Origin of the sequence: Shewanella carassii (assembly GCF_002777975.1) — a bacterium.
Classification (GTDB): Bacteria; Pseudomonadota; Gammaproteobacteria; order Enterobacterales; family Shewanellaceae; genus Shewanella; species Shewanella carassii.
Genome location: NZ_NGVS01000004.1, coordinates 230,687 through 288,357 on the forward strand (window position 1 = coordinate 230,687; position 57,671 = coordinate 288,357).

Here is a 57,671-nt window from a genome sequence, read left to right on the forward strand (position 1 = left end):
AAACACCGCAAAGGCGCGGCGCAGATCATCGGCAGGGATCAATTCGGCGATAAACCCCGAACATAAAGCTCCCAATGCCAGACCGGGTAACATGGATTTAAACAGCGGCCAAGGAATATTACCGCGGCTATGGTGGGCGCGGGCCGATGAAAAAGAGGTCAAAATGATGGCCGCCAGTGAAGTGGCAATAGCAACATGGGGTAACTGCGCCGCGGGAACCCCCACCTTGGGTAAAATATACAACAGCGCCGGCACCACAATAAGACCACCGCCTATCCCCAACAAGCCAGCCATAAAGCCGACAAAGGCTCCCAAGGCCAAACAAATACCGAATACCCAGAGAAATGTGTCCACAGAGGTTCCTTAATTCTTGTTGTTATTCCATACACCCGCCACATCAGACTCAATTGAGAATGGCAGCCAGCTCTCTTTGTCCCAAATAATCACGCACCAGTTGCCGCACTTCGTTGCCGCTTCTGAGTGTCAGTGCCTCAGCTAATAACTGTTCCAACTCATCACTGCGGACCCGCCGCAGCAGATAATTGATCCGGGCCAAGCTGCCCTGATTCATACTCAGGCGGTTATACCCCATGGCGACCAGCAACAAAGCGCCGCCGGGCTCCCCGGCCAACTCACCACAGACGCTGGCATCGAGGCCATATTGACGGCATGTCTCCCGCGCCTGTTTCAGTGAACGCAATATCCCCGGGTGATAACTGTCAAACAGGGCACTGACTCTGGGATTGTTGCGATCCACCGCCAACAGATACTGGGTCAGGTCGTTACTGCCGACCGATACAAAATCGACCCGTTTGGCCACTTCATCGAGCTGATACAACAATGCAGGAACTTCCAGCATAATGCCGACCTTGGGCCATTTCAGTTCGGGGTTCACATCCGACTTAAGCTCGGAATAAGCCTGTTCGATATATTCCAGTGCTTGTTCTATCTCATCGAGATAACTGACCATGGGCAGCAAAATATGCAACTGCTCGCCGCTGCCGCTAGCCTGGAGCATGGCGCGGATTTGTACCAGAAACAGCTCGGGATGGTCCAGCGACAAGCGAATGCCACGCCAACCCAAAAATGGGTTTTCTTCCTTGATGGGGAAATAAGACAGAGGCTTGTCTCCGCCCACATCCAGAGTGCGCATCACCACGGGGCGCCCCGATGCCGCCTCCAACACCTGACGATATACCTTGACCTGCTCTGACTCGCTGGGAAAACGCTGCTGTAACATGAAGGGAATTTCGGTGCGATACAACCCAATACCATCGGCACCTTCGGCAATTTCCGAGGCCAAACCACTGAGCAATCCCGCGTTCATGTATAGATGAATACGTTTGCCATCGACCGTCTCAGCTGGCAAGTTCAGCTCCCTGGCGTATTGCCGCTGCAACGCTCTCTCGGCAGACAATAAACTGCGGTACTCACCGACCACGGCCGGAGACGGCGACACCATCAGCTGACCGCGGGTGGCATTGAGCACCAAAAGCTTCTTGTCGATGTCGGCAGCCAAGACCTGGTCGACCCCTGTGATGGCTGGCACGCCCAAGGCCCGGGCCAGAATGGCAGCATGGGAGTTGACCCCGCCAAGCTCTGTCACTATCCCGGCCAACTTTTGCCGCGGAAATTCGGCCAACAAGGTGGTGTCCGCTTCACGGGTCACCAGAATAACCGGCTTATCGGCATTGAGCTCCAACCGTTCCGGCTCAATCAATTGGCGCAGCACCTTCTGCCCCAAGTCACGGATATCGCTGGCCCGCTCCTTGAGATAGGGGTCTTCCATCGCCATAAACTGGGTGATGTAACGCAAAGATACGCGACTGACCGCCGACTCGGCGCACCAACCCGCGAGCACCTCATCGCGATATTCGCCCCCAAGGCTGGCCTCTTCCAGCAAGAGTTGTAGCGCCGAGAAGATAGACACCACCTCTTCATCCTGCTCACGGTCAAAACGCTGTGCCAGGGTACTCAGGGTGTTACGGCAACGCTCGATTGCTGTCCTGAGGCGCTCAAGCTCATTGGGGATATCTGTTGCGGTTTGATCCGGCTGCTCCAGGGATATCTGCCCGCCCAGCACCAAAGCATGGGCAATGGCGATACCATTGGAGGCCGGCGTGCCCTGAAACAGGATTTGTAGCTGATCTTCCTTGACGCTGGCCTTTTGCTTGAGGCCACGAATGGCCATGGCCAACTGCGCCGCCAGCGTCATTAGAAAGGCTTCTTCCCCTTCGCTGAACTGACGGGCACTGGGCTGCTGCACCACTATGACGCCAAGCAGCTGTTTCTGATAAATAATGGGCGCGGCGAGAAAGGCGCGATATTCCTCTTCGGCCACTTCGGGAAAGAGTTTGAATCTGGGATGGGCTCTGGCATCGGCTAGATTGATGGCTTCTTCACGCTCAGCAACCAAGCCCACCAGACCTTCGGTCAACGGCATACGAACTCGGCCAACGGCACTGGGTTCCAAGCCATCTGTGGCCGAGAGGACCAACTCATTTTTATCCAGAATATAGATAGAACAACACTGAGTGCTCATGGCGGCCTTTATCTGGCCGACCAATAGCTCAAGGGCAGCCTCGAGATCCCTTGCGGCCGCAACTGCCTGAGTAATATCCCTGAGCGTGTTTAACACCTATTCCCCCTTTCGATATCAAACCTCAGCCTGCAGCTCTTTGTCGTCCCCGTCGGCGTGAAGGTTCCCGGGTTTGTAATGCCAGAGCCGTTGCAGCGAACTCTTTCATGACTTTACGGTAAACATCACGTTTAAAAGATACCACCTGACGCACAGGGTACCAATAACTGACCCAGCGCCAATCATCGAACTCAGGATGGCCGGACGAGTTCAAGTTGACGGCACTGTCCTGGCTCTTGAGCTGAAGCAAAAACCATTTCTGTTTCTGGCCGATACAAACAGGCTTGCTGTCTTGGCGCACCAAACGCTTTGGCAACTTGTATCGCAGCCAGGAGCGGGTAGAAGTCAGGATCTGTACATGCTCAGGCCTGAGCCCAACTTCTTCATACAGCTCGCGATACATGGCATCTTCGGCTGATTCACCATCATCCAATCCCCCTTGGGGAAATTGCCAGGAATGTTGGCCAAATCGCCTGGCCCACATCACCTGGCCAAATCTGTTGCAGATAATGATGCCCACATTTGCGCGAAAACCGTCGCTGTCAATCACATGGACTCCGAAAAAGCGATAAATTTCAATGATTCGATTGTTTCACAATCCCACGTCGGCAGCAATTCTCTATTTGCGGCTTTTTACCGGGATAAATAGTAACGAATTTGTACTTTATCAACAGTGGCAAGTCCAACCTTAGCCGGATATCCACAAAAACTGTGGATATCTCTGTTTGAAACTCGGCTGAACTTCTGGAAACGCTGTTTTTTGTATCATTTAACGCTTTTCCCTCAATGAAGGAAAATAGATAAAATACGATTAATCACAATGACTTAAAAAACAAAAAAATATTCTTAAAAACAGAAAAGTCATTGATAGCGCACTTTTTGATCACCCCATATTGGAAAACAACTTGCGGTTAGTATCACAAAAATTTATTCACACCCTATGGACAAAAACTCGGCCTAAAAGCCAGAAACAGCACATAATTGGGTTGACACTGGTAGCAACTTACTTTATTGACAGTAAAAAATATTCAGTTATCCCAAAATGCTGTGGATAAGTTTGTTGGCAACACAGGGGAAATCGGCGAGTAACTCAGAAAAACCATCAACCCCAGATTAAAACCAAGCACTTTATTCAATAAAAACAAAATGATAGAAAAGCACACATAGAATATACCTTCCCCCCTTATGTGGAAGAGCGTTTTTTGTACAGCCTTGTTATCCAAGATGGCTTAGGTAAAATCAGCGCCATGAAAACCAATATCTTGCCGCCAAGTTCTTTGGCACAACTACTGCAGCGCGCCGATGACATCGCCGGGCTGACTCTGGGACAACTCGCCGAATCCTTAGGGGTAGCCGTGCCCAGAGACTTTCGCCGCGACAAAGGTTGGACCGGACAGTTACTGGAACTGGCGTTGGGGGCGACCGCGGGCTCCAAACCCGAACAGGACTTTCTGCACCTTGGGGTAGAGCTGAAGAGCATTCCTATAGATGAACGTGGCATACCGCTGGAAACCACCTATGTTTGTGTCGCGCCGCTGACTAATATCTCAGGCCTGCGTTGGGAACAGAGTCTGGTGTATCACAAGCTGCAACGGGTGTTGTGGATCCCGGTTCAGGGAGACAGAGCGCTATCTCCAGGAGTCAGACGTATCGGCTCACCGCTGTTGTGGCAACCCAGTGCCGAAGAAAACAGACTATTGCGTCAGGATTGGGAAGAGATCATGGAACTTATCAGTATGGGTAAAGTCAGTAAGATCACCGCCAGGCACGGTGAGGTGCTGCAGCTCAGGCCCAAGGCGGCCAATAGTAAGGTGCTAACCGAGAGTATTGCCGAAGATGGCAGCATCCAGATGACAAATCCAAGGGGCTTTTATCTCAAGACTCAGTTCACCAAAGGGCTACTGGAACGCTTTTTTGGCTGATATCGCCTCTAATCCGCACTTGCCTTGATTAAGATCACAATTACCACTGGAAATCAGAGGGGTATATTCTATAAACTAGCGCATCCTTAGCAGGCACCTTTAATTTAGGATAGATTTCACCCCGTGAGAGCGCGTCGCCAAGCCCAAAAGCTTCTGTTTGCCATATTGGCATGGACAGTGGCTATGGCTGCTTTTGTATTTTTTCGCTATGCCCAAACCACTGAGCTGCCTCAGTGGGCTGTCGGCTCGGCGGATCTCGCGACCCTGGCGACATATATGGGAGTGATTTTCGGCAGTCTGCACTGGATGTCAAATCTGATAGCCGATTTCAGCGCCATTAACCGTTTGCCTTATCTCTTCTCGGTCATATTTAAAGGCTTGTTCCTATTACTGGGGGCAACAACCCTGGCATATATGACCCAATACCTCAATATGTGGGCCATAGAGAACCATATGGCAACCTTGAGGCAGATGCTGACGGTGCATATCCTCTATAGCCCCTCATTCCAAGCGCTAATCATCTATCTGGTGGTCGTACGAGTCGGACTGGCCTTTATCGAACAGATGGCCCTGCTGGTGGGACCCAGGATCCTGCTGAATATAGGTCTGGGTAAGTATCATAAGCCCAGATACGAGCAGCGACTGTTCCTCTATCTCGATATGGTGGCCTCCACCACTCATGCCGAATCTCTGGGGGATTACCGCTTCAGTCGACTGATCCAGGACAGCTTCAGCTTGCTTTCCGACACGGTCACCAACAATGATGCCGAGATCTATCGTTATATGGGCGATGCCGTGCTCATCCACTGGCCCTTGGAAGACGGCATCATCAATGACAGATGTATGAACATCTACTTTGAATTCAGCCAACAGCTGAATTGGCAGCGACGCTATTTTGAAGAACATTACGGCTTTGTCCCCAAATTCAAGGCGGCGGCTCATTGCGGCCAAGTGGTTGCAGCCGTGGTTGGTGTACAAAAGCAAGAGATCAGTTTCTTCAGCGACGTGCTCAATACCCTGGCGAGACTGCAGGATCAGTGTAATCCCTTAGGACAAAGGATGCTGCTCTCCGGCGCACTGGTAGCAAGGCTGGAAAATGATGACAGCGAGTACCAGCTCACCAATTTGGGGCCGGTAAAACTCAAGGGGAAACAACACTCTATTGAAGTTTTTGGGGTTAAACCCAAACAAGGTCATCATTCATAAAAAAACGGCTCTTAAAGAGCCGTTTTTTATTATGGATTTAATTCAAGCCTAGGCCTGTTGCAGCAATTGCTGGATCTCAAGCCCCAAAGTTCTGAAGGTCAGGATCCGACTGGTCGTCTGCCGCCACACCAGACCAATATCTCGAAATGGCGCCTCCCCAGGAGGACTCATCACCGTCAGATCTGTATCTTTCAATATCCCGGCATCTATCGCCATCTGCGGCAGAAAAGTCGTACCCAGTTTACTATTCACCATCTGTACCAAGGTATGCAGACTGGTAGCGGCGAAAGGATTAACCTTAGCGCTGTCACTCAACTGGCAAGCACTGATGGCATGACCGGTAATACAATGTTCACTCTGCAACAGAAAAATACTCTCATCCGGCAGCGCCTGATAATCCACCGGCTCATGAATGTCGGCAGATAAATCCTTGTGGACCACCATCTTGAAAGGATCTATCCCCACCTTCATGCTGTGATAGCCGGAAGTATCCGCTGGCAGAGCCAACAGCAGCAAATCCAGCTCTCCCTTCCCCAAGGCCGTCAACAAACGCTCTGTGGTGTCCTCTTTCAGCAACAGACTCAGATCCGGATAAGACTTCTGGCACTGTTTAACCACCCGGCTCAACAAAAACGGCGCTATGGTAGGGATACAACCGAGCCGAATCTCTCCAGTCATGGGGGCTCCTTGGTTTTTCACCAACTCCACCAAGTCATCAACATCGGTCAGTATTTTCAGCGAACGCTGCACCACTTCTTCACCGATGGCGGTAAACATAAAGGACTTGTGATCCCGCTCGATCAGCTGATAGCCCAACTGCTCTTCCAGGTTCTGGATCCCACTGGATAAAGTCGATTGGCTCACATGGCACACCTTGGCCGCCCGATTGAAATTCTGCTCCTGATGCAGATTCACCAGATAATAGAGGTTTTTCAAACTGGGTAAGTGTTTCATTTTATCGATTACCAATTGAGTAATGCATTAGAAAGTTCTATCTAATCTAACACAAAAACACCGCTTGGCAGCAGTATCAACTCAGGAGTGTGACCGAGGCGATAAATCATCCTGGTAAGAGATACTTAATAGGGGGCAAACAACATAAGGGATGAAACGGTTTCGATATACAGGCAGAGAAGGGATTGCGAGGATTTTGTCATGGGTACCAAAGCTTTCCTTCGGCACCCAAGGCAGGAGTTTATGCTTTGGCTTCGAGGAAAGACTTAAGCTGCTGCAGATCATCCCCGGCATGCTTAACAATAGCGGCCAACCACTCTTTATGTCCGGCTTCCCAGGCTGCCTCTTCACCATGTTGCAGTTGTTGTGCAACCTGCTGGATCCGCTTTAACCCCACAGAGCCGGCAGCCCCTTTGAACTTGTGAGCCTCGGCACACAGAATATCTTTATCGCCCGCCGCCTCAGCCTTCTGCAGATTAGCGACATACTCGGGCAGCAACTGTTCAAATAATATGACACTCTTGAGTAAAGTGCCTGCACCTATGGCGCTACAATACTGCTCCAGGGTGTTGAGATCTAAGATGGTATCCAGTTCAGTTGTGGCCATGAAGGCATTCCTCAAATGTATCAGATTTACCACATCATACCCGCTAAAATGGCAGGCGCAACTTATAGACAGCAAACTAATCCAAAACTTTCCGCATTTAACATTAGCGACACAAAAACCAAGTAAACCTAATACAACTATAGATAGGCTATTGATTTAAATTGGTTAACCCAGAACCCTGTCCACCTTTGGCCGCCAGCTCATCCACCAGGGCGACCAAACCTATCCAGCGCTGAGCGCACCAATCCGGCGCCAGCAACACTGGACGGCTGGCATAGGCGGTCACCCGATGAAACACTATCTCTTTCGGCGTATGACGGATCAACTGCGCCGCGCTGGTAACATACTCCTCCAGTGTCGGCGGTTGCAACCTACCCGCTTCCCAGGCCTTGGCCATGGTACTGCCCGCCACTATATGCAGAGGGTGCAGTTTAAGACCATCCACCCCAGAGTCCAAAACCGCGTCCAGGGTTTGTTGATGCTCAACTAACCCTTCTCCGGGAAGTCCAAGGATCAGATGAGTACACACCTTGAGTCCGCGACTGCGGGCGCGGAAGACAGCATCCTGATAGACGGCAAAGTCATGACCACGGTTAATCCGCTTGAGCGTGGCATCGTGAGCACTCTGTAACCCCAACTCCAGCCAAACTTCACTGCCGCTTTGTTGATATTGCGCCAGCAGATCAAGCACCCTGTCCGGTACGCAATCCGGGCGGGTACCGACACACAAGCCCACCACCTGCTCGCTCTGCAGCGCCTCATCGTATTTACGCTTCAGTTCGGCATACTCTTCATAGGTACTGGTATAAGCTTGAAAGTACGCCAAAAACCGCGAAGCCTTGGCCCGCATCTTCTGTTTGCCGGCCTCGAGCTGAGCCGCAATCGACAAGTCGGTTCCATGTTCATGACTGAAAGAGGCGACATTACAGAAAGTGCAACCACCGCGCCCCAGAGTTCCATCGCGATTGGGACAGGTAAAACGGGCATCTAGGGTCAGCTTTTGTAACCGTTGACCAAAGTGTTGGCGGCAGTATTGACCAAAGGTAGTGACAAAGTCGTCCAGTCCCATTTGCTTCTCTCAAAAAAGTCGCCAGTCTAACGACTCCCATTCAGGGCCGCTCTGCTCCAGGTCAATTTATGCCATGAATAGTGCTCGCCTTTTACGGTGCTCTGCGACCAAATTTGTAAAACACAAACGGATCTAGCTCACACTTTTATGAATATTTAGTCACTCCAAACAAATTTTTAACGACCACGGCTATCTGACAAAAAATCAGTTTTTCTATTCCGAGGATAATTGGAAGTCAATTGTTAAAGTAAAGTGACAAAACAACGACCGCAAAATGGACTTTCTTTTTATTCATAGTGTTATAGAGTCAATCTCCCAGTTTACGTTAACGTAATGCAATTAGAGATTCTGTATAAAACACCCCAAATATCATCAAAAATATGCAATATTTAGGTTTGACCTTTAGCAAGTCTCAGGATAATTTGGATGGTTCGGGTGCATATCTATAGAGTTTGGTATTCTCTCCCGAGTAGTAATGTTGATGTTAAGGGAGGTTTTGTATGAGCTTGTATCATCCCAGTTTCGAGCGGGATAACTGTGGTTTTGGATTAATAGCCCAGATGGATGGCGAAGCCAGCCATCGTATTGTTCGCACGGCAATCCATGGCCTAGACCGCATGAAACATCGTGGTGGTATTGCAGCTGACGGACGCACTGGCGACGGTTGCGGTTTGCTGATGCAAATGCCCACAGGATTTTTTGAAGCCATTGCGGCAGAACAGGGCTGGCATCTCAGCCGTAAGTTCGCCGTTGGCATGCTGTTTTTAAACCAGGATGACACTCTGGCAGCCGAAGCCAGAATACTGCTCGAACGGGAGCTGGAAAAAGAAACCCTAAGTATCGCCGGCTGGCGCCCGGTTCCAGTCAATCCGGAAGTGCTCGGTGAAATAGGCAAATCCAGCTTGCCGCAAATTTGGCAAGTGCTTATTAATGCTCCCATAGGCTGGCGTGAAAAAGATCTGGAGCGGCGCCTCTATATGGCTCGCCGCCGCCTCGAGCAGCAATTGACCCAGGATAAAGACTTCTATGTCGCCAGCCTTTCCGGCCAGGTCATTGTCTACAAAGGCTTGATGATGCCCGCCGATCTGCCGGCATTCTATCCGGATCTGGCCGATATCAGGCTGCAAAGCGCCATCTGCCTGTTCCACCAGCGCTTCTCGACCAACACCTCCCCCAAGTGGCCACTGGCACAGCCGTTCCGCTTTCTGGCTCACAATGGCGAGATCAATACCATCACGGGTAACCGCCAATGGGCGCGGGCGCGGGCCTACAAGTTCAACTCACCGCTGCTGCCAGACTTGCAGCAGGCCGCCCCTTTTGTCAATGAAACCGGCTCAGATTCGTCGTCACTGGACAATATGTTGGAGATGCTGCTGGCCGGCGGCATGGATCTTTACCGAGCCATGCGTTTGCTGATCCCGCCTGCATGGCAAAGTAATCCCGAGATGGATGAGGAACTCAAGGCCTTCTATGACTTTAACTCCATGCATATGGAGCCTTGGGATGGCCCGGCCGGGATAGTCATGACCAATGGTCGCCACGCCGCCTGCGCGGTTGATCGCAACGGGCTGCGGCCATCACGCTATGTGATCACCAAAGACAGAATTCTCACTCTGGCCTCGGAAGTGGGTATCTGGGACTATGGCCCGGATGAAGTGATTGAAAAAGGCCGGGTCGGCCCGGGTGAACTTCTGGTGCTCGACACCCTCAGCGGTCGTCTTTATCAGTCATTCGAAATCGATAACGATCTTAAACGTCGTCACCCCTATAAGGAGTGGATGGCGAAAAACAGCCAGACTCTAGTGCCGGCTGAGAAGTTATCGCCGCAGGATCAGGGCGTCAGTGAATTCAACCAGGGCACTTTGCTACAGTACCAGAAGCTGTTCGGCTACAGCCGTGAAGAGCTGGAGCAAGTGATCTGGGTACTGGCCAGCAAAGGCGAAGAAGCCACCGGCTCCATGGGCGATGACACTCCGATGGCAGTGCTGTCGAAGAAACAGCGCTCGCTGTATGACTATTTCCGGCAAAAGTTTGCCCAGGTCACCAACCCGCCAATCGATCCGCTGCGGGAGAAACATGTGATGTCGCTGGCCACCTGTATCGGCCGCGAGCAGAACCTGTTTAACGAAACCACGGGACACGCCTATCGGGTGATGTTCAATTCGCCTATCTTGTTGTTCAGTGACTTCAACCAGTTGCTGAGTCTGGACAGCACCTATTACCGTGCCAACAAGGTTGACCTTAACTATCCGGCCTCCGAAGGCCTGAGTCAGGCAATCAAACGGATCACAGATGAGGCCGAGCGCCTGGCACGCACCGGCACCACCCTGATAGTGCTCTCGGATCGCGCCGTCAGCAAAGACACCCTGGTCATTCCGGCCGCCATGGCGGTAGGTTCAGTGCAGCAGATGCTGGTGAACAAGAGCCTGCGCTGTGACACCAACATCATAGTGGAAACAGCCTCGGCCCGGGATCCGCACCATTTCGCGGTACTGCTGGGCTTTGGCGCTACGGCCATTTACCCCTATCTGGTGTACGAGTCCATTGCCGAACTCGCCAAGCGCCATCAGGCCGAGGATATCGTCAATCTGATGCTCAACTTCCGCTACGGCATTGAGAAGGGGCTGCGCAAGATCATGTCCAAGATGGGGATCAGCACAGTCGCCTCCTATCGCTGCAGCCAGCAATTTGAGGCCATAGGCCTGGCCGACGAGGTGATTAAACAATGCTTCAACGGCGTGGTCAGCCGTATTCAGGGTGTGGGTTTCGATGGCATAGAAGCCGATCAGCAACTGCTGAGTCAGGCCGCCTTCCGCCCCCATGTGCCGCTGCCGCAGGGTGGTTTGCTCAAGTACGTTGAGGGCGGCGAATACCACTGCTTCAACCCGGATGTGGTCAACACCCTGCAACGGGCTCTCAAAGAGGTGGATTACCCGCTCTACAAACGGTTTGCCGAGCTGGTAGATCAAAGGCCGGTCGCCACCTTGAGGGATCTGCTGAGCATCAAACAGCAGCGCGAGAGCATAGCGCTTAAGGATGTGGAAGGGGCCAAGGCACTCTTCCCCAGATTCGACAGCGCCGCCATGAGTATCGGCGCCCTGAGCCCGGAAGCCCACGAAGCACTGGCCATCGCCATGAATCGTCTCGGTGGCCGCTCCAACTCGGGCGAAGGCGGCGAAGATGCCAGCCGATTCAACAGCGAGCGCAATTCGGCCATCAAGCAGATAGCCTCTGGCCGCTTTGGGGTAACCGCCCATTATCTGATTAACGCCGAAGTATTGCAGATAAAGGTTGCCCAGGGCGCCAAGCCCGGTGAAGGCGGTCAGCTGCCCGGTCATAAGGTCAGTGTTGAAATCGCCGGCCTCAGGCATGCTCGCCCAGGCGTGACGCTAATTTCACCGCCGCCGCACCACGATATCTACTCCATCGAGGATTTGGCGCAGCTGATCTTCGATCTCAAGCAGATAAACCCCAAGGCGCTTATCTCGGTCAAGCTGGTCTCTGAGCCGGGCGTTGGCACCATAGCCACCGGGGTTGCCAAGGCCTATGCCGATATGATTACTGTTTCCGGCTACGATGGCGGCACAGGCGCCAGCCCGCTGACCTCGGTCAAGTATGCCGGTAGTCCTTGGGAGCTGGGGCTTGCCGAAGTTCACCAGTCTCTGGTGGCCAATGGTCTGCGACACAAAATACGCCTGCAGGTGGATGGTGGTCTCAAGACTGGCACAGATGTTATCAAGGCGGCCTTACTGGGTGCCGAGAGCTTCGGCTTTGGCACTGTGCCCATGATAGCGCTCGGCTGCAAATACCTGCGTATCTGCCACCTCAACAACTGTGCCACCGGGGTCGCCACTCAAGACAAGACCTTGAGAGACAAGCACTATCATGGCTTGCCCGAGCGAGTGATGACTTACTTTGAGTTTGTCGCCGAAGAGGTGCGCGAGTGGATGGCCAAGCTGGGGGTCAGCGAGTTTGAACAATTGGTTGGGCGCAGCGATTGGCTGCAGGCCATCGAAGGCCAGACCACCAAACAGCAAGGACTGGATCTAACCCCTATCCTGTTTAAGCCAACGGCCTTACCCAATACTGGCCTAACCTGGAAAGAAACCAATCCGCCGGCGGATCCTGGCCGTCTCAATCAGGAACTGCTGGACAAGTGCGCAGAGCCTGCTACCCGTGGTGAAAGTTTTGATGCTTGTTTCCCTATCAATAATACCGACCGCTCGGTAGGCGCTGCACTCTCCGGCCATATCGCGGCCACTTGGGGTGTCAAAGGTTGTCCAGAGCCAATAAGACTCAGCTTCAACGGTAGCGCCGGTCAGAGTTTCGGGGTCTGGAACAGTCCTGGACTCGAGCTGTCACTGTGCGGCGACGCCAACGACTACGTCGGTAAAGGTATGTCCGGCGGCAAAATAGCCATCTATCCACCGCTCGGCAGCGCCTTCCAATCCGAGCGCAGCGCCATTGTCGGTAATACCTGCCTCTATGGTGCCACCGGCGGCAAACTCTTTGCGGCTGGACGGGCCGGTGAACGCTTCGCGGTCAGGAACTCAGGGGCATTGGCGGTAGTTGAAGGGGTCGGTGACAACGGCTGTGAATATATGACAGGCGGCATAGTAGTGGTGCTTGGGACCACTGGCGTCAACTTCGGCGCTGGTATGACCGGCGGTTTCGCCTATGTGTTTGACCAATTCGGCCGCTTTAGCCGTAGGGTCAATACCGAACTGGTCGATACCCTCAAGCTGGAGTCGCCGATTCATCAACAGCACCTCAAAGGGCTGATAGAGCAACATGTGGCCGAGACCGGCAGTGAACACGCCAGCGCCATTCTCAGTGAGTTTGACAACTGGCTCGACTGTTTTGTCCTGGTCAAGCCCAAGAATATTCAGGTTTCGGATCTGCTCAAACTGGAACAACCGAGCCCGGAACTGGCCGTAAAAGCGGGGTAAGCGAGCATGAGTAACGATTTTCAGTTTATCGAAGTGGGTCGTATCGACCCGAGCAAGCAGGCTATCGCACGCCGCAAGACAGAGTTTATTGAGATTTACCAACCCTTTGTCCAGGAACAGGTCGACCAACAGGCCGACCGCTGCCTAGACTGTGGTAACCCATACTGCGAGTGGAAGTGCCCGCTGCACAACTATATCCCTAACTGGCTCAAGCTGGCCAAACAGGGACGTATCCTGGAAGCGGCAGATCTGGTGCATGAAACCAACACTCTGCCGGAGGTCTGCGGCCGAGTCTGCCCGCAGGACAGGCTCTGTGAAGGCGCCTGTACCCTAAATGAGGACTTTGGCGCCGTCACCATAGGCAATGTGGAAAAATACATCACAGATACCGCCATCGCCCAAGGCTGGCGCCCGGACATGAGCCAAGTAACGCCCAGGAGCGAGCGGGTCGCTATCATAGGCGCAGGGCCAGCCGGTCTTGGCTGCGCCGATATCCTGGCCCGTAACGGGATCAAGGCTGTAGTCTTTGACAAATATCCTCAGATAGGCGGCCTGCTGACCTATGGCATCCCCGCCTTTAAGCTCGACAAGTCAGTAATGGCTACCCGCCGCAGCGTGATGGAAGGCATGGGGATAGAGTTCCGCCTCGGCGTCACCGTTGGTCAGGATATTCCCTTTGCCGAGTTGCTGGCGAACTTCGATGCCGTGTTCCTCGGCATGGGTACCTATAACGCCATGCAGGCGGGCCTGCCCGGAGAAGAGGCCGAAGGGGTTATTCAGGCCCTGCCCTACCTCATTGCCAACACCCGTGAATTGATGGGGCAAGCCGATCCGGCGCAGCCGTATATCGACCTCAAGGGCAAGAAGGTAGTAGTACTCGGCGGCGGTGATACCGCCATGGACTGTGTGCGCACGGCGGTGCGCCAAGGCGCCGAGTCGGTTATCTGTGCCTATCGCCGCGACGAAGAGAATATGCCGGGTTCGCGCCGTGAGGTGCAAAATGCCCGCGAAGAAGGGGTCGAGTTTCTGTTCAACCGCCAGCCGGTGGCGATTGCCACAGACGATGGCAAGGTCAAAGGCGTCGAATTTGTCGAAACCGCGCTCGGCAACGCCGATGCCAGCGGTCGCCGGCGTCCTGAGCCCATCCCGGGCAGCGATCAGTTATTGGAGGCCGACGCCGTGATTGTCGCCTTCGGTTTCCAACCCAGCCCGGCGCCCTGGTTTGCCGAGTTTGATATCGCCCTGGATCAATGGGGCCGGGTAAAAGCCGAGAAAGAAGCGGCCAATCCGTTTCAGACCAGCAACCCCAAAGTGTTTGCCGGTGGTGATATGGTCAGGGGTTCAGATCTGGTGGTCACCGCCATCGCCGAAGGGCGCGATGCGGCGCTTGGGATCCTCAACTTCCTCAGCTGACAACTCAACACTTTGAGCGTATCCGGGAACCCACCTCCCGGGTGCGCTTTTTTTCACCTGTTCTACACTCTGGGAATCGCGCAGCCAAAGCCGTTTATTGCACGCAACCTGACTTCAGCGACCAGGCTGTCACCGGCAGACTTGTTCGCACCATCCTAGGCTTATGCTATATTAAGCCGCCCTCAGGCTCACTCAAGACATTTAAAGAAGGTTAAGCCATGAAAATCGGTATTATCGGCGCCATGGAGCCGGAAGTTGCTCACCTGATTGCCTCTTTGGAAAATCCGCAGCACAGCAAGGTTGCCGGCATAGAATTTGTCAGCGGCACTTTGGTTGGCAAAGAAGTCATAGTTACCCGCTCCGGCATAGGCAAGGTTGCCGCCAGCATTGCGACCAGTCTGTTGATTGAAAAGTTCGCTCCGGATGCGGTTATCAATACCGGCTCGGCCGGTGGTTTTGTCGATGCACTGCAGATAGGCGATATCGTCATTTCCAATGAGGTCCGTTACCACGATGTCGATGTGACCGCCTTTGGCTACGAGATGGGTCAGATGGCACAGCAGCCGGCGGCCTTTATCCCGGATCCCAAGTTGATGCTGGCGGCCCAACAGGCCATCGCAGGTTTGGGAGAGGTCAAAGCCATTGAAGGCCTTATCTGCACAGGTGACAGCTTTATTTGCGATCCTGAGCGTACCGCCGTCATGTTAAAACATTTCCCCACCATGGCCGCCTGCGAAATGGAAGGCGCCGCCATTGCTCAGGTGTGTCATCAGTTCGGCGTACCCTTTGTGGTGATCCGCTCTCTGTCCGATAATGCCAACAACGACTCTCCGGTCGACTTTGACGCTTATCTGGTCAAGGCGGGGCACCACTCGGCCCTGATGGTCATAGGCATGCTGCATCACCTTTAATTAAGGAGCACCAGAGCCCATGAGCCTGCCCTTCTACGAGCAGATACTGGCCTTAGACGGGCCCCTCATTCAGGGGTTTCTGGTGCTATTTTTTGCCTTGTTACTGGCGCGCTTGGCACCGCTGCCTCAAGTCCTTCAGCCCCTTGCCTGGCTGAGCCATCTCGCCAAATCACTGGCCGCCAAGGTCAAACGAAATGACAGAGGTGCTAAGCAACAGCTGATTGCCGGCTCGCTGGCCATTCTGCTGTTGGTGTTGCCATTTTGGATAATCATCACCTTTCTACTGGAACTGGCGGCATTCCCCTGGTTCTTTGAGTTTTTGATCCTCTATCTGTGTCTCAACGACGCCTGTTTCATTCAAGAAGCCGAAGAGATATACCAAGCCCTGAGGCGGGGAGACAAAGCGGCCGCCAGAGAGTTGCTCGCCCCCTGGGTTGCCCGTGATACGGCCGAACTATCCGAGACCGGCATAGCCAAGGCCACCATAGAAAAGCTGGTGACAGCTCCGGTTCACGGTACCGCCACTGTGGTGTTTTTCTTCTGCCTTGCCGGTGCACCCATGGTGCTGTTGGTAAGAATGCTCAAACAGCTGGAGCAGAGCTGGTGGTGTCTGGATCCTCAGTACCGCTTCTTCGGTCGGCCCGTGTTTCTGGTCAATCAAGTGCTACTGTATATTCCGGCGCAGCTGTGGCGCTTTACCCTGGCGATTCAAGGCGGTCCCCAGACACTGAAACTGCTTTGGCAAACACCCCACAGCCGCTTTCCCATCGGCTTTAACTTTCAAGTATTGGCAACCGCAGCCTCGGTACTGGTGACAGAGCTGGGGGGGCCACAAAAATACTCCGGCATCAAAATACCCGTTGAAAAAGTCGGCACGGGTCCAAGACCCGATCACCAAACCATTCCCAAGGCGATTTCGCTGACCTTTCGCACCTTTGCCATCTGGTTTGCTTTCGTCGTCTTGTTACCCCTGATTTGGGTTTTGTTACGTTATTCACAAACACTTTAAATTATTCATATTCTCCTTATAATGCCTTCATTCCCCGCTTGCCACAGAGAAGGCCGCCGTGCTGGACAATATGCATATCTCTTTGACGACTCCGGCGTTGCTGTTTCCAGCAATTTCCCTGCTGTTGCTGGCCTATACCAATAGATTTTTCTCACTGGCCGCCTTGATCCGTACCCTGAGTGGCGGAGAAAAACCGGTTGCCGCCGAACAGCTGAAAAACCTGCGTCGCCGCATCGTTATTATCCGCCGCATGCAGGAGGCCGGTGTCACCAGCTTCGCCCTATGCGTACTGTGTATGATTTTTATCTATCTTGGGTTTAACACCACAGGTTCAATCATTTTCGGTGCCAGTTTATTGTTGCTGTTGTATTCCTTGATCCTGTCAGTGATTGAGATCCGTATCTCGGTCGACGCCCTTAACATCCATCTCAAAGAAATGAGTTGATAACCAAGCTCCAGTCTCACTTTGACCGGGCAGTCTCCTCAGGGTAGCCCGGAAACAAACAAGAGATTAAACCGGGTGATTGACATGGCTACGGACTTGATCACCAGAGTGGGAGGAGGCATTATTCTGACTCGCCTTTATCGCCGGGATAGCATGATGCAACGCACTGAAACCTGTGCCACTGTTTTTAACAATAAGTGTCAGCCGTAACCTAAAAATCCTAGGCCGTCAAAATTGAGTTGAATTTAAGATGGCCACTTTTTAAACACCTGTAATTAGCAGCGTTTGACTTGAAGACCAAGAGAGAATGATTTTACGTTTTTTGGGGTTATTCCTGGCATTATTGAGCTCACCATTGCTGGCCAACAGCGGCGATATGCCACAGGAGCAGCAGATGGCAGTGCGCTATATTCATGCCCTGACCACTCATGACTATCAAGAACTGGCCAACTTTTATAATCGTGACAGCGTCTTCAACGATCGGACTGCGGGACGTAAATATACCGGCGGCAGACATATCATAGAATTTCTGGAGCGGGCCCACCGCGGCGTGCTTGAATATCAATTCAACATAGAACACATGTTCAACTCAGGCTCGCTGGTGGTGATGATAGGCAACTACCACTACAAAGGCCCGGGAGAACAGTTCGGCAAACCTGGAAAAATTATCGATATAGCCATACCCGGGGTGACCACACTAAAGTTAGATACCCTCAATCACAGGGTTAAAGAGCATATGGATCTGATGGACTATCAGACCATGGCAGACCAACTTGCCGCCCAATAATGTCCCGTTCCTCCAGCGGGAACCCAAGTTATTTTTTACTGTCCAACCCTCTGAGTGCAAACAGCGAGATCAGGGTTCATTCTGATCCGAGAGGTAAAGATGAGTCGACTATCCATACTGGCCCCACTGGCGATATGTTTTCCCTTGGCTCCACAGGCTCAGGCAACCCTTGCTAACGAAGAAGCATTTGAGCCACCGCTAGTAGTTTCTTACACGGTACAACCTGTGAACCGTTTCAATCAAAAGCTGTTGCAAGCGCAACATCAACAGGCTCCCTGGAGTCAAGATCCCGAAGGAATAAGCCGCCAATACTCAGGCTCGGCCTTTAAGTTCGTTCGCATCAGTCACTCTCAAGGTAAGACCTTAACCTATAGCGTCAGCACTCAGGAGGGGCACCCACAGATGTTGCTCATTTTGGCGCTCGATAATGATGCCGGCGATTGGTCGATAGATAAGGCCGTTCTTAGTTGGCGCTGCCAGAACAAGGCCTACTTTGGTACCGACAACTGTAGCCCACCTCACAAACACTGAGCCAGATTCAGGCAAGAAAAAACCCGGCAATGCCGGGTTTGGTATTTTAAACGCTTGAACAAACGCTTAGATTTAAGTCCCTTAGAATTTAGGTACTTTGAGCTCAGGCCAGTGTTACCTTGGCAAACTTACGTTTACCGACCTGGAATACCGCGCATGTGCCGGCGCTCAGAACCAGCTTGCTGTCTTCAAGCTTATCACCATCCATCTTCACCGCACCTTGCTTGATCATCCGCATGGCATCTGAAGTGGAGCCTACCAGACCGGCTTCTTTTAGCAGATTGGCAATCGCCAGCCCTTCACCAGCTTCCAGAGTTAGCTCGGGAATCTCATCTGGCATGGCGCCCTTTTGGAAACGATTGATAAAGGCTTGATGAGCAGCCTCGGCAGCTTCTTCACTGTGGAAACGGCCGATAATCTCTTTCGCCAGGGCTATCTTGATATCTCTGGGGTTGGCACCGGCTTCGACATCGGCCTTAAACTGCTCGATTTCAGTCAGCGGACGGAAAGACAACAGCTCCAGGTAACGCCACATCAGCTCATCAGAGATGGACATTATCTTACCGAACATCTCATCCGGAGCTTCGCTGATACCAATGTAGTTACCCGCAGACTTGGACATCTTCTTCACGCCGTCCAGCCCTTCCAGCAGCGGCATCATGATCACTGCCTGTGGCTTCATGCCTTCGGATTTCTGCAACTCACGGCCCATCAACAGGTTGAACTTCTGATCCGTACCGCCCAGCTCGACATCGGCGTTCAATGCCACTGAGTCATAGCCCTGCAGCAATGGGTACATGAACTCATGGATAGCAATCGATTGACCCGAGGCAAAGCGCTTCTTGAAGTCGTCACGCTCCATCATACGAGCCACTGTCTGGCGCGAGGCCAGGCGGATCATACCGGCGGCGCCGAGGTCTTCCAGCCAGCTGGAGTTGAACTCAATTCGGGTCTTGGCCGGATCCAGAATTTTGAATACCTGTTCCTTGTAGGTTTCGGCATTGGCTAATACCTGTTCGCGGGTCAGTGGTGGGCGAGTACTGTTCTTGCCACTCGGGTCGCCGACCATACCGGTAAAGTCACCAATAAGGAAGATAACCTCGTGCCCCAGTTCCTGAAACAGTCTGAGCTTATTGAGAATAACGGTATGGCCAAGGTGAATGTCCGGCGCAGTCGGGTCAGCACCCAACTTGATTTTCAGTGGCCGACCTTCTTTCAGCTTTTCCAGCAGATCCGCCTCGAGCAAAATCTCGTCGGTACCACGTTTAATTTCCGCCATTATTTGTGCTAAATCAGCCATCTCGCCAATAACTCCCTAGGCTCTTCAAATTCAAAGAGACTTATGTTACTTGTTAGCCAGCCTAAATGAAAGTGTGTACACTAAGGCAATATGCCCAAGAATTAAGAAATTGGTATCCGGGTCGATGGCAAAGCTTATTACTCTCTTCAGACTGCTGCCCAGAAAGCATCAAATATTGCTCAGTATTTTCACCACTATTACCCTGATAACCCTATTGCTGCCCTCTGACGAAGCCGAGGCATCGAAAAACAGCGCCAGCCCGGAAACTCACGTCCGTTACCAAGTGCCTCTGGCCTTTCGTACCCCCACCTCGCCCACGGCTCAGCAAGTGGTTGAAAGCGGGCAACGCCCGGATTCAGAAGCCGCCGCCGAGGCGTTGACAGAGAAACTCAATCAACAGGCCAAAGCGGCCCTGACAGTTCCAGAGCAAGCCAGTCCGGCGATAGCCGAGTTGGAACACTTCGAGATAAAGAGTGGCGATACCCTGGCGGCGCTCTTCAGCCGCGCCTCACTCACCGCCAGAGAGGTTTACGACATCACTCAACTGCCACTGGCGAAGAAAAACCTGCTGAAAATCATGCCAGGTGACGAAGTCGCCATAGGTAAGAACGCCGAGGGCGAACTGCAAGAGCTGAGATACCGCCTCGATGCCATCTCTACCCTGATAGTCCGCAAACAAGGCAAAGGTTACGAAGAGGAACTGGCGGTAAAAACTGTCGAGACCCGGGATAAATTCGCCCGCGCCAGTATCAAGAACAACTTCTGGAATGCCGGTGTCGATGCCGGACTGACCCCGGCGCAGATTATGCAACTGGCCACCATATTCGGCTGGGACGTCGACTTTGCCCTGGATATCCGCGAAGGCGACAGCTTTGCCCTCATGTATGAAGAGGAATATGCCGACGGCGAGTTTCTGCGTAACGGCAACATATTGGCCGCCGAGTTTATCAACCAGGGCGAGCGATACACTGCAGTGAGATACAAGGATGGCAACTACTATTCCGAGGAAGGCCGCAGCATGCGCAAGGCATTCCTGCGCTCTCCGGTTGACTTCAAGTACGTCAGTTCCAACTTCAATCCCCGTCGTCTGCATCCAGTTACCGGTCAGGTGAAGGCTCACCGCGGGGTAGATTATGTTGCCGCCATAGGTACTCCCATCAAGGCGGCAGGCAGCGGGCGGGTGATCAAGGCTGGCTACAACCAATACAACGGCAACTATGTGTTTATCAAACACAACGAAACTTATACCACCAAATACCTGCATCTCAACAAGCGTAAGGTCAAACAAGGTGAAAGCGTCAAACAGGGACAGATCATAGGAACCCTTGGCCGCACAGGCCGGGTAACAGGTGCGCACCTACACTATGAGTTTATCGTCAACGGTGTACACAGAAATCCACGCACTGTGGATCTCCCCAAGGCAGAAGCCATAGCCAAGAGCGAACGTGTCGCCTTCCAACAGCTCAGTAACCAATTAATGGCCACGCTACATCGCAACAAACAAGTTCAGGTTGCGATGCAATAACAGGGATAGCATAGATGAATTCAGGATACTTTATTGGGCTGATGTCAGGCACCAGCATGGACGGTGTTGACGCCGTGTTGGTGGACTTCAGCAAGGGTCAACCCAAGCTGCTTGGCCAGCATACCGAGCCGTTACCCACCCATCTGTTCAAGGGTTTGCAACGTCTGTGCCAGCCGGATACGGATGAAATCAACCGTTTGGGGCGGCTGGATCGCACTGTGGGTAAGGTGTTTGCAGCCGCGGTCAAGCAACTGCTGGCCAAGACTGGGGTGAATAAGGAGCAGGTATGCGCCATCGGCAGTCATGGTCAGACAGTGCGCCATATGCCCAATCTGGAAGTGGGCTTTACCTTGCAGATTGGCGATCCTAACACTATCGCCGCCGAAACCGGTATAGATGTTATCGCCGACTTTCGCCGCAAAGATGTCGCCCTCGGTGGCCAGGGAGCGCCCTTAGTGCCGGCATTCCACCAGCAGATCTTCTCAAACCCGGGAATAAATCGCATCATTCTCAATATCGGCGGCATCGCCAACATCACTTTCCTGCCCGCCGATAACCAAAAAATTCTTGGCTTTGATACTGGCCCGGGCAATACCTTGATAGACGCCTGGAGCCAGCAAGTGAGGCAATTGCCGTTTGATGAAGATGGCCAATGGGCCGAAAGCGGCAACAGCTCGGCGGAGTTTCTGGCACAACTGTTATCTCACCCCTATTTCTCGCTGGATTATCCCAAGAGCACAGGTCGAGAGCTATTCAACAACGCCTGGTTGGATCAACAGCTAGCGCTGTTCAGCCATCTGCCGGAAGAGGATATTCAATCGACGCTCTTGGATCTCACCTGTCACAGCATTGCCAGGGACATAGCCAAGTTGAGCCCGGATGGCGAAATCTATGTCTGTGGCGGCGGCGCGCTCAATGGCGCGTTGATGAAACGCCTCGGTGCCCAGTTACCCAACCACAGCATAGCCACTACTTCGGCGCTGGGTATCGATCCCAAGTGGGTAGAAGGCATAGCGTTTGCCTGGTTGGCGCTGCGCCACCATCAAGGGCTGCCAGCCAACCTGCCGGCGGTAACCGGAGCCAGCCGCGAAGCCGTGCTCGGCGCCCGCTTTCCTGCCGCCTGAGAACAGATTGGCATCAACTAGGCAAAGCCGAAAAACGGGAATTAGCCATTGCGCCCTGCGGGGCGCTTTTTCTTGCCTGCAAGCGGTGTTAACATGCCGTCAATTTTTGGCCGGGCACAGTGCCATGGCCACCGAGATGAGATGTCACCATGAGCAAGAAACAAATCCAGGCCCAGTTCGCCGGTATGACTCCAGAAGGCCGCTACGACTTTCTGGTAGAGCAGGTCAAAGAGCACAAAGAGCTGTGGGTATTACAGGACAATGACGGCTGCGTGATGCTGACCACGGACGATGAAGACTGTATTCCAGTTTGGCCCAGTGAAGAGACGGCTTCTCTGTGGGCCGAGGATGATTGGCAGGATTGTCGGCCGCTGTCCATCGGCCTGGCCGAATGGCTGGAGCGCTGGGTGCCCGGTATGGAAGATGATGAGCTCTATGTTGCCGTCTTCCCAATGCTGGAAGATCTTGGCGTAGTCATCCCGCCACATGAGCTGGAGCAGCGACTGGCACCCAAGACGCGTCACTGAGTCAATAGAACATGAGTCAATAGTGCACAAGGAGCGCCGTAAGATGAACCAAGCCGCCACTGAAAGCTACGCCATACCCAAACGCCTGCTACTGCTGATGCTGCTTTATATTGCCGCTGCGGTCAGTGGCCTGATTGCCGGTCAGGGTGTCGTCTTTTGTCTGCTGACGTTGATCATGGTGTTGGCGGTATTGGCACGCCATCAGGCCGGCCTATGGGCACTGCGGCTCTATACCTTGGTGCAGCTAGCGCTAGTGAGCTTCCTACCCTATATTCTTGATCAAGGTGACAATGTAACCACAGGTCCTAACGCTCTCAAGATCACAGGGTTTGAGTTCAAGGTGCCGGACTGGGCCATTTTCAGCTTTCTGATAGGCTTTTGCATGTTACAGGTATGGGTAGCCTTTACCCCTAAGGTCAAAGCCTTCTTCAAGCGTAAGATGAACTTCAACCTGATGCAGTAACCGACCTTTCGCCCACAAAAAAGCCGTCCCAGTGGACGGCTTTTTGTTGCTTTGATTCTTGGCTATACCGAGAAGCTGGCACCACAACCACAGGTGGTGGTGGCGTTGGGATTCTTGACGAAGAAACGCGAACCTTCCAGCCCTGAGGTATAATCCACTTCACCGCCAACGAGGTATTGCAGGCTCATGGGGTCGACCACCAGCTGTACTCCTTGTTTTTCCACGGTGAAATCGCCTTCATTCACTTTTTCATCAAAGGTGAAGCCATACTGAAAACCTGAGCAGCCGCCACCCGTGACATAGACCCGCAGCTTCAGCGCACTGTTCTGTTCTTCTTCCAGCAAGGCCTTGACCTTGGCAGCCGCCGCATCGGTAAACTGGATGGGCATAGCTGATTCAGCTTGTTCAGTCATTACTACCTCTTACATCTATTTGCTGTGGCAGATTATCTGTTACCTGACTATTTTGTTCAAGTATTATGCCGGGATCTTTTTCACCTTCAAGCAGCTCCGTCAGGTTGAAACTTTGTTCGGTTTCAGCGCCTTTATTCCAACGGCTTGCCGGCACTATGACCTTGACATTCATCTGCTGTAATTCAAAGCCTTCGGGCAGAGTAAAGTCCGTTTCCAATACCTGAAAGTACTTGAAGTTAAATGCCAACTTGGTGTCCACCAGTTTAGCCAAATTCAATTCGACTTGCTTGCCCTCTTGCATGCCAATGAGAAGTATCTCACTTCTTCCCTTGAGTGCCTGTTTACGCTTTTGCAATTGGGTCAGCACCAACTTTAGGTGGTACTGTCCAGGAGCGGCTATAGACGTCAATTCCAAACCATGGATGGCCACACCATCGGCGTTACGCTCAGGTGCCATGATGCTGCGGTAGAAGGCCAACTCCCGCTCCAACTCCTGTTGTTTCTTGTGTTGCTTGTTGAACAACTGCTGCATCTGTTCGTTGGCTTCCCTAGCCAGACTCAACTCCAAATTGCGACTCGCCAGCAGCTGAGCCTGCTCTTGCAACTGCCCCTGTAGTCGCTGACTCTTGGCATCATTCCGCAGTAATTTTACCTCAGTAGGCGGAATGAAAAAGTGGTAGCTGAGCAGTCCAGCCAGAAAGGCCACCATGACCAAGAGCAACAAATACGGACTGGACGGACGAATATTTCGCTCCATCACTTGCAGGCGATCGAGCCAGCGATGATAATTTGCCATTAACTAACAGCCCCTTATATAAAAATTTCCATCTTGGGTACTAAGAATTCACATTAGGCTTCGGAAAGCAGCGGTGCAGGCAAGATTCAGAAAGTTCAAACTTGAGGCGCGAAAGTATCTGCGCCACCAGATGAGAGACAAGCTGTCCCAAACGAGGATCAGTATTCAACTGTGTCTGCTGGCCCTGCTGTTTGCGCTGATGGCCTCGGCGGTCATCATACTGTTTCGCCTGCTGCTGCAATGGGCCAATCATTTTACCCAAACACAAGAATGGGATTTTACGGGCTCAATCGGTGACTGGCGAGTCCTGTTACCACTTTTTGGGGCTTTTTTGATCTGGCTTGTCGCCAAATTAGGTTCCAAACGCTACAAACGCATGGGCATAGCCTATGTGCTGCACCGGGTGAAGCTACATTACGGCAAGATCCCGCTGCAATCAGCACCGGGGCAGTTTTTTCAGGCGCTGTTTGCGCTGGCGAGCAACTTCTCGGTCGGTCGTGAAGGCCCAGCCATTCATCTGGGGGCGGTCACCGCCTCGGTATTGGCGGAAAAATTCAAGCTGCCGGACAACAGCGTGCGCATCATGTGCGCCAGCGGCATAGCCGCCGGGATAGCCGCCACCTTCAACGCGCCACTGGCCGCCGTGGTGTTTGTCCTCGAAGTAATCCTCAGGGAATACAAGGTACAGTACTTCTTCCCCATCATGCTATCGGCCATCTGCGGCGCCGTATCCAGCCAAGTGGTGTTCGGTAATATCCACGAGTTTGATGCCATCAAGGTCAGCCATATTCCACTGGATCAGTACCCGCTGCTGGCTCTCGGCGGTATTGTGCTGGGGGTCGCCGCGGCCCTATTCAATCACAGCCTTATTCAGGTGACCGAGCGCGGCCAACACTGGCCCTTGATAGTCCGCCTGTTGCTGGCTGGGGTTATCACCACTTTGATAGGCCTGGTGTTGCCTCAGGCACTGGGCAGCGGTGAAATGGCCATAGGACTGGCGGTCAGCGACAATCCGGCCATCTGGTTTTTGCTGGCGGTTTTGCTGGCCAAGATTATCGCTACCATTGCCGCCATCGGCCTTGGGATCCCGGGTGGGGTCATAGGGCCACTCTACGGCATAGGGGCCTTGGGCGGCGCTATTCTGGCTCAGGCGACCGCGCTGCTGTTTCCCTCGGTGGCCCCCTATGCAGGGCTCTATACCGTCATCGGCATGACCGCTATGATGGGGGTTTGCCTCAGTGCACCGCTCGCCGCCCTGGTGGCGCTGCTGGAGATGACCAATGATGCCTCCATCATACTGCCCGGAATGATAGTGGCCGTGCCCGCCTACCTCATCGCCTATCAGGGGCTGAATGCCAAATCCATATTCTTTCGTCAGTTGGACATCATGGGCCTGGGTTACAAGGTGGCTCCGGTTAACCTGGGATTACAGAAACTCGGGGTACGCGCCCTGATGGACAGGCGCATAGTGATAGTCAACAACAATGATGAGCTGCTGCTGGAAGTGATGAAACGCGCCCAGGGCAGGCCCGTGCTTGCCAGAGATGCCGAAGGCCAGATTGCCATGCTGGAGTTGCAGATGCCTTCGTTTGACACTGATACCAGCCTGACACAGCACAGGATCCAGGGGCTACCCGACTCGGCTACTCTCAACGAGGTGTATGAAATTTTGGCGCCAAAACGTGCCGGTGAAGTCTTTATCTATCAGGATACCCCGGAGAATATCGTCGGAGTAATCAGTTGGTCTAACCTGCAGCAGGAAATCCGTGCCGGAGAAGTGTAATTTCAGTCATCAGTCATTTTCATGACCGCCGCCTTCTGTTATAGTTGCGCCTCAGCCAAACCCTACATAACCCATGGGTCCAGACCTCAGTGTCAACACCCAATTGCATTGGAAACCAAGGCTGATGAACCAGTTCCAGGGATCACATATCCTCTCCGTAAACCAGTTAGATCTGGACGCCATTCAAACCATTTTCACAGTAGCCCAAAAGATGACCCCCTACGCCCTGCGCGAAAAGCGCACCAAGGTGCTAGAAGGGGCTATCCTCGGCAATCTGTTTTTTGAACCCAGCACCCGCACCCGAGTCAGCTTCGGCTGCGCCTTCAACCTGCTTGGTGGCCGGGTCGCAGAAACGGTCGGCATGGCCTCCTCGTCGCTGTCCAAGGGGGAGTCCCTCTACGATACCGCCAGGGTGTTGTCCAGCTACTCGGATGTGATTGCCATGCGCCACCCCGAGTCCTACTCGGTACGCGAGTTTGCCGAAGGCAGCCGGGTGCCTGTGATTAACGGCGGCGATGGTGCCAACGAACATCCAACCCAGGCGCTGCTGGATCTGTTCACCATACAGAAAGAGCTGCACAGCAAAGGCTTAGGCATAGATGGCATGCATATCGCCATGGTAGGCGATCTCAAATACGGCCGCACTGTGCACTCGCTGTCGCGCCTCTTGTGCATGTACAAGAACATCAGCTTCACCCTGATCTCCCCTGCCGAGCTGGCAATGCCCGACTATGTGATCGCCGACATTGAAAATGCCGGGCACAAGATCACAATAACCGAACAACTGGAAGGCAATTTAGATCAAGCCGATATACTCTATCTGACACGCATTCAGGAAGAGCGCTTCCCCTCGCAGGAGGAAGCCGATAAGTATCGTGGCAAGTTCCGTTTGAACAGCGCCATATACACCAAAAATTGTAAGTCCAATACAGTGATCATGCATCCATTGCCTCGGGACTCCAGGCTGCAGGCCAATGAGCTGGACAATGATCTCAACAACCATCCCAACCTGGCAATATTCCGTCAGGCCGACAATGGCTTGTTGATCCGTATGGCACTGTTTGCCCTGACACTCGGGGTGGACAATCAGTTGGAAAAATATGAGTGTCCGGTTAACTGGTATTCACGCAAGGCCGATCGCTAGAGAGCGGCCACTGACTTTAAGGATTAAACATGACCCGTTCTGAAGACCTGTTTGAACAGGCCAAGAAAACCATCCCCGGCGGTGTGAACTCGCCAGTACGTGCCTTCAATGGTGTAGGCGGTTCTCCCCGTTTCATCGAAAAAGCCGACGGTGCCTATATCTATGATGCCGATGGCAAAGCTTATATCGACTATGTCGGTTCCTGGGGGCCTATGATCCTGGGTCACAACCATCCCAAGATCCGCGAAGCCGTGCTCAAGGCGGTGGAAAACGGTCTGTCTTTCGGCGCCCCTACCGAACTGGAAGTGCAGATGGCAGAAAAAGTCATTGAGATGGTGCCTTCCATAGAACAAGTACGTATGGTGAGCTCTGGTACAGAAGCCACCATGAGCGCCATACGCCTGGCTCGGGGTTACACCAACAGAGACAAGATCCTCAAGTTCGAAGGCTGCTACCACGGCCATGCCGACTGTCTGCTGGTTAAGGCCGGTTCCGGCGCCCTGACTCTGGGTCAGCCCAGCTCCCCAGGGATCCCTGCTGACTTTGCCAAGCACACCCTGACCGCTGTCTATAACGATCTGGACTCAGTCAAAGAGCTGTTCAGCCAGCATCCGCAGGATATCGCCTGTATCATACTCGAGCCGGTTGCCGGCAACATGAACTGTATCCCGCCGGTTGCAGGTTTCCTCGAAGGACTGCGTGAGCTTTGCGATCAGTTCGGCGCCCTGCTGATCATCGACGAAGTGATGACAGGCTTCCGCGTCTCCAAGAGCGGTGCCCAAGGTCACTATGGCGTGACACCGGATCTGACCACTCTGGGTAAGGTTATCGGCGGCGGTATGCCGGTTGGTGCCTTCGGTGGCAAGAAAGAAGTCATGCAGTATATTGCCCCGACTGGCCCTGTGTACCAAGCAGGCACACTTTCAGGTAACCCTATCGCCATGACCGCAGGTCTGGCCCAGCTGGAAGCCCTGTCAGAGCCAGGCCTCTATGAGGAACTGGCAGCCAAGACCAAGCGTATTGCCGAAGGCTTCAAGGCCGCGGCCGACAAGCATGGTATCCCCATGGCCATCAACTATGTTGGTGGCATGTTTGGTTTCTTCTTTACCGATGAAGAGAAGATAACCGGCTTTGAGCAGGTCACCAAGTGCAACATGGAGCAGTTCCGCGCCTTCTATCACGGCATGCTGGACGAGGGTATTTACCTGGCACCAAGCGCCTTTGAGGCAGGCTTCCTGTCTATGGCTCACGGCGAGCAAGAGCTGCAGGCGACTCTGGATGCAGCCGATCGTGTTCTAGCCCGCATGAAGTAATCCGCAGATGGATTGAAAACGGGGCCTATACGGCCCCGTTTTTTGTGCTCACTCCCGCCGGATAGATTTCTCTGGCGTCCAGCTCGAGCTCTGGTTTCTCAGTTCCCCTTCCACAAAGCTTCCACTCAGCACTATGTTCACGAACCCATTTAGGCTGAGCCATAGCTGTCAAGCCAACTTGCCATTGACCCGAGTGTAGACTGTCACCTTTCGCTGTCAAATCTGCCTTGATAGCAAAAAACACTAACATCTACACACAAAAAAGACTTAATCACTGGCCAGAGCCCAAACACACCCGATACTAATCACAAAGTCTAAGAAAGTGTGCGCCAGTTAACGGTTGCCTTATTCATATCAGTGTGGTCTGATCCGCTCGCGCTATCACAGCTTGATTAACTGAACCTTGATGGCCAACACAAAAACTGCCCACGTCCCTCAGGGCAGACGAACATAAAATCAGCAGTTGGAATTGCATTTATGCTCTATACCTTTCTTATCATACTCGCGGTGCTGGCACTGCTGAGTATCATTTTTGAAGAGGTGACTCACCTCAACAAAGCCAAAACGACTCTGTTTTTCGGTTGTATCTCTTGGATAGCTCTGTTCATGTCTGCCGGCGATCCCGGTCATGAAAAACTGGTAGAACATCAACTCAATGAAAACCTGCTGGAAATCGCGACACTCTGGCTGTTTTTGATGTCGACCATGACCTTTGTGGCCTACCTAAACGCTAAGGGCATGATCCAAATTTTAGTGCAGAAGTTATTTCCGCAGCGGGTCAGTACCCGGATGCTGATGCTACAAGTCGCCCTGTTTTCTCTGGTATTGTCCGCCATCTGTGACAACGTTACCGCCACCTTAGTCTCTCTTGGGTTACTGACCACCTTCAAGCTCGACAAACAGATGCGACGTCGGATGGCTGTACTGATCATCTTTGCCGTCAACTCTGGGGGGGTCTCTCTGATAACCGGTGATGTCACGACCCTGATGATCTTCCTCGCCGGTCATGTACATATGTCAGAGCTGTTGATGTTGGTACTGCCGGCGGCATTCAGTGTGATGTTATTGGCAATACTCTTCTCCCTCAACGCCAAAGGCGAGGTGTCCACCACTCCCATTAGTCAAAACTATGAGACAGTAGATGTACTGATCGCCATCATCTTCTTCACCACCATATTGATGACCATGGCACTGAACATTCTATTTGCCATCCCCCCCGTACTGACCTTTCTTACCGGGTTGTCAATCATGTTCCTGGTGGGCCACACCGCCCGTAACGACAAAGAAGAACTGCAAATCCTCGAGTATATCCGCCAGGTGGAATACGACACCCTGCTGTTCTTCCTCGGGATCCTCTTGTTGGTGGGTATGCTCAAAGAGATAGGCACGCTGGATCTCTTGGCTCAGGTCTATGCCAGCCACGACCCCAACATTTCCAACTTTGTCACCGGCATGGGATCTGCGGTTCTGGATAACGTCCCCTTGACAGCGGCACTTTTGAAAGCCTCACCTGAACTGACCACGCCAGAGTGGCTGGGGCTGACCTACGCAGTAGGTGTTGGTGGATCTCTGCTGGTGATAGGTTCGGCGGCCGGGATCATCGCCATGAGCAAGGTCAAAGAGCTGACCTTTGTCTCCTATCTCAAGTATGTTCCGGCGCTGCTGCTGTCCTACTCTGTAGGCTACGCCCTGACACTGCTGCTGGGGAACTACTTCTACGGAGCTTGAGCTCTAAGGAAGGTGCGAACAGGTCCCATGCGTGCTCTGCGTCGGCTTACAGGCCTGGATGCAAGGCGTGGTTCGCAGCAAATGGCCTTAGTCCTTTGTAAGAAGCACAACAAAGCAGGCAGGCCTGTAAGCCACGCCCTTCGGGGCTTGCACAGCAACCGGCTCTCTGCGTTATCCGACTTTGACAGGCCCCGGCATGCCTTCAGTCAGATGCCTTGAACGCCAATTGCTGTGTAAGCCACTCTCTACAAAAAAGAAGGCCGCGAGGACTTATTCGCACCTTCCCTAAGATAAAAAAGCGCCTTAATGGCGCTTTTTTATACTCGGTTTCAGCCGTTTTGGGTCGGCTTATATGGCCGGCACCCGGAACTTCTGCCCTTGAATTTCCAGCACGACATCCCTTGGACGTATCTCAACGATCTTCAGTTGACCCTTGATGCTGTCACCCTCCTGCAGTTCGGCACCCTCTACATTCAGCCAACGCTTGGAAGGCTCTGAGGCGTATACGTGAGCACTGATCTCAAACTCAGGAACCTGCAATTGCAGCCCGGCCGGCAGCCCGCCGTAAGGAGGCACCTCTTCCTCAGCCTTGGGAATGGGATCCAATTCGGGAGGCGATACGGGTTTTTCCGCCGAGTGCCGGTGCTCCACATCGGCAAGCGCCGCCTGAAACTGAGCCACCAACTCATCCTGGCGGCGACTCTCGGCACTGGATAGCCCCACATCCTCGGCCGCTTCATTAACCTGGCGCTTGAGAGACTCGAGCACCTCAAGCCCACGGCGATTGGGGTTAGCTCCCAAAATAATCGGCTCATCGTCAGCCGCCGGCATCTCCTGCGGCTGATTTACAGCTGTTGCGCCATCAGCCTGGAGTTGCGCAAACTGCAGCTCTTTAGCCGCTTCAGCCACACTGGCGGCCAATAAAGCACTGCCAGTCGACTGTTTAACCGAAGCCGGAGTCTGAGGGGCTGCAATTTCAGCTTCGCCGCTTTGGTTTATTGAGCTCTGGTTTATTGAGCCCTGGTTTACTGAACTTTGGTTTATGGTCGCCCTATTCTCAGCCTGAGCATTTTGAGGCAATGTATTTTGCGACTGGATTGTCCGAGATTGAACAGCCTGAGTCTGAGGTATCGGCTGGGCCATAGGCAAGGCCACCTTACCGGCCAAACGTACTTCCGTTGCACCTTGTTCAGCCACCTCGGCGGCTTGAGTCGGTTGCTTATATCCTTGAGACTCATCTTGTTGCCTGGCTTGCTGCTGCGAGGCTTGCGCCCCAACTGAAGATGTCTCGGGAGCCAGCGTCTTTTTATTGGTATCAAGCGAGTGCCAGCCCCAGGCCAAGGCGCCACCGGCCAGCACAGCCGCCACCAATACCGCCAGCGGCTTAAGATAGCTACTTGCAGAAGATTGCTGGCGATATTGCGCCCTTGGGGTCAACACAGGATCCAGTTGTTCACCCATCTCCTGTTGCTTGGCCCGGGTCACGGCATCGAGAAGGATAGACATCAGCTCGCTCCTCCTGCGTGCAATCTGGGGCCTTGATGACTCAAGTACAGATTAAGCTGAACCAGAGTCTGGCTGCCGGCAATGCCGTCCGGTTTCAAGCCATGGCGCCGCTGAAACTGTTGCAATGACTGCTCCAGCTCGCTGTCGAAATAACTCATCAGTCTGGCCGGGCGCTGCTCCACCTGCGCCAGGGTATTTTCCAGCCACTGCACCTGGGCCAAACCGGCACTTGGGCCTATCGCCTTGAGCGGATCTTTGGGGGCGTCCCAGATGATTTCAAAAGTACCGCTGAAATGACGGTTGAACCAATCGACGCTGACCCAGAGTTGCTGTTCATTGAGTTGCAGCAGCAACTGCTCGCCATCTTTGGCCACCAGAGTGCCATAGAAAGGTTGCTGTTGTTCATCTTCCATATAAACCACAGCCGGATAGTTGAGCCGCAGCAAGGAGTTGAGATTGCCCTGCTGCTGATAACAGGCAAGCCCCTGCTGTTCGGCGGCCTGACAGGCACTGATGCCTGAATATGGCACCTTATCCCAAAGGGCAAACAGGGCCGCAAAGGCGGTATCTATATTGCGGCTCTGATCTATGGCCTGCATCAAGATCCGCTGCGCCCGGTTGGCTGCGGCCTTGCCCGCGCCAGCTTGATTGTCTGCAACCTGAGTCTGCTTGGCATCTGTCATTGAATAAAGTTGCCGTCCGGACTGATCTTGGGCGACAGCCTGTTCTGGCTGCGCCAGGAAATAGTAACCACCGGCAAAGGCCAAAAGCAGCATGACGGCGGCAGAAGCCGGTAACCAATAATTACGCTGTTTGATTTTCTCTCCCAGTACCTCTTCCGCGGCAGAGGCCACCATCTTGGCATCGATAGGGGTTCGAGACTGACCATAACCCGCCATCAACGCCCGCTCACACAATAGATTGATAAGCCTAGGAATACCGCCACTGAATTTATGCAGCGCCCGAATCGCACCGCGATTGAACAAGGGTTCGCTGCGCCCGGCCACCTGCAACCTATGCTGCACATAGAAGCCCACCTCCTCTTCGGTGAGCGGCAACAGATGGTAACGGGCAGTGATTCGCTGCGCCAACTGTCGCAGTTCCTGGCGCTTGAGCAGTTGTTGCAGCTCGGGCTGACCTATGAGGATCACCTGCAGCAGCTTGCGGGTATCTGTCTCTAGGTTGGTGAGCAGGCGCAGCTGCTCAAGCACTTCAGCCCGCAGATGCTGAGCCTCATCGATGATCAGCACAGTGTTGCGCCCAGCCTGGTGGTTAGCCAACAGAAAACCACTGATATGATCGGTCAGCTGTTTGAGAGTGGGCGCCTCACCATAGGGAATTTTCAACTCATCACAGAGGGTAGCCAGCAGCTCAAGCTCGGTCAGAGATGGATTGAGGATAAAGGCGGTATCGGTATTTTCCGGTAGTTGCCGCAACAAACAGCGGGAAACCGTGGTTTTTCCGGTGCCAACTTCACCCGTCAACAGCACAAAGCCCCCCGTCTCCCCCAGGCCATAGGTTAAATGCGCCAACGCCTCCCTGTGCCTGTCACTGAGGAACAGATAACTGGGATTGGGCGCGATAGAAAACGGGTTATCGTTCAGTCCATAAAAGGCCTTGTACATAGGCACTGCCATCCTTCTTCGTTAAAGACAGCCCAGTTTAAGGCAAGGTCTAAAATTGTAAAACCCCGCCAGCCATTTATGTGATGCACGGGAAAGTCCCCCACGGCCGGGTCTCATGTTATCCTGAGGTCATTACCAAAGCAGTCGATTATAAGGAATCCACAAGCGTGCAGATTTATCTGGTTGGTGGCGCAGTGCGCGACAAACTATTGGGCTTGCCCGTCAAGGACAGGGATCATCTGGTGGTTGGCGCAACCCCGGAGCAGATGGTCTCACAGGGGTACCGGCAGGTGGGCAAGGATTTCCCTGTGTTTCTGCACCCCAAAACCCAGGAGGAGTATGCCTTGGCCAGAACCGAGCGCAAAACCGGCCTGGGGTACGGCGGTTTCTCCTGTTATGCGGCGCCCGACGTCACTCTGGAAGAAGATCTACTGCGGCGGGACTTGACCATCAACGCCATAGCCCAAAGTGAGGATGGCGAACTGCACGACCCCTACAACGGCCAAAAGGATATCGAGGCCCGGGTGCTGAGGCATGTCTCCCCCGCTTTCGTTGAAGACCCGCTGAGGGTACTCAGGGTGGCTCGTTTTGCCGCCCGCTTCGCCCCTCAGGGATTCAGCATAGCGCCGGAAACCCTGGCTCTGATGCAGGAAATTGCCGCCGGCCCCGAGCTTGGCGCACTGACGCCGGAGCGAGTCTGGCAAGAGCTGGATAAGGTGCTCGGCTGCGAGCAGCCCCAAGTGTTCTTCGAAGTGTTGCGTCAGGTCAACGCCTTACAAGCGCTGATGCCGGAAATCGATACCCTGTTTGGCGTGCCGCAACCGGCCAAGTGGCATCCGGAAATTGATACCGGCCTACACACTCTCATGGTACTGGAGCAAGCCGCGCAGTTGACCCGCGATAAGGCCGTGCGCTTTGCCGCGCTAGTGCACGATCTCGGTAAGGCACTGACCCCGGCTGACATGCTGCCCAAGCACCACGGTCATGGACAGAAGGGTTTGGCACCTATCCGCAAGCTGTGCGAACGGCTACGAGTGCCTTCCGAGTATCGGGATCTGGCGTTGCTAGTCAGCGATCAGCATCAAAATATTCATAATCTGGCGGAGCTCAAGCCGGAAACCATAGTGAAAATCTTCGATAAAGCCGACTTCTGGCGTAAACCCGAACGCCTGGAGCAACTGGCACTGGCCTGCGAGGCCGATGCCAGAGGCCGCAGTGGGCTTGAACAAGAACCCTATCCACAGGCGCAAGCATTGCGGCAGTTGTTTGCTGTCGCCTCGGCGATAGATGTCAAACCCATAGTTGCGGCGGGACACAAGGGACCGGCCATCAGGGAAGAGCTCGCTCGGCAGCGGACTGCCGCCGTACGTCAAGAAAAGCAACTGTTACTGAATTCCGCCGTTTTCTGATGTAAAGGCAAGTTATTGACAGAAAAATTTTCAGTTTTGTTAAGAAAATAGCGAAAAAAAATGGCTATTTTCCCAAAGACTTGGCAATCCAATGAGTATTCGATAAGGTAAAGCGGCCTGTACGTGAATATTCGTAGCAAAATAAATTGACTATGACATAATTAGGCGGTGTCGACTGTTTTACAGTCGAGCCATTAAAAATCCAACCTATCTTAAAGGGATTTCTTCATGAACAAAAAAGTACTGATGATTGCTGGCGTAGCAATGACTGCTCTGCTGGGTGGTTGTGCCAACACTACTGCTCTGGAAGAAAGCGTTGCTAACCTGGGCAACAAAGTTGATCAATTATCAGCTGAAGTTAGCTCTCTGAAAGCAGAGCAAGGCAAACTGTCTGCTGACGTTCAAGATGCAAAAGCTGCAGCTATGGACGCTCAGTCTGAAGCTAAGCGTGCTAACGACCGCTTGGACAACGTTGCTTCTCGTTACAAGAAGTAATTCAGTCCCGGATCGGCAACACCAAGGTGTTGCCGATTTGCTTTATTCTCCAAGCTACAAGCTGTCCCTGTCAGTACTTACTAACATTCCCAACCAATCTTCACTTTCCAGCCTAAAACCCCAGGTTCAGACTCAGTTTCGTTTGATCACCAACAAACGGTAATCCAGCTCCAGCCCCTTGATCGCCCGAGTCACAAGCGCACGCTTCTGTTTTTCGCTGGCGCGCCAAGCATAAGGAGTGGTTTCCAGAAGTGTCAACGCCTGCTCACCGCTCACATCCAGAGAAAAACTTAAGCTCTCGGTTTCCAACACAGTCAACTCGGTCGGCAGGCTAATACTGAACTCCCGCTGTTTAAGATCTGCGCTCAATTGCTCACGCAACTGCCACAAGTGTCTTGGCCCGGGGGCCAACATCACAAGATGAGCCCCCGGCTTCATCACCCTGGGGATCTCCTTGCCCTTAAGCTGACCATCGAGCAGAGTCACCAGTGAAAACTGCGCATCTTCAAAGGGCAAACGTTTGGCAACACTGAGAAATACCTGCGCCGTCGGCAACGCTTTGGCAGCGGCGAAGGCGGCATTTTGTGCATCACAGATAAGCAGACGTTGCAGCTCTTCCGGCAGTTGCAGCATCTGCTGCAAGGCGCCGTCTCCGGCGTTGGGGTCAAGTACAGCTTCACAGTTTTCAGCGAGCCTGGTCAGCTTGAGATTGAGCGCCTGATGCAAAGGCGCCATCAACTCAGACTGCAACAAAAAACGCCGGGCCCGCAACGCCTGGCGCGACAAGGCATGTACCGCCGCGCTCTTGGGCTTGGCCAGCAACCAATAACCGTCCTCCTGGCGATCGAAGTGATGCTTATTAACGCAGTAAAAACCTCTGGATGCCTGATGCTGCTTGAGCTCACTCTGACAAACCGGGCACTGAAATTGCACTGAATTCATCTAGAGCCTCACAGAAAGATAAAGCCGCACAGAAGTGCGCCGAGAGCCAAACGGTAGAGCACGAAAGGCAGCATGCCCATCTTGCTGATGATCTTCAAAAACAAGTGAATACAGGTAAAGGCCGCCACAAAAGAAAGCACCACCCCCAAAATAAGGGCCTGCCAGTCAATCACATGCCCACCTTCGAGCAGATCTTTGCCCATCAGTAGCGCCGCTCCCAAGATCACAGGGATCGACATCAAAAAAGAGAAACGCGCCGCCGCCTCACGGTTGAGCCCCAACATCAGGGCCGCGGTCATGGTGATCCCCGAGCGGCTGGTGCCGGGAATAAGCGCCAAAGCCTGGGCAAAACCTATCATCAATGCCTTGCGCCAGCCGGTTTGATATTCAGTAAGCTCAAGCCGCGCCATCTTATCCGACCACCAGAGCAGCAAACCAAACACCACAGTAGTGATGGCGATAACACCCGGCCCCCGCAGATAGGTTTCAACCAGATCTTTGGCCAGAAAACCAAAAACGACTGCGGGTATGGTAGCCAGAATAATCCACCAGGCCAGTTTGCTCTCGGCGCTGTGGTTACCCTTGAATATGCTGCCAAACCAGGCGTTCAGCATAGCGATGATTTCAGTACGGAAGTAGAGTACCACTGCCAGCAGTGAACCTATATGCACCGCCACATCGAAGGCCAGTCCCTGATCTTCCCAGCCCAGTAACTGAGAAGGCAAAATAAGATGCGCCGAGCTGGAGATAGGCAAAAATTCAGTCAGGCCCTGGATCAGGGCAAGGATGATGACCTGTAATGTGTCCATAGTTTTCCTTTAAAAAATCAGGCCGACAGGCCCCAATCGAAAGCGATAGGCCAGAGCTTCTGACTGGCCTTGTCATATTCCTGCCACAACACTTGGTAGCTGAGTTGTGCCAGTGGATGCTTGGTTTGCGGTGCCAGTTCAGCCAGTGGCCAAAGCACAAAGGCATTGGTCAGGATCTCGGCTCTGGGTAAAACAATGGGCTGCTGACAGACCTTGTCATCGTAGAGCAGCAGATCCAAATCCAGGGTGCGCGGAGCAAACTTTTTGGCACCCGGGAGCCGACCATGGCGCAGCTCTATCTGCTTGAAACAGGCCACCACTTCGGCAATACCGAGTGACGTATGAGCGCCCACCACCATATTGAGAAAGTTGCTGCCCTTGAATCCCACTGATTCACTCTCGTAAACCGATGATAGCTGCAGCTCACCAAACGCAGCGTGCAGCTCTTTAATAGCTGCACGCAGGTAATGTTCCGGGTCGATATTGCTGCCCAGACTGATGTAGATATGTGCCATATTACCGTTAGATACCACGCTCGATTTCGACACCAACCGCTTTGGCCGCAGGAACGGCGCCAGGTTTCATCACCCGCACCTTGACCCAAGGCACGGCAAATTCACTCATCAGGCAATGGGCAATCATTTCGGCCACGGTTTCAATCAACTCAATGGGCTTTTCGGTGATCAGGGTAGTGAGACGCTTACTGACGGTTTCATAACAGAGCGCCTGGCTGTAATCATCACTGTCGGCGGCGGCTCTGTTATCCCAGGCCATATCCAGATCAATAAGCAGTGTCTGGTGTACCTGTTTTTCCCACTCATAGATCCCGATAACCGTTTCTATCTGTAATTCTCGTATCAGCACTCTGTCCATAAAATCCCCCTTAGCAACTGCCGGGCCTGAGGTCAGATAAGCTATCGGCAATAAAACCGCTATAATCCGCCCCGTTCCGGAGATATTCACTGTAGCCCCTTTCTACCAGGCCCGATCTTAAGTAGGATAAGGCATTGAAGGACAAGATGAACCCGAGAGATTTAACCGTCGGCTGACGGTAAAGATTTGCACCTTGGGTTATCCGGGCAAGGGCTGCATGTTTTTGTGTGCGCGATAATACCTTAAGACGAGTAAGGAAACCAATTTGAGTACCATGGTACTGACCCCAATTATGATTGTGGCCGCCTACCTGCTCGGCTCTATCTCCAGCGCCGTGCTGGTGTGTCGCCTCAAGGGCCTGCCGGATCCCAGAGGCAAGGGTTCGGGCAATCCGGGCGCCACCAACGTGCTGCGCATCGGCGGCACTTGGGCCGCGGCCATGGTATTTTTCTTCGATATGCTCAAGGGTGCACTACCCACTTATACCGCTTATCTGATGGGAATAGATGCCGTCTGGCTCGGGGTGATAGCCATTGCCGCCTGCCTTGGACACATATACCCGATCTTCTTCGGCTTCAAGGGCGGCAAAGGCGTAGCCACAGCACTCGGCGCCATGGCGCCCATAGGTGAAGGCCTAGCGCTGTGTTTGATGGGCACCTGGTTACTGGTGGTGTTGCTGACCCGCTACTCATCGCTGGCAGCTTTGGTAACGGCGCTATTGGCGCCTGTCTATACTTGGTGGCTGGATGACAGATTTACCCTGCCGGTGGCCATGCTATCGACACTGATCATTATCCGCCACAAGGATAATATTCGCCGCCTGCTCAAGGGGGAAGAATCCAAAATGTCGCGCTCCAGGCGTACTAAATAGAACCAGTTGCACGGTTGCAACAACCGTCATAAAAACAGCAAAGGCGCCATTGGCGCCTTTTACTTTTCAGGAATTACAGAGGGTGAGTTAGCTAGGCTTCTTCAGGAAACCGCTTCCAGGGTATCCAGCGGCCAACGCGGCTGCCCTTTCACCGCCAACGTCTCACGCTCGCCGGCCTTGAGGCGCTGCAAGCCCGCGTAGGCTATCATGGCACCGTTATCAGTACAGAACTCGCCTCTGGGATAGAAAACCTTGCCGCCACGGCTTTGCATCAACTCGGCCAGTGAGCTTCTCAGACGGGTGTTGGCGCTGACGCCACCGGCAATCACCAAACGTTTAAAGCCGGTTTGCTCCAGTGCGCGGCGGCACTTGATGACCATGGTATCGACCACGGCTTCTTCAAAAGCCCGGGCGATATTTGCACGAGTCTGTTCATCATCCGGTTCGGCGGCTATGGTATTGGCGGCGTAGGTTTTCAGCCCTGAGAAACTAAAATCCAATCCCGGTCTGTCGGTCATCGGCCGAGGGAACTTATAGCCGGCCTTTTCCCCCTTGGCGGCGAGTTTAGCCAGTCTTGGGCCTCCGGGATAATCCAGCCCCATCAGTTTGGCGGTCTTGTCGAAGGCTTCACCGGCCGCATCATCTATAGATTCACCCAGTACTTCGTAGCGACCTATGCCTTCCACCTTCACCAGCATGGAGTGACCGCCGGAAACCAAGAGCGCTACAAAGGGAAACTCAGGTGCATCCTCTTCCAGCATGGGCGCCAGCAGATGCCCTTCCATATGATGAACACCCACAGCGGGTTTATTCCAGGCAAATGCCAAGGAACGACCGACACAGGCACCCACCAAAAGCGCACCAATCAGGCCTGGACCCTTGGTGTAAGCGATGCCGTCGAGATCTTCGATACGGGTATCGGCCTTGGCCAGCGCCTCACGGATCAGCGGCACTATTTTGCGCACATGATCCCTTGATGCCAGCTCAGGCACCACGCCACCATAGTCGGCATGTAACTTAACCTGACTGTAGAGAGCATGGGACAACAACCCCTGCTCTTCGTCGTAAACCGCTATTCCTGTCTCGTCACAGGATGTTTCAATACCTAAAACCCGCATCTATGAAATCTTTCCGCCTGAAAAGGGGCGCCAATTCTACCCCTAACCAGGAGATTTCTCCAGTTGTGGGCTAAAGTGAATTTACTTTAGGGACTTTACATCCAGTGCCAGTCGGTTTAAAATTCCGCACCATTTTAAATACACTTGGGTCAAGTAATTGACTCAATACAAACTTACACCTAAGGGGTGATGGCGTATGCCAATTATTAAAGTACGTGAAAACGAACCATTCGACGTAGCTCTGCGTCGTTTCAAGCGCTCTTGTGAAAAAGCCGGTATCCTGGCCGACGTGCGTGCTCGTGAATTCTACGAGAAGCCAACTACTGCTCGTAAGCGTGCAAAAGCTGCTGCAGTTAAGCGTCTGGCCAAGAAGCTTTCTCGCGAAAACGCACGTCGCGTACGTTTATACTAATTCCTTATGAGCCTGATAGATAAGCTAAAAGACCAGATGAAACAAGCCTTGGTGGCCAAAGAGAAGGTCCGCCTGGGTACGATTCGTATGGCATTAGCTGCCATCAAACAGATTGAAGTGGATACCCGCGAAACTCTGAATGATGAGCAGATAATAGCTGTCTTGACCAAAATGGTGAAACAACGCCGTGATGCCATTGCCCAATATGAGGCAGCGGGCCGTCCGGAGTTGGCAGAAGTCGAAGCAGCAGAGATTCAAGTTATTGAAACTTTCCTGCCACAACCTCTGAGCGAAAGCGAAATCGCTGCGCTGATTGATGCGGCTATCCAAGATAGCGGCGCCAGCACCATGGCGGATATGGGCAAAGTAATGGGAGCGTTGAAATCCAAAGTTCAGGGTCGTGCAGACATGGGTGCCATTAGTGCCCAGATCCGTGCCAAACTGCAATAAGCGGGTTTCCACGTATGAACAAGCCGTGCATCTGCGCGGCTTGTTTGTTTACATCGGTCAAGGGTGCATGACTCAGTCTGATGGCTATACCTCGTGATTTTATCAATGAGCTGATTGCTCGCACAGACATAGTTGATCTAATCGATCACAAAGTACCCCTTAAAAAAGCGGGTAAGAATTATTCTGCCTGTTGCCCTTTCCACAGCGAAAAATCACCCTCTTTCACCGTCAGCAGAGATAAACAGTTTTACCATTGCTTCGGCTGTGGTGCCCATGGCAATGCCATCGACTTCATCATGGAGTATGACCGTCTTGAATTCCTCGATGCCATTGAGGAGCTGGCAAGCCAACTAGGGCTGGAGGTGCCGCGGGAGGATAATCCCAACCGTCGTCGTGACGATGGGCTCAGCCGCGATCTCTATCAGTTAATGGAAGAGGCCAACAGGTTTTATCAGAACCAACTCAGACAACACCCGGACAAACAAAAGGTGTTGGATTATCTGGCTTTTCGGGGACTCTCCGACCAGGTTGTCGAGCGCTTCGGTATAGGGTTTGCTCCAGATGGTTGGGATGGCTTACTGAGTCGCTACCGCTCGCAGCAAGAGTCGCAGGACAAGCTGTTAACCGCGGGGATGATCATCAGCAACGACAACGGCAAGCGTTATGACCGTTTCCGTGACAGATTGATGTTCCCGATCCGCGATAGGCGCGGCCGGGTGATTGCCTTTGGTGGCAGGGTGCTAGGTGATGGTACACCCAAGTACTTGAATTCTCCGGAAACGCCCATATTTCATAAGGGCAATGAACTTTATGGTCTGTATGAGCTGAAGCAAGCTCACAGAGAACCTCGGCAAGTGCTGATTGTCGAAGGTTATATGGACGTGGTAGCGCTGGCGCAATTTGGGGTTGACTATGCGGTAGCCTCACTGGGCACCTCGACCACGGCCGAACAGTTTCAGTTGTTGCTGCGCAGCGCCAAAGAGGTGGTCTGTTGTTATGACGGTGACAATGCCGGAAAAGAAGCAGCCTGGCGCGCGCTGGAAACCGCCCTGCCGCTGCTGAAACCCGGCGATACTGTACGCTTTATGTTTTTGCCTCAAGGGGAGGATCCCGACTCTATGGTGCGCAAGACAGGCAAAGAAGCCTTCGAAGCACTGATAGATGAAGCACAAACACTGACAGGGTTTCTGTTCGATACCCTGACCACTAAATACGGAACAGACAAGGGCAATCTTGCCAAGCAAGCCATAGCCCTGATTGAAAAGATTCAAGACACTGTGCTGCAAAATCTGTTACTCGAAGACCTGTCACACAGGCTCGGCATGAACAGCGCAGATGATCTGAAGAAAAAGCTGGGATTCAAAGGCACTCAAGCAGTTGCCTCTGCCCGGCATAAAGCGCTTAAGGGCCGGGGTACTCCGCTGCGACTCGCCATCGCCTTGCTGGTACAACACCCACAGTTGGGGCTGAATTTGATCCCCCAACCGGCACTCAAGCATTTACAGATGGCTGGCATAGACTTGCTGGTCGACTTACTGGATTTGACTCGCGCCCAGAAGATGAACAGCGCACAACTACTTGAGCAGTTCAGAGATATGGAAGAATTCTCCACTCTGAGAAAACTGGCCCAATGGGAACATCAAGTGGCGGATGAAAACCTGGAGCAAGAGTTCAAAAAGTCCCTGGTATGGCTGAACAATCAATACATTGAGCAGCGTTATCAGGAATTGAGTCTGAAACAGACCCATACTAAAGAAGAGAAAATACAGCTTAAGAAGCTAATCGCGGCAATGAAAAGCTGCCAATGAGCTCTCTCAATTTATGGGTCCGGTCGCCGGACTAGCACAGGGATGCGCACATGGCTATAATTGACGATTTGTGCGGCAAGAGCCCAAGGCCGCTGCCCATCGTTGTAACAGTTACCCAACTTGGATGATATCTATGGATCAAACTCCGCAGTCGCAACTTAAACTGTTGCTCGCCAAAGGCAAAGAGCAAGGTTACCTAACCTATGCAGAAGTGAATGACCACTTGCCTGCAGATATGGTCGATTCCGACCAGATCGAAGATATTATCCAGATGATAAATGACATGGGTATCCGTGTGTTTGAAGAAGCACCTGATGCCGATGACATTATGATGTCGGAAGACAGCACGGATGAAGATGCCGCCGAAGAAGCTGCTGCAGCCCTCGCCTCTGTAGAGAGCGAATTGGGCCGTACCACAGACCCTGTACGCATGTACATGCGCGAAATGGGCACAGTGGAACTGCTAACCCGCGAAGGCGAAATTCAGATCGCCAAGCGTATCGAAGAAGGCATCAACACGGTACAGAGCTCAGTCGCCGAGTACCCACAGGCGATCGCCATGATCCTCGAACAGTTCGATCAGTTCGAGGCCGAAGAGATCCGCCTGTCCGACATTATCTCTGGATTTGTCAATCCCGACGAAGATGATGTGGCCCCAAGTGCCACCCATATCGGCTCAGAGTTATCAGATGATGATCTGGATGACGAAGATGATATGGATGACGACGATGAAGATGAAGATGGCGATTCCGACGATGAAGGCTCCAAAGGCCCGGATCCGGAAGAAGCCCGTGAGCGTTTCGGCCAACTGCGTGCCGTCTATGAAAACTCACTGAAACTCATCGAACTCAAGGGACGCGATCACCCCGAGTCAGTCGCGGCTCTGTTCCACATCGGCGAAATTTTCAAAGAATTCCGTCTGGTGCCCAAGCAGTTTGACCGTCTGGTCAAGAGCATGCGCAGCATGATGGACAAAGTGCGGGTTCAGGAACGCCTGATCCTCAAGCTTTGTGTTGAACAGGCCAAAATGCCGAAGAAGAACTTTGTTAAGCTCTTCACCGGCAACGAAACCGATATCAGCTGGTTCAACGCCGAGATGAACTCCGGCAAGCCATACGCCGAAGGCCTGAAAATGGTCGAGGAAGATGTGCTGCGCTGCCGCGCCAAGCTGGAAGCCATCGAAGCCGAAACCGGTCTGTCTATCGCCTCAATCAAAGACATCAACCGCCGCATGAGCATAGGTGAAGCCAAGGCTCGCCGTGCCAAGAAGGAAATGGTTGAAGCCAACTTGCGTCTGGTTATTTCTATCGCCAAGAAATACACCAACCGTGGCCTGCAGTTCCTAGATCTGATTCAGGAAGGCAACATAGGTCTGATGAAGGCAGTAGACAAGTTTGAATACCGTCGTGGCTATAAGTTCTCTACCTATGCTACCTGGTGGATCCGTCAGGCCATTACCCGCTCCATCGCGGACCAGGCTCGTACCATACGTATCCCGGTACACATGATAGAGACCATCAACAAGCTCAACCGTATCTCGCGGCAGATGCTGCAGGAAATGGGGCGCGAGCCTTCTCCGGAAGAGCTGGCCGAGCGGATGATGATGCCGGAAGACAAGATCCGCAAAGTGCTGAAAATCGCCAAAGAGCCTATCTCCATGGAGACCCCTATCGGGGACGACGAAGATTCGCATCTGGGGGATTTCATCGAGGATACTACCCTCGAGTTACCACTGGACAGCGCCACCAGCGAAAGCCTCAAGAGTGCCACTCATGAAGTGCTGGCAGGCCTGACAGCCCGTGAAGCCAAGGTCCTCAGAATGCGTTTTGGTATCGACATGAACACTGACCACACCCTAGAGGAAGTGGGCAAGCAGTTCGACGTTACCCGTGAACGTATTCGTCAGATTGAGGCCAAGGCACTGCGTAAGCTGCGTCACCCGAGCCGCTCGGAAATCCTCAAGTCCTTCCTGGACGAGTAAACAAGATTTTGTACAAAAACCCCGCAGTGCGGGGTTTTTTATTGCCGTTATGCCTCGAGGATGATTAACAGATAACCACTTGAAAGCAATGGTATCAATAATGAGCAAAACACGGGTGACAAGCGCAATTAAACTTCGTATACTCTGTCCCGCTTCTGGTGATGACGATTGCCTTAAGCCGGCCCCTTAGCTCAGTTGGTTAGAGCACACGACTCATAATCGTTAGGTCCACAGTTCAAGTCTGTGAGGGGCCACCATATTCAAGAAGGCCCGTAGAGAAATCTACGGGCCTTTGTTCTTTCAGCTCCTGTCCATCTTCGGTCTTTGGGCTCTTCCGGTAGTAGTCCCTCCGAAAAAATAACATCGCTAATAGCCCTCTGAGTTCTACAGCCTCTCAATCTATATGCCAGCAGTTTCGGCCGGCTCGTTTGCTGCGGTATAGTGCGGCATCGGCCTGAGCGAACAAGAGTTCAAGTTCACCCGGTCCAATGGCTGCGCCGATACTCAATGTCGCTTGGTGCAACTGCTCGCGCCATTTTACCTCTTGAGTTTTGTCATTGAGTTTCTGCAATTGTTTGCACAATAACCCTCTGTTGTTTAACGGCAAGAGCGCGGCAAACTCATCGCCGCCAATGCGATAAACCTGCTCCAGTCCCAACTCAGTCACCAGTAACTCGGCAACCCGCCGCAGTACTATATCGCCGACCTGATGGCCAAAGGTGTCATTAATCTGTTTGAATCTATCTACATCTACCAGTATCAGAGCAAAATCTTGTTCAAAAGTAACCAAACGCAACAGATCTTCATCAAAAGCACGCCGATTGGCGATGCCAGTCAAGGGATCCATCCGTAAATTCAACCTATGGCTAAGATATTGTTGCTTTAGACTATTCAAGCTCTCGTTAACAAACCAATGCTCATGGTTGTTCAACTCTTGATATTTGGGAGTCATGCCACAAAAGCGCCTTAACTCCTGTTCAACCAGAGCCAACTCCTGACGAAAAAGCCGAATAAGTGAATAGATCCCCAATAGGGTCACTAAGGTGATGGCCGCAACAGGTAACAGCAACAAGATAAATTGTTCTTGTAATGCCCGACGAAATCTTTGTGGCGGAATATAGATCCCCAGTTCCCAATCAGCATAGGAAAGAGGCTTCAAAAACATGGCCCCTTTCAGTAACCCGCTAAAGGCAACATTCTCTTGATTGGGAGCTGCGATTTCAGTATTGAGATAATCTTGATTGACAGCCAAAATCAACGCCCCGCTATCTTGGTGACGCAAGAAGAGTGACACATCCATCTCATCATAGACACGTGCCAATACCCGGTTCAGATTACTCATTGGCATATCTACCAACAGCAGCCCCAGTATTTGTCCATTTTCATCCAAGATCACTTGCGCCAAGGTCAAAACCAATTGCTGACTACTGTACTCCTTATAAGGACCAACCCACTGAGGTTGTTGGCTGTGACTTTCCAGTACCCGATACCAAGGACGCAAGCTGGCATCAAACTCCTCTGAAGACCTCCAGGCCGGGTAACTATCTATTCTTTGAGTTTGTACGTTATAAAAGTAGACATAATGCTGGCTTTCACTTTGGATTTGGTGCGCAATAACCCAAGCGGGCGAATAAGCCGACTCTCCTCTGGCTATCGCCTTGCGGTCCAGCAAACCTGCTAGCGCCGAGAGCTGGCGCTCACTGGTCAACATAAGCTCATACAGGTAGCTGCTTTCCAGAGTAGTAAGTAATTGCTGATACCCCTGCATTCGCATCTGAACATAATTTCTGTAGTGAACTGTGACATATACCAGGCTCAGCAATAAGGTAAATATCCCCAACCATAAAAAGAGCTTGGTCAACAGGTAAAGGTGCGTTGAGGTTTGTTTGGCAGTAGGCATGATAAAACAACACGTTTTTCAGACATCTTAGACAAGAAAAACTTATCGATGATTGATTAAAATCATACTTATCATTTTGAAAACAACAAACAATCGAGATCCGTCTCACCTTATAATTAATCCTTTTAAATCATAACCTTATAGATACAACTTGATACAGGTTTTTGCCGACCCACTATTGACAATAGAGCTTTTACAGAAAGTGAATATTCGATGCTAAAAAGCCAGATCCAACTGCTGCAGAGTTTCCTCTGCCGGTGAGTGGCTGTCATCCTGGCTGACCAGCCCGGCAGCCACCCCCAGCAGACGGATGCCACGGCCGTTGGCTCTTTGCAATGCCTGGGTCAGCAAGTCATCCAGCAGGCGCACAGATAACTCACTCGAGCGGGTTTCTATGGTGGTCTGTTTAAAGTCACTGAACTTGAGTTTGACCACCAGCTTATGAATTTGCCTGTCTTTGGCTCCGCGCTCCAGACGGCGGGCCAGCTCCTGCACCAACTGTGGCATTACCTGGCGACACTGAGCCAGGGTATGAATATCCTCTGCCAGCGTGGTTTCTACCCCAACAGACTTGCGCTCTCGGTTGATGGTCAGTTCACGCTCGTCTATCCCCTGAGCCCTTTCATAAAGTAAGCTACCAAACTTTCCAAACCGCTGTTGCAACGTAGCCAGCGGCACCTTTTGCACATCCGCGCAGGTATGCAGCCCCATATCGGCCAGCTTCTGGGCGGTGACCTTACCGACGCCGGGGATCTTGATAAGCGGCAGGGTTTTAACGAACTCAGGCAGCGCCTGTGGTGTTATCACATACTGACCGTTGGGCTTGTTGAGATCCGATGCCACCTTGGCGAGAAACTTCACCGGGGCGATACCCGCCGAGGCCGTCAGGCCGGTTTCCGCCAAGATATCGGCGCGAATAGCCTCGGCAATGAGGGTGGCCGAGCCTTGGTATAATGAGCTATCGGATACATCCAGGTAGGCTTCATCCAGCGACAGAGGTTCAATCAGTGAGGTATAACGGGCGAAGATGGCCCGGATCTCTGCCGAGACCTCCTTATACACAGACATGCGTCCGGGGATCAGCAACAGCTCCGGGCAAAGTTTTAACGCATAGGCCGAGGCCATGGCAGAGCGAACGCCAAATTTACGCGCCTCATAATTGCAGGTGCTTATCACCCCGCGTCTGTCACTGCTGCCGCCTACGGCCAGAGGTCGGCCACGATATTCTGGAAAATCACGCATCTCCACCGCGGCATAATAGCAGTCCATGTCGATATGTATGATCTTTCTCAAGCTTGCTTTCCGGATCTCAAAGGGCTCGGTCGAGCCGGACATAAACAGAGTACTGTATGAAAACACAGTTAACAAGCCAGGGTAACGAAAAAGCAGATCAATCGAGATCAGAAAAGGAGAGCAGGAGCTCTACTTAATGGATTTAAAGCTCGTCTTAATCGATGCAGAACTGGGCTATGTTACGCCCCAGAGCCGTGGCCAACTGTTGGAATGCCAGCATCTGTTATGACAGTTCTTCTCTTCGCTGACGCTCAGGGATTCATCACGGCGGCCACTATAGACAACAACGCCAGGGCACCGGCGATAACCAATACAAGTTGCAAACTGAGGGAATGCCTTACCTGCTCCATTGCGAGTCCTATTTGTTATATTTTTATTTAAGGAACCCAGCAATGCATCAGAATTTATTAATTAACCTGAGTGTTAAATGATAGGGAACAAATAGTTTTTAGCTAATGCCATACACCACAGGAGCCGCAATAGCGGCTCCTGTAGTGACGGCTTTGATAACGTTACATCTTAGACTGGATGTAATTCTGAAGCCCAACCTTGCCAATAAGGCCCAGCTGTTTCTCCAGCCAATACATGTGATCGTCTTCGGTTTCTTCCAGCAATAGCTCCAACAACTCCCGGCTCTGATAGTCTTTGAGTTGCTCACACAAGGTGATAGCTTCTCTCAAGTTGGCGGCAACCTTGTATTCATATTGCAAGTCGTTGTGCAGCATCTCCTGCACATTCTTGCCTATGGTGAGGGCGTCGCGACTGGCAACATCCGGAGTGCCTTCCAGAAACAGGATCCGTGCAATCAACTTGGCGGCATGCTCTCTTTCATCGTCCGACTCATGCTTGATCCGCTCATAGAGCTGATTCAGCCCCCAGTCTTCATACATATGGGCATGCACGAAGTACTGATCCATTGCCGACAGTTCCCCGGTCAGCAGCTTGTTGAGCACATCTATGACTTGCTGATGGCCTTTCATACCTGTCTCCTTATTCTTTCTCAATCTGTGACTGCAGATAGTTAGCCAGTCCGGTCAGGCTTATCAGCTCAAACTGAGCTTCCAGCCAATCCAGGTGTTCCTCTTCATCTTCCAGCAGATCCTCGAGGATATCGCGACTGACATAATCACGCTCAGTCTCACACAGGGCAATGGCATCTCGCAGCACAGTCAGTTGCTCTTCCAGCATCTGTTTGTCACAGGCCAGCATCTCTTCGCTGTGTTCACCTATGCGTAACTTGTCCAACTGTTGCAAGTTGGGTAGGCCTTCGAGAAACAACACCCGCTCGATAAGCTTATCGGCGTGTTTCATATCCTGAATCGATTTCTTGTAGGCTTTGTGGTTGAGTCCTTCCAGGCCCCAGTTCTTGAACATGCGGGCATGAAGGAAGTACTGATTGATGGCTGTCAGCTCACAGGTCAACACCTTGTTGAGCTGGGATACCACTTTGGGATGGCCTTTCATTATCTCGTCCTTTAGCTTTGATTAAACTTGATCCAAGTCAATGTTTTCAGCCTAGCCCAAAGCGGGACGCATTACAAATTAACCTTTAATTTCACAAACTTACAAAAGATAACCATTATCATTTTAACTAAGGTTAGCAAGCTACTTTTAAGCACAAGTGATTAAAAAAGCTCGATATCATCTTCTATCTGTGGCCCCTGGAGCTTGCCCTCCTCCAGCAGTTGCCCATAAAACGCCACTTGGTTACGACCATTGCCTTTGACAAAATACAGGGCATTGTCGGCCTGATTGAGCAAGGTTCCGGGCTCAACCCGGGGATCGATTCCCACAATGCCCATAGAAATGCGGATCCCGCCTAAACGCTCCAGCTGCAATTGAGCCAAACTCTGGGTGAACTCCTGACACAACTCCATAAGCGCCCTGCGGCTTCGCGGCGCCGGCAAGATAACAAACTCATCACCGCCAAAACGGAACATGAGATCCTGAGCACTGAACACCTGCTTCATCAGCGCCGAAACCTGCAACAGGACTTCATCGCCATAGAGGTGGCCGAAGGTATCGTTGATTTTCTTGAAGTAGTCTATATCGAAAATGCAAATCCACAGCTTGAGCTCCTCTTCGGCGTCCATACTCGCCTGTTCCTGCTTGAGTTCACAGGCAATTTCCACCGAGCTGTATAACTGTGGCAAAAAGGCTTTGCGGTTCAATAGATTGGTAAGGCTGTCGGTTTCACTCTCCACCACTATGTGGAAATAGTTCTCATAGACTTTGGCAAAACCTCTGAGCAAAACCCTGTCTTTATCAGTCAATAAAGGCGCGCTGACCAAGAGCACCTTGGTGAGTTTATCGTTGATGATGATGGGAACGGCCAACTCCTGGTGCAGACCGTTGGAGAAACAGCTCTCTCTTTGCTGTTCGATACAGAGTTTGACCGACACCGCCAAGCTGGCGCCGTTGACATTGCGCTGGCCATCCAGGCCCCCCTTACGCTTGGTCAGCTTATCCACATCCAGGATACTCACCTCATCTATGCTGAGCATTTGCGATATTGTGGACACCAGGCTCTCGGCCAGCGAATCCAACTGCCGCTGCTCGGTCAACTGTACCACTGAATCGAGAATAGCTTCCGGCTCTCTGCTCATCGGCATATCTCCTCTACAGAGTGCTTGTTCATGCCACAGAGTGTAGTACAGCAGGAATTAACGGGCGGAGCGGGCGAAAATAAGGCCTCCGAAGAGGCCCTTTTTCAAATGATTCTATCTTTGGTTAAACGCTCACGCCGAGCTTCTTCAGCCGCTTCACGGGCCTTGCGTTTATCGCAGGGCTCATCACAGTCGCAGGCCTTTTCTATACCCAAGACCCCGAGGCCACCACAGCTGCCCTGTACCGCCTTGCGCTTGATTAAATAGCCCACAGACATCAGCAGGAAAAACGCCAGCAGAATCACAAAGGCCGCAATAAAAGTACTCATAAAGACTCCAATTACTCTAGTCGACGAAGGCTTTAAACGCAGAGCTATAGTATACCTTAAACCCTTCGTCCTGTTTTTCAATCAGCATGATGGCCAGCTTTTCCTTTTCGGCCAGGGCCAGTGAGGCTTCTGTGCCCATCACCATCATGGCAGTGGCGAAACCATCGGCCGTCATACACTCAGGGTGCAACACGGTGACAGAGGCCAGTCTGTGCTCTACCGGGAAGCCACTGCGAGGGTCGATAATATGAGTGAAGCGCTGTCCGTCCTCCTCATAGTAGTTGCGATAATCACCCGAGGTTGCCATGGCCATGGTGCCCGGCTCTATCACCTGTTGCACCGCCCGACCACTATCCGCCGGCTGCTCTATCGCCACCCGCCAGGGTTTGCCATCGCCTTTAGTGCCCTTGACGCTGATCTCACCGCCAATCTCCACCAGATAACCTTTAGGCTGATACTTATCCAGCAAACGAGCCACTTTATCGACCCCAAATCCTTTGGCGATAGATGACAGGTCTACATAAACGCTGGACTGACTCTTGCTGAGCCGATCCCCTTCTATCTGAATGGCATCTATCCCCATTCGCGCCTTGGCCTCGGCTATCTGCTCGGCAGAAGGCACGTTCAGAGGCCGCTTGTCCGGGCCAAAGCCCCACAGGTTGACCAAGGGTCCCAGGGTGATATCGAGCGCGCCGCCGGTGAGCTGATATAACCTGATTCCCTCACGGATATTGGTAATGGTATCGGCTGAAACAGCCAGGCTCTGGCCTTGTTTGAGCTGATTGAAACGCGAAAGCTCGGAGTCGGGCCTGTAGGTCGACATCTGGTCGTTCACCTGCTCCAGCGTGACATCGATTTCAGCCTGCAACAACTGGACATCCGGCAAGCGCTCACTGTTGACCACCTTAATATGATAAGTGGTGCCCATGGTGCTGCCGGAGAGCGCAATCACTTCATCCTGACTGCTGCAACCAGAAACAAAAAAGGCCAATCCCATAAGGACCAGCCAATTTGCCAGCGTTGTAAACTTAGCGGTCTTGAACTGCATACTATGAATTTCCCTTACAAACTGGCACTGCCCAAAGGCAGTGCCAGGGAATGAACTAATGCTTAGCCACCGAAGTCATCCAGGAGGATGTTTTCATCTTCAACGCCAAGATCTTTCAGCATAGCAATTACCGCTGCGTTCATCATTGGAGGTCCACACATGTAGAACTCACAATCTTCAGGGGCGTCGTGCGACTTGAGGTAGTTCTCATAGAGCACGTTATGAATGAAGCCTGTGTAGCCATCCCAGTTGTCCTCAGGCTGAGGATCGGACAGGGCCACATGCCAGACAAAGTTATCATTCTCAGCCGCCAGGCCATCGAAATCTTCAACATAGAACATTTCGCGCTTGGAACGGGCACCGTACCAGAAGCTCATCTTACGCTTGGACTTAAGACGCTTGAGCTGGTCGAAGATATGAGAACGCATAGGCGCCATACCTGCACCACCACCGATAAAGACCATTTCAGCATCGGTATCTTTGGCAAAGAACTCACCGAATGGACCGGAGATAGTGACTTTATCACCTGGTTTGAGACTCCAGATGTAAGACGACATCTTACCACAAGGCAGACTCAGATTCCGTGGTGGCGGTGTGGCAATCCGTACGTTCAGCATGATAATGCCAAACTCTTCCGGATAGTTGGCCATAGAGTATGCTCGAATGGTTTCTTCATCGACCTTGGATTCCAGGTTGAAGAAGCCAAAGTGCTCCCAGTCACCACGATACTCTGCTGGAATATCGAAGTCTTTGTACTTCACATGGTGAGCAGGGGCTTCAATCTGAATATAACCACCGGCACGGAAAGGTACAGACTCGCCATCAGGGATCTGCAGCTTAAGCTCTTTAATGAAGGTCGCCTTGTTATCGTTGGAGATAACAGTACATTCCCACTTCTTGATGCCGAAGATCTCTTCGTCCAGCTCAATTTCCATATCTGACTTGACGTTAACCTGACAAGACAGACGGCAACCCTTACGGGCATCACCCTTGCTGATGTGATCCAGCTCAGTTGGCAGAATATCGCCGCCACCGGACCTAACGTTGACACGACACTGACCACAAGAGCCACCGCCACCACAGGCTGATGACACGAAAATACCGTTGTTGGCCAAAACGCCCAGCAACTTGCCACCGGCAGCAGTGGTAATCGCCTTCTCTGGGTCACCGTTGATGCCAATAGTAATATCACCGCTGGAGACCAACTTGGATTTGGCGAACAGGATCACCAGTACCAGGATCAGAACTATCGCGGTAAACATACTCACACCGAGGTAAACCTCGAGTGGAGTAGACTTAAAAATACCAAGAATATCCATTAACTTATCCTTAGAGGTTCAATTTCGGAAGCCGCTTGGTGTCCCTTAAAGGGACACACCAGAGAACGACATGAAACCTAAGGCCATCAGACCCGCAGTGATAAAGGTAATACCCAGACCACGCAGACCATCAGGCACATCAGCATACTTCAGCTTCTCACGGATACCGGCCAACAGGACGATAGCTAATGCCCAGCCCAAACCGGAACCGAAACCGAACACCAGGCTCTCACCCAGGTTGTAGTCACGTTCAACCATGAAGGATACCGCACCGAAAATCGCACAGTTTACCGTGATCAGCGGCAGGAAGATCCCCAAGGCGTTGTACAGTGGTGGGAAGTATTTATCCAGAGCCATTTCCAGGATCTGAACCAAGGCTGCGATAACACCAATAAAAGTAATGAACTTAAGGAAGCTCAGATCGGCATCCGGGACACCGGCCCAAGCCAGTGCGCCAGGAGCCAGAATACCTTGATAGATTATCTGGTTAACAGGTACAGAAATGGTCAGTACCACGATAACCGCAACCCCAAGCCCCATGGCCGTCTTCACTTTCTTGGAAACGGCCAGGAAAGTACACATCCCCAGGAAGAAGGCCAGTGCCATGTTTTCGATGAAAACAGAGCGAATTAACAAACTGATATAATGTTCCATCGCGCTTACCCTTTTGCTTCTACTTGCTCTGGCTTATAAGTGCGGATTATCCAAATCAGAATACCGATCAGGAAGAAGGCACTTGGCGGCAGCAGTAACAGGCCGTTGGGCTGATACCAGCCACCGTCTGAGATTTTGGACAGTATCTCGACGCCAAACAGCGAACCGTTACCAAAGAGTTCACGAACGAAACCTACACTCATCAGTACCAGACCATAACCCAGGCCGTTACCTATACCATCCATAAAGCTCATCAGTGGAGGGGTCTTCATCGCATAGGCCTCAGCGCGGCCCATCACGATACAGTTGGTAATAATCAAACCAACGAATACCGACAGCTGCTTGGCGATGTCATAGGCGTATGCCTGCAACACCTGATCCACCACGATTACCAGCGAGGCAATAATGGTCATCTGCACGATAATCCGCACGCTGGCAGGAATATGGTTACGTATGATGGAGATAAACAGGTTAGAAAACGCGGTTACCGCCGTCAGTGCTATGGTCATCACCAATGCAGTTTCCAGCTTACTGGTTACCGCCAGGGCACTACATACCCCGAGGATCTGCAGCGCAATAGGGTTATTGCTGACTATAGGTCCGGTGAGAACCTGTTTGAGTTCTTTACTGTCGGCCATTAGCTCAATCCTCCATTGCGTGCTTTTTCAATAAAGCGAGCAAAACCTTCTTCGCCCAACCAGAATGTCAACGAGTGCTGAACACCATTACTGGTCAGGGTCGCGCCGGACAAGGCATCAACACCATGATCTGTCTCGGCAACGGCTGGGTTTTTAGTCACTGTGATAGCTATGTTGCCCTGCTCGTCAAACAGCTTCTTGCCCTGCCATTTGGCTTTCCAGCTTGGGTTTTCCACTTCGCCACCCAATCCGGGAGTTTCGGCCTGGTTGTAATAAACCAGGTTCTGGATGGTATTCATGTCAGGTTCAAGCGCCAGGAAGGCGTACATGGTTGACCACAGACCATAACCATGAACCGGCAGGATCACACTGGTCACTTTACCGGCATCATCACGCACCAGATAAACCACGGCGTTTTTGGCGATCCGCTTAACCGAAGCTATGTCATGCTCAGGCACCACTGAGGTGGCAGGATCACGAGAGGCTTTCTTTTGGTCATAAGTATCGCCATTGATACTGGTAACTTCATCGCCGCTTTTCAGCTCGATAACCTTGGCCTCAACATACTTCTTGTAAGTTTTCAGCACTTCATCTTTGCTAACTTTCGACTTGGAATCGATAAGATTGGCGGCTTCCAGAATAAACTTCTGTTTATCCAGCAGTTTGTTTTCCTGCTGGGTTGGCTTGAGCAATACCGCTGCGGTCGATACAAAAATCGAGCAGACAAGACACAGGCCAACGACGACAAATAGCGTTCTTCCGAACGAATCCTTATTACTAGCCACGAGCAATCCTCCGCTTGATGTTTGCCTGGACTACAAAATGGTCAAACAGTGGCGCAAACAGGTTGGCAAACAGAATCGCCAGCATCATGCCCTCTGGGAATGCAGGGTTGATGACGCGGATAAACACTGCCATGGCACCTATCAAAATACCGTAAGCCCATTTGGCCTGGTTGGTGAAGGAGGCCGACACAGGATCTGTGGCCATAAACATCATACCGAAGGCGAAGCCACCCAGAACCAGATGCCAGTACCAAGGCATGGCGAACATATGGTTGGTTTCAGAACCTATCATGTTCAGCAGCAGAGAGACGGCAATCATACCGACCATCACGCCGCCGACGATGCGCCAGGAAGCGATACGGGTATAGATGATAACCAAACCACCGAGCAGGATTGCCAGAGTAGAAACCTCACCGACAGAACCTGGAATAAAGCCGAAGAAGGCATCCCACCAGTTCTGGTTGAAGGCGTAGTCCAGAGTACCTGAAGCCGCTTGGCTCAGCGCAGTGGCGCCAGAGAAACCGTCGGCAACCACCCAGGAGTTGTCACCAGACATGTTCAGCGGATAGGCAAAGAACAGGAAGGCACGACCGGCCAGTGCGGGGTTGAGGAAGTTACGCCCGGTACCACCGAACACTTCCTTGGCCACGACCACACCAAAGGTGATACCCAGTGCCACCATCCACAATGGGATAGTCGCTGGCAAGGTCAAGGCAAACAGCACTGAGGTCACAAAGAAACCTTCGTTGACTTCATGGCCGCGAACCGAGGCAAACAGCACTTCCCAGATACCACCAACCGCGAAGGTCACGGCATATATAGGCAGGAAGAAGCAGGCGCCATACCACATCAAGGTGGCCCAGCCGGAATCGGCTGTCAGCTGAGTACCGAAGAGTTCAAACAACCCCACCTGCCAAACATCGGGAGTACCGAAACCGGCGGCCAGGGCGATTTGCGCCTGTAGACCTACGTTGTACATCCCGACAAACATGGCGGGGAAAGTACAGGCCCAGACGGTAATCATCATGCGTTTCAGATCCAGGTTGTCGCGTACATGGGTCTTGCCCTTGTTCACTTTACCCGGGGTGTAAAAAATGGTCGCTGCGGCTTCATAGAGCGCATACCACTTCTCGTATTTACCGCCCTTTTCAAATTGCGGTTCAATACGCTCAAGAAAATCTTTCAAGCTCATAAGCCTTCCCTCTCGACGGTCTCCAAGCAGTCACGCAGGTATGAACCATAGTCATACTTACCGGGACATACGAAAGTACACAGTGCCAGGTCTTCCTCATCCAGCTCCAGCGCACCCAATGCCACGGCGCCATCGGTATCACCGGAGATCAGATCGCGCAGCAACATAGTGGGCAGAATATCCAGAGGCATCACCCGCTCGTAGTTGCCAATAGGCACCATGGCCCGCTCGGAACCACCGGTACTGCTGGTCATATTAAACAGTCGGGAAGGACTCAAGTGGCCCAAGAAGGCACGGGTAATGGAGTATTTATCGGCTCCGGGCATCACCCAACCGAAGAACTCTTTCTCGGTCCCCTCTTCAATCAGGGTCAACTGCTGGAAGTAGCGTCCCATATAAGCATGGGGACCTATTGCAGTGCGGCCGTTGAGCACAGAACCTGAGATAACCCGAACTTGGCCATCGGCTTCATCTTGGGTCAGGGCCTGAGTGCTGGCCCCCAGCAGAGTGCGCACCAAGCGAGGGTTCTTGGCTTTGGGGCCTGTGATGGCCACGACGCGCTGGTTATTCAATTCACCTGTGGTAAACAGCTGACCTATCGCGATGACGTCCTGGTAACCCAGGTACCATACGCTGCGACGGGCAGAGGCAGGCATCAAGAAGTGGATATGAGTTCCAGGCAGACCCGCTGGATGGGGACCGGCAAACTCTTCCACTTGGGCATTGCCCGCTGGAATGTCTGCTCCTGGTGCTTTACAGACGAAGACTTTGTCTGTCAGTCGGGCCAATACTTTCAGGCCGTTGACGAAATCGTCTTTATGCTCAGCGATAACAACTTGGGGGTCACCAGCCAGTGGCTGAGTGTCCATGGCTGTCACGAAGATAGCCGCTGCTGTCGCATCCACTGCCGGCACCTTACTGAAAGGACGGGTGCGCAATGCGGTCCACATACCTGATTCAATCAGATTGTCGCGAACCTGCTGCGGTTCCAGAGTATCTAAAGCCTGGGCATCATACTTGGCAAAAGAGACGGCTTCGTCCCCTTCGATCT

General features: G+C 52.5%; 53 protein-coding genes and 1 tRNA gene (2 of these 54 running past the window's edge). 25 read left to right on the forward strand and 29 right to left on the reverse strand.

Annotation, left to right across the window (positions count from 1 at the left end):
• The 3 genes in view from CBE72_RS01870 to rppH are tightly spaced (at most 49 nt apart) and all read right to left on the reverse strand, a layout consistent with a single transcriptional unit that may run on beyond the window.
• Positions 1-354: the start of a sulfite exporter TauE/SafE family protein gene (locus tag CBE72_RS01870; protein WP_100142041.1), read on the reverse strand. The gene continues 447 nt to the left of window position 1, outside the view; 354 of the gene's 801 nt are visible here — the first part of the coding sequence; it begins with the start codon at positions 352-354; the stop codon falls past the left edge of the window.
• A 49-nt stretch (positions 355-403) separates the two neighbouring features.
• Entirely contained in the window at positions 404-2,638 is a 2,235-nt protein-coding gene (gene ptsP, locus CBE72_RS01875; protein ID WP_100142042.1) for a phosphoenolpyruvate--protein phosphotransferase, read from the reverse strand.
• 25 nt (positions 2,639-2,663) lie between these two features.
• Complete coding sequence (rppH, locus tag CBE72_RS01880) at positions 2,664-3,188, reverse strand: RNA pyrophosphohydrolase (protein WP_100142043.1); 525 nt, start codon at positions 3,186-3,188, stop codon at positions 2,664-2,666.
• Between the two features lie 697 nt (positions 3,189-3,885).
• Between rppH and mutH the strand changes: the two genes are divergently transcribed.
• Positions 3,886-4,560, forward strand: coding sequence for a DNA mismatch repair endonuclease MutH (gene mutH / locus CBE72_RS01885; RefSeq protein ID WP_100142114.1), 675 nt, complete (start codon positions 3,886-3,888; stop codon positions 4,558-4,560).
• A 123-nt stretch (positions 4,561-4,683) separates the two neighbouring features.
• Positions 4,684-5,766, forward strand: a complete 1,083-nt coding sequence (locus tag CBE72_RS01890; RefSeq protein WP_100142044.1) for an adenylate/guanylate cyclase domain-containing protein — start codon at positions 4,684-4,686, stop codon at positions 5,764-5,766.
• 48 nt (positions 5,767-5,814) lie between these two features.
• Here the strand turns inward: CBE72_RS01890 and oxyR are convergent, their stop codons facing one another.
• The 3 genes from oxyR to mnmL form a co-directional block, all read right to left on the reverse strand.
• The gene (gene oxyR, locus CBE72_RS01895) at positions 5,815-6,720 is read right to left on the reverse strand and encodes a hydrogen peroxide-inducible genes transcriptional activator OxyR (RefSeq protein ID WP_100142045.1); all 906 of its coding nucleotides are present in this window, start codon (positions 6,718-6,720) and stop codon (positions 5,815-5,817) included.
• Between the two features lie 241 nt (positions 6,721-6,961).
• The gene (locus CBE72_RS01900; RefSeq protein ID WP_100142046.1) at positions 6,962-7,327 is read right to left on the reverse strand and encodes an Hpt domain-containing protein; all 366 of its coding nucleotides are present in this window, start codon (positions 7,325-7,327) and stop codon (positions 6,962-6,964) included.
• Positions 7,328-7,475: 148 nt separating this feature from the next.
• A complete protein-coding gene (gene mnmL / locus CBE72_RS01905; RefSeq protein ID WP_100142047.1) occupies positions 7,476-8,396 on the reverse strand; it encodes a tRNA modification radical SAM protein MnmL/YtqA in 921 nt (306 codons plus the stop codon).
• 500 nt (positions 8,397-8,896) lie between these two features.
• On the opposite strand from mnmL, the gene gltB reads away from it, so the two are divergent.
• The 7 genes from gltB to CBE72_RS01940 all read left to right on the forward strand — a co-directional run bounded on the left by gltB (position 8,897) and on the right by CBE72_RS01940 (position 18,441).
• Positions 8,897-13,345, forward strand: coding sequence for a glutamate synthase large subunit (gene gltB, locus CBE72_RS01910; RefSeq protein ID WP_100142048.1), 4,449 nt, complete (start codon positions 8,897-8,899; stop codon positions 13,343-13,345).
• Positions 13,346-13,351: 6 nt separating this feature from the next.
• Positions 13,352-14,758, forward strand: coding sequence for an FAD-dependent oxidoreductase (locus tag CBE72_RS01915; protein WP_100142049.1), 1,407 nt, complete (start codon positions 13,352-13,354; stop codon positions 14,756-14,758).
• Positions 14,759-14,976: 218 nt separating this feature from the next.
• Positions 14,977-15,669 (forward strand): 5'-methylthioadenosine/adenosylhomocysteine nucleosidase, encoded by a 693-nt coding sequence (locus tag CBE72_RS01920; protein WP_100142050.1) that lies wholly within the window; start codon positions 14,977-14,979, stop codon positions 15,667-15,669.
• Between the two features lie 19 nt (positions 15,670-15,688).
• Positions 15,689-16,678, forward strand: a complete 990-nt coding sequence (locus CBE72_RS01925) for a cobalamin biosynthesis protein CobD/CbiB (RefSeq protein WP_100142051.1) — start codon at positions 15,689-15,691, stop codon at positions 16,676-16,678.
• Positions 16,679-16,748: 70 nt separating this feature from the next.
• On the forward strand, positions 16,749-17,123 hold the full coding sequence (locus CBE72_RS01930; protein WP_100142115.1) for a DUF2721 domain-containing protein: 375 nt from the start codon (positions 16,749-16,751) through the stop codon (positions 17,121-17,123).
• 307 nt (positions 17,124-17,430) lie between these two features.
• A complete protein-coding gene (locus CBE72_RS01935; RefSeq protein WP_100142052.1) occupies positions 17,431-17,910 on the forward strand; it encodes a nuclear transport factor 2 family protein in 480 nt (159 codons plus the stop codon).
• A 99-nt stretch (positions 17,911-18,009) separates the two neighbouring features.
• Positions 18,010-18,441, forward strand: a complete 432-nt coding sequence (locus tag CBE72_RS01940; RefSeq protein WP_100142053.1) for a hypothetical protein — start codon at positions 18,010-18,012, stop codon at positions 18,439-18,441.
• Positions 18,442-18,544: 103 nt separating this feature from the next.
• Here the strand turns inward: CBE72_RS01940 and tyrS are convergent, their stop codons facing one another.
• Positions 18,545-19,741 carry a tyrosine--tRNA ligase gene (tyrS, locus tag CBE72_RS01945; RefSeq protein ID WP_100142054.1) on the reverse strand — a complete coding sequence of 399 codons (1,197 nt, stop codon included), beginning with the start codon at positions 19,739-19,741 and terminating at the stop codon, positions 18,545-18,547.
• Positions 19,742-19,865: 124 nt separating this feature from the next.
• On the opposite strand from tyrS, the gene CBE72_RS01950 reads away from it, so the two are divergent.
• The 4 genes from CBE72_RS01950 to CBE72_RS01965 all read left to right on the forward strand — a co-directional run bounded on the left by CBE72_RS01950 (position 19,866) and on the right by CBE72_RS01965 (position 23,380).
• Positions 19,866-21,266: a peptidoglycan DD-metalloendopeptidase family protein gene (locus CBE72_RS01950; protein WP_100142055.1), complete on the forward strand. Its 1,401-nt coding sequence runs from the start codon at positions 19,866-19,868 to the stop codon at positions 21,264-21,266.
• Between the two features lie 14 nt (positions 21,267-21,280).
• Positions 21,281-22,390 (forward strand): anhydro-N-acetylmuramic acid kinase, encoded by a 1,110-nt coding sequence (locus CBE72_RS01955; protein WP_100142056.1) that lies wholly within the window; start codon positions 21,281-21,283, stop codon positions 22,388-22,390.
• A gap of 149 nt (positions 22,391-22,539) precedes the next feature.
• Positions 22,540-22,917, forward strand: a complete 378-nt coding sequence (locus CBE72_RS01960) for a DUF2750 domain-containing protein (RefSeq protein ID WP_100142057.1) — start codon at positions 22,540-22,542, stop codon at positions 22,915-22,917.
• Between the two features lie 43 nt (positions 22,918-22,960).
• Complete coding sequence (locus tag CBE72_RS01965; protein WP_100142058.1) at positions 22,961-23,380, forward strand: hypothetical protein; 420 nt, start codon at positions 22,961-22,963, stop codon at positions 23,378-23,380.
• A gap of 62 nt (positions 23,381-23,442) precedes the next feature.
• Here the strand turns inward: CBE72_RS01965 and erpA are convergent, their stop codons facing one another.
• Complete coding sequence (erpA, locus tag CBE72_RS01970; RefSeq protein WP_100142059.1) at positions 23,443-23,793, reverse strand: iron-sulfur cluster insertion protein ErpA; 351 nt, start codon at positions 23,791-23,793, stop codon at positions 23,443-23,445.
• Positions 23,786-24,589 (reverse strand): DUF6776 family protein, encoded by an 804-nt coding sequence (locus CBE72_RS01975; RefSeq protein ID WP_100142060.1) that lies wholly within the window; start codon positions 24,587-24,589, stop codon positions 23,786-23,788. Before CBE72_RS01975 ends, erpA begins: the two co-directional genes overlap by 8 nt.
• A 130-nt stretch (positions 24,590-24,719) precedes the next feature.
• On the opposite strand from CBE72_RS01975, the gene CBE72_RS01980 reads away from it, so the two are divergent.
• The 4 genes from CBE72_RS01980 to nhaD all read left to right on the forward strand — a co-directional run bounded on the left by CBE72_RS01980 (position 24,720) and on the right by nhaD (position 30,557).
• Complete coding sequence (locus CBE72_RS01980) at positions 24,720-26,372, forward strand: chloride channel protein (RefSeq protein ID WP_100142116.1); 1,653 nt, start codon at positions 24,720-24,722, stop codon at positions 26,370-26,372.
• A gap of 124 nt (positions 26,373-26,496) precedes the next feature.
• Complete coding sequence (locus tag CBE72_RS01985; protein WP_100142061.1) at positions 26,497-27,516, forward strand: aspartate carbamoyltransferase; 1,020 nt, start codon at positions 26,497-26,499, stop codon at positions 27,514-27,516.
• A gap of 29 nt (positions 27,517-27,545) precedes the next feature.
• Positions 27,546-28,829, forward strand: coding sequence for a glutamate-1-semialdehyde 2,1-aminomutase (hemL, locus tag CBE72_RS01990; protein ID WP_028779763.1), 1,284 nt, complete (start codon positions 27,546-27,548; stop codon positions 28,827-28,829).
• A 477-nt stretch (positions 28,830-29,306) separates the two neighbouring features.
• Positions 29,307-30,557: a sodium:proton antiporter NhaD gene (nhaD, locus tag CBE72_RS02000; RefSeq protein ID WP_100142063.1), complete on the forward strand. Its 1,251-nt coding sequence runs from the start codon at positions 29,307-29,309 to the stop codon at positions 30,555-30,557.
• A gap of 348 nt (positions 30,558-30,905) precedes the next feature.
• On the opposite strand, the gene CBE72_RS02005 is transcribed toward nhaD, so the two are convergent.
• Both CBE72_RS02005 and CBE72_RS02010 read right to left on the reverse strand, forming a co-directional pair.
• Positions 30,906-32,063 carry a general secretion pathway protein GspB gene (locus CBE72_RS02005; RefSeq protein ID WP_229671883.1) on the reverse strand — a complete coding sequence of 386 codons (1,158 nt, stop codon included), beginning with the start codon at positions 32,061-32,063 and terminating at the stop codon, positions 30,906-30,908.
• Positions 32,063-33,688 carry an ExeA family protein gene (locus CBE72_RS02010; RefSeq protein WP_100142064.1) on the reverse strand — a complete coding sequence of 542 codons (1,626 nt, stop codon included), beginning with the start codon at positions 33,686-33,688 and terminating at the stop codon, positions 32,063-32,065. Before CBE72_RS02010 ends, CBE72_RS02005 begins: the two co-directional genes overlap by 1 nt.
• Positions 33,689-33,855: 167 nt before the next feature.
• Between CBE72_RS02010 and CBE72_RS02015 the strand changes: the two genes are divergently transcribed.
• Entirely contained in the window at positions 33,856-35,097 is a 1,242-nt protein-coding gene (locus tag CBE72_RS02015; protein WP_100142065.1) for a multifunctional CCA addition/repair protein, read from the forward strand.
• Between the two features lie 228 nt (positions 35,098-35,325).
• Positions 35,326-35,592: an Lpp/OprI family alanine-zipper lipoprotein gene (locus CBE72_RS02020; protein ID WP_071238290.1), complete on the forward strand. Its 267-nt coding sequence runs from the start codon at positions 35,326-35,328 to the stop codon at positions 35,590-35,592.
• A 132-nt stretch (positions 35,593-35,724) separates the two neighbouring features.
• Here CBE72_RS02020 and CBE72_RS02025 read toward each other — a convergent pair whose 3' ends face one another.
• From CBE72_RS02025 to folB, 4 genes are read right to left on the reverse strand one after another with little or no spacing between them, the layout of a single operon-like run.
• Positions 35,725-36,534 carry a putative RNA methyltransferase gene (locus tag CBE72_RS02025; RefSeq protein ID WP_100142066.1) on the reverse strand — a complete coding sequence of 270 codons (810 nt, stop codon included), beginning with the start codon at positions 36,532-36,534 and terminating at the stop codon, positions 35,725-35,727.
• Between the two features lie 8 nt (positions 36,535-36,542).
• Positions 36,543-37,343 carry an undecaprenyl-diphosphate phosphatase gene (locus CBE72_RS02030; RefSeq protein WP_100142067.1) on the reverse strand — a complete coding sequence of 267 codons (801 nt, stop codon included), beginning with the start codon at positions 37,341-37,343 and terminating at the stop codon, positions 36,543-36,545.
• Between the two features lie 17 nt (positions 37,344-37,360).
• A complete protein-coding gene (gene folK, locus CBE72_RS02035; RefSeq protein WP_100142118.1) occupies positions 37,361-37,858 on the reverse strand; it encodes a 2-amino-4-hydroxy-6-hydroxymethyldihydropteridine diphosphokinase in 498 nt (165 codons plus the stop codon).
• A 7-nt stretch (positions 37,859-37,865) separates the two neighbouring features.
• On the reverse strand, positions 37,866-38,216 hold the full coding sequence (gene folB / locus CBE72_RS02040) for a dihydroneopterin aldolase (protein ID WP_100142068.1): 351 nt from the start codon (positions 38,214-38,216) through the stop codon (positions 37,866-37,868).
• A 274-nt stretch (positions 38,217-38,490) separates the two neighbouring features.
• Between folB and plsY the strand changes: the two genes are divergently transcribed.
• A complete protein-coding gene (plsY, locus tag CBE72_RS02045) occupies positions 38,491-39,087 on the forward strand; it encodes a glycerol-3-phosphate 1-O-acyltransferase PlsY (protein ID WP_373289253.1) in 597 nt (198 codons plus the stop codon).
• 101 nt (positions 39,088-39,188) lie between these two features.
• Here the strand turns inward: plsY and tsaD are convergent, their stop codons facing one another.
• A complete protein-coding gene (tsaD, locus tag CBE72_RS02050; RefSeq protein ID WP_100142070.1) occupies positions 39,189-40,205 on the reverse strand; it encodes a tRNA (adenosine(37)-N6)-threonylcarbamoyltransferase complex transferase subunit TsaD in 1,017 nt (338 codons plus the stop codon).
• A 196-nt stretch (positions 40,206-40,401) separates the two neighbouring features.
• On the opposite strand from tsaD, the gene rpsU reads away from it, so the two are divergent.
• The 5 genes from rpsU (at position 40,402) to CBE72_RS02075 (ending at position 45,113) form a co-directional block, all read left to right on the forward strand.
• The gene (gene rpsU, locus CBE72_RS02055; RefSeq protein ID WP_006080725.1) at positions 40,402-40,617 is read left to right on the forward strand and encodes a 30S ribosomal protein S21; all 216 of its coding nucleotides are present in this window, start codon (positions 40,402-40,404) and stop codon (positions 40,615-40,617) included.
• Positions 40,618-40,623: 6 nt separating this feature from the next.
• Positions 40,624-41,067 carry a GatB/YqeY domain-containing protein gene (locus tag CBE72_RS02060; protein ID WP_039034927.1) on the forward strand — a complete coding sequence of 148 codons (444 nt, stop codon included), beginning with the start codon at positions 40,624-40,626 and terminating at the stop codon, positions 41,065-41,067.
• Positions 41,068-41,147: 80 nt separating this feature from the next.
• Positions 41,148-42,875: a DNA primase gene (gene dnaG, locus CBE72_RS02065; RefSeq protein ID WP_100142071.1), complete on the forward strand. Its 1,728-nt coding sequence runs from the start codon at positions 41,148-41,150 to the stop codon at positions 42,873-42,875.
• Between the two features lie 133 nt (positions 42,876-43,008).
• Positions 43,009-44,856 carry an RNA polymerase sigma factor RpoD gene (gene rpoD / locus CBE72_RS02070; RefSeq protein ID WP_100142072.1) on the forward strand — a complete coding sequence of 616 codons (1,848 nt, stop codon included), beginning with the start codon at positions 43,009-43,011 and terminating at the stop codon, positions 44,854-44,856.
• 180 nt (positions 44,857-45,036) lie between these two features.
• Positions 45,037-45,113 (forward strand) — tRNA-Ile (locus CBE72_RS02075).
• Positions 45,114-45,250: 137 nt separating this feature from the next.
• On the opposite strand, the gene CBE72_RS02080 is transcribed toward CBE72_RS02075, so the two are convergent.
• The 13 genes from CBE72_RS02080 to CBE72_RS02140 all read right to left on the reverse strand — a co-directional run.
• Entirely contained in the window at positions 45,251-46,756 is a 1,506-nt protein-coding gene (locus tag CBE72_RS02080) for a GGDEF domain-containing protein (protein ID WP_100142073.1), read from the reverse strand.
• A 216-nt stretch (positions 46,757-46,972) separates the two neighbouring features.
• Positions 46,973-48,049 carry a DNA polymerase IV gene (dinB, locus tag CBE72_RS02085; protein ID WP_100142119.1) on the reverse strand — a complete coding sequence of 359 codons (1,077 nt, stop codon included), beginning with the start codon at positions 48,047-48,049 and terminating at the stop codon, positions 46,973-46,975.
• 512 nt (positions 48,050-48,561) lie between these two features.
• Positions 48,562-49,029, reverse strand: coding sequence for a bacterioferritin (gene bfr, locus CBE72_RS02090; protein ID WP_100142074.1), 468 nt, complete (start codon positions 49,027-49,029; stop codon positions 48,562-48,564).
• A gap of 10 nt (positions 49,030-49,039) precedes the next feature.
• Entirely contained in the window at positions 49,040-49,513 is a 474-nt protein-coding gene (bfr, locus tag CBE72_RS02095; RefSeq protein ID WP_025011866.1) for a bacterioferritin, read from the reverse strand.
• Between the two features lie 161 nt (positions 49,514-49,674).
• Positions 49,675-50,655, reverse strand: a complete 981-nt coding sequence (locus CBE72_RS02100; RefSeq protein ID WP_157929021.1) for a GGDEF domain-containing protein — start codon at positions 50,653-50,655, stop codon at positions 49,675-49,677.
• 104 nt (positions 50,656-50,759) lie between these two features.
• Positions 50,760-50,984, reverse strand: a complete 225-nt coding sequence (gene nqrM, locus CBE72_RS02105) for a (Na+)-NQR maturation NqrM (RefSeq protein WP_025011868.1) — start codon at positions 50,982-50,984, stop codon at positions 50,760-50,762.
• Positions 50,985-51,000: 16 nt separating this feature from the next.
• Complete coding sequence (locus CBE72_RS02110) at positions 51,001-52,032, reverse strand: FAD:protein FMN transferase (RefSeq protein ID WP_100142076.1); 1,032 nt, start codon at positions 52,030-52,032, stop codon at positions 51,001-51,003.
• Between the two features lie 62 nt (positions 52,033-52,094).
• Positions 52,095-53,351 carry an NADH:ubiquinone reductase (Na(+)-transporting) subunit F gene (gene nqrF / locus CBE72_RS02115; protein WP_100142077.1) on the reverse strand — a complete coding sequence of 419 codons (1,257 nt, stop codon included), beginning with the start codon at positions 53,349-53,351 and terminating at the stop codon, positions 52,095-52,097.
• A gap of 45 nt (positions 53,352-53,396) precedes the next feature.
• Complete coding sequence (nqrE, locus tag CBE72_RS02120; protein ID WP_100142078.1) at positions 53,397-54,005, reverse strand: NADH:ubiquinone reductase (Na(+)-transporting) subunit E; 609 nt, start codon at positions 54,003-54,005, stop codon at positions 53,397-53,399.
• 5 nt (positions 54,006-54,010) lie between these two features.
• Entirely contained in the window at positions 54,011-54,643 is a 633-nt protein-coding gene (locus CBE72_RS02125) for an NADH:ubiquinone reductase (Na(+)-transporting) subunit D (RefSeq protein ID WP_100142079.1), read from the reverse strand.
• Positions 54,643-55,428 (reverse strand): Na(+)-translocating NADH-quinone reductase subunit C, encoded by a 786-nt coding sequence (locus CBE72_RS02130; RefSeq protein WP_100142080.1) that lies wholly within the window; start codon positions 55,426-55,428, stop codon positions 54,643-54,645. Before CBE72_RS02130 ends, CBE72_RS02125 begins: the two co-directional genes overlap by 1 nt.
• Complete coding sequence (locus CBE72_RS02135; RefSeq protein WP_100142081.1) at positions 55,421-56,620, reverse strand: NADH:ubiquinone reductase (Na(+)-transporting) subunit B; 1,200 nt, start codon at positions 56,618-56,620, stop codon at positions 55,421-55,423. Before CBE72_RS02135 ends, CBE72_RS02130 begins: the two co-directional genes overlap by 8 nt.
• A protein-coding gene (locus CBE72_RS02140; RefSeq protein ID WP_100142120.1) for a Na(+)-translocating NADH-quinone reductase subunit A crosses the window boundary here: on the reverse strand, positions 56,617-57,671 show its 3' portion. 277 nt of this gene lie beyond the right edge of the window; only the last 1,055 of its 1,332 coding nucleotides appear in the window; its start codon lies beyond the right edge, outside the window; its stop codon occupies positions 56,617-56,619. The genes CBE72_RS02135 and CBE72_RS02140 overlap by 4 nt, the downstream gene beginning before the upstream one ends.

What these genes read in the sequence shown, in the direction of transcription:
- mutH (WP_100142114.1), top strand. Translation starts at nt 3,886, where the DNA reads ATGAAAACCAATATCTTGCCGCCAAGTTCTTTGGCACAACTACTGCAG.
- oxyR (WP_100142045.1), bottom strand. Translation starts at nt 6,720, where the DNA reads ATGAAACACTTACCCAGTTTGAAAAACCTCTATTATCTGGTGAATCTG.
- CBE72_RS01900 (WP_100142046.1), bottom strand. Translation starts at nt 7,327, where the DNA reads ATGGCCACAACTGAACTGGATACCATCTTAGATCTCAACACCCTGGAG.
- mnmL (WP_100142047.1), bottom strand. Translation starts at nt 8,396, where the DNA reads ATGGGACTGGACGACTTTGTCACTACCTTTGGTCAATACTGCCGCCAA.
- gltB (WP_100142048.1), top strand. Translation starts at nt 8,897, where the DNA reads ATGAGCTTGTATCATCCCAGTTTCGAGCGGGATAACTGTGGTTTTGGA.
- CBE72_RS01915 (WP_100142049.1), top strand. Translation starts at nt 13,352, where the DNA reads ATGAGTAACGATTTTCAGTTTATCGAAGTGGGTCGTATCGACCCGAGC.
- CBE72_RS01920 (WP_100142050.1), top strand. Translation starts at nt 14,977, where the DNA reads ATGAAAATCGGTATTATCGGCGCCATGGAGCCGGAAGTTGCTCACCTG.
- CBE72_RS01925 (WP_100142051.1), top strand. Translation starts at nt 15,689, where the DNA reads ATGAGCCTGCCCTTCTACGAGCAGATACTGGCCTTAGACGGGCCCCTC.
- CBE72_RS01930 (WP_100142115.1), top strand. Translation starts at nt 16,749, where the DNA reads ATGCATATCTCTTTGACGACTCCGGCGTTGCTGTTTCCAGCAATTTCC.
- CBE72_RS01935 (WP_100142052.1), top strand. Translation starts at nt 17,431, where the DNA reads ATGATTTTACGTTTTTTGGGGTTATTCCTGGCATTATTGAGCTCACCA.
- CBE72_RS01940 (WP_100142053.1), top strand. Translation starts at nt 18,010, where the DNA reads ATGAGTCGACTATCCATACTGGCCCCACTGGCGATATGTTTTCCCTTG.
- tyrS (WP_100142054.1), bottom strand. Translation starts at nt 19,741, where the DNA reads ATGGCTGATTTAGCACAAATAATGGCGGAAATTAAACGTGGTACCGAC.
- CBE72_RS01950 (WP_100142055.1), top strand. Translation starts at nt 19,866, where the DNA reads ATGGCAAAGCTTATTACTCTCTTCAGACTGCTGCCCAGAAAGCATCAA.
- CBE72_RS01955 (WP_100142056.1), top strand. Translation starts at nt 21,281, where the DNA reads ATGAATTCAGGATACTTTATTGGGCTGATGTCAGGCACCAGCATGGAC.
- CBE72_RS01960 (WP_100142057.1), top strand. Translation starts at nt 22,540, where the DNA reads ATGAGCAAGAAACAAATCCAGGCCCAGTTCGCCGGTATGACTCCAGAA.
- CBE72_RS01965 (WP_100142058.1), top strand. Translation starts at nt 22,961, where the DNA reads ATGAACCAAGCCGCCACTGAAAGCTACGCCATACCCAAACGCCTGCTA.
- erpA (WP_100142059.1), bottom strand. Translation starts at nt 23,793, where the DNA reads ATGACTGAACAAGCTGAATCAGCTATGCCCATCCAGTTTACCGATGCG.
- CBE72_RS01975 (WP_100142060.1), bottom strand. Translation starts at nt 24,589, where the DNA reads ATGGCAAATTATCATCGCTGGCTCGATCGCCTGCAAGTGATGGAGCGA.
- CBE72_RS01980 (WP_100142116.1), top strand. Translation starts at nt 24,720, where the DNA reads ATGAGAGACAAGCTGTCCCAAACGAGGATCAGTATTCAACTGTGTCTG.
- CBE72_RS01985 (WP_100142061.1), top strand. Translation starts at nt 26,497, where the DNA reads ATGAACCAGTTCCAGGGATCACATATCCTCTCCGTAAACCAGTTAGAT.
- hemL (WP_028779763.1), top strand. Translation starts at nt 27,546, where the DNA reads ATGACCCGTTCTGAAGACCTGTTTGAACAGGCCAAGAAAACCATCCCC.
- nhaD (WP_100142063.1), top strand. Translation starts at nt 29,307, where the DNA reads ATGCTCTATACCTTTCTTATCATACTCGCGGTGCTGGCACTGCTGAGT.
- CBE72_RS02005 (WP_229671883.1), bottom strand. Translation starts at nt 32,063, where the DNA reads ATGTCTATCCTTCTCGATGCCGTGACCCGGGCCAAGCAACAGGAGATG.
- CBE72_RS02010 (WP_100142064.1), bottom strand. Translation starts at nt 33,688, where the DNA reads ATGTACAAGGCCTTTTATGGACTGAACGATAACCCGTTTTCTATCGCG.
- CBE72_RS02020 (WP_071238290.1), top strand. Translation starts at nt 35,326, where the DNA reads ATGAACAAAAAAGTACTGATGATTGCTGGCGTAGCAATGACTGCTCTG.
- CBE72_RS02025 (WP_100142066.1), bottom strand. Translation starts at nt 36,534, where the DNA reads ATGAATTCAGTGCAATTTCAGTGCCCGGTTTGTCAGAGTGAGCTCAAG.
- CBE72_RS02030 (WP_100142067.1), bottom strand. Translation starts at nt 37,343, where the DNA reads ATGGACACATTACAGGTCATCATCCTTGCCCTGATCCAGGGCCTGACT.
- folK (WP_100142118.1), bottom strand. Translation starts at nt 37,858, where the DNA reads ATGGCACATATCTACATCAGTCTGGGCAGCAATATCGACCCGGAACAT.
- folB (WP_100142068.1), bottom strand. Translation starts at nt 38,216, where the DNA reads ATGGACAGAGTGCTGATACGAGAATTACAGATAGAAACGGTTATCGGG.
- plsY (WP_373289253.1), top strand. Translation starts at nt 38,491, where the DNA reads ATGGTACTGACCCCAATTATGATTGTGGCCGCCTACCTGCTCGGCTCT.
- tsaD (WP_100142070.1), bottom strand. Translation starts at nt 40,205, where the DNA reads ATGCGGGTTTTAGGTATTGAAACATCCTGTGACGAGACAGGAATAGCG.
- rpsU (WP_006080725.1), top strand. Translation starts at nt 40,402, where the DNA reads ATGCCAATTATTAAAGTACGTGAAAACGAACCATTCGACGTAGCTCTG.
- CBE72_RS02060 (WP_039034927.1), top strand. Translation starts at nt 40,624, where the DNA reads ATGAGCCTGATAGATAAGCTAAAAGACCAGATGAAACAAGCCTTGGTG.
- dnaG (WP_100142071.1), top strand. Translation starts at nt 41,148, where the DNA reads ATGGCTATACCTCGTGATTTTATCAATGAGCTGATTGCTCGCACAGAC.
- rpoD (WP_100142072.1), top strand. Translation starts at nt 43,009, where the DNA reads ATGGATCAAACTCCGCAGTCGCAACTTAAACTGTTGCTCGCCAAAGGC.
- CBE72_RS02080 (WP_100142073.1), bottom strand. Translation starts at nt 46,756, where the DNA reads ATGCCTACTGCCAAACAAACCTCAACGCACCTTTACCTGTTGACCAAG.
- bfr (WP_100142074.1), bottom strand. Translation starts at nt 49,029, where the DNA reads ATGAAAGGCCATCAGCAAGTCATAGATGTGCTCAACAAGCTGCTGACC.
- bfr (WP_025011866.1), bottom strand. Translation starts at nt 49,513, where the DNA reads ATGAAAGGCCATCCCAAAGTGGTATCCCAGCTCAACAAGGTGTTGACC.
- CBE72_RS02100 (WP_157929021.1), bottom strand. Translation starts at nt 50,655, where the DNA reads ATGAGCAGAGAGCCGGAAGCTATTCTCGATTCAGTGGTACAGTTGACC.
- nqrM (WP_025011868.1), bottom strand. Translation starts at nt 50,984, where the DNA reads ATGAGTACTTTTATTGCGGCCTTTGTGATTCTGCTGGCGTTTTTCCTG.
- CBE72_RS02110 (WP_100142076.1), bottom strand. Translation starts at nt 52,032, where the DNA reads ATGCAGTTCAAGACCGCTAAGTTTACAACGCTGGCAAATTGGCTGGTC.
- nqrF (WP_100142077.1), bottom strand. Translation starts at nt 53,351, where the DNA reads ATGGATATTCTTGGTATTTTTAAGTCTACTCCACTCGAGGTTTACCTC.
- nqrE (WP_100142078.1), bottom strand. Translation starts at nt 54,005, where the DNA reads ATGGAACATTATATCAGTTTGTTAATTCGCTCTGTTTTCATCGAAAAC.
- CBE72_RS02125 (WP_100142079.1), bottom strand. Translation starts at nt 54,643, where the DNA reads ATGGCCGACAGTAAAGAACTCAAACAGGTTCTCACCGGACCTATAGTC.
- CBE72_RS02135 (WP_100142081.1), bottom strand. Translation starts at nt 56,620, where the DNA reads ATGAGCTTGAAAGATTTTCTTGAGCGTATTGAACCGCAATTTGAAAAG.